Source organism: Thermocoleostomius sinensis A174 (genome assembly GCF_026802175.1).
Classification (GTDB): Bacteria; Cyanobacteriota; Cyanobacteriia; order Elainellales; family Elainellaceae; genus Thermocoleostomius; species Thermocoleostomius sinensis.
Window position 1 is genome coordinate 4,322,092 of record NZ_CP113797.1, and the last position, 57,671, is coordinate 4,379,762.

Consider the following 57,671-nt stretch of genomic DNA (forward strand, 5'->3'; position numbering starts at 1 on the left):
ACCGGCCACGCACCCAAGAAGAAGTGCAAGCTCCGCGAGTTGTTGAAGCTGGCATACTGGAAAATCAGCCGACCAAAGTACCCGTGCGCTGCCACGATGTTGTAGGTCTCTTCTTCCTGCCCAAACTTGTAGCCATAGTTCTGGCTCTCGTTCTCGGTCGTCTCACGCACCAGCGAGGAGGTCACCAACGACCCGTGCATGGCGCTGAACAAGCTGCCGCCGAACACCCCAGCAACCCCCAGCATGTGGAACGGGTGCATCAGAATGTTGTGCTCAGCCTGGAACACGAACATGAAGTTGAACGTGCCGCTGATGCCCAAGGGCATGCCGTCTGAAAATGACCCTTGCCCAATCGGGTAGATCAAGAACACGGCTGTCGCCGCTGCTACTGGAGCCGAGTATGCCACGCAAATCCACGGACGCATGCCCAGGCGGTAGCTCAACTCCCACTCCCGTCCCATGTAGCAGAACACGCCAATCAAGAAGTGGAACACCACCAACTGGTACGGTCCGCCGTTGTAGAGCCACTCGTCGAGAGAGGCTGCTTCCCAGATCGGGTAGAAGTGCAAGCCGATGGCGTTCGATGACGGCACCACTGCACCAGAGATGATGTTGTTGCCGTACATCAACGACCCTGCTACGGGTTCGCGGATGCCGTCGATGTCTACCGGAGGAGCCGCGATGAAGGCGATGATGAAGCAGGTGGTAGCAGCTAGCAGGGTGGGGATCATCAGTACGCCGAACCAGCCTACGTACAGGCGGTTGTCGGTGCTGGTCACCCAGTTGCAGAACCGCTCCCACACACTGGCGCGTTCGCGCGTCTGTAATGCTGTTGTCATGGTTCCTATGAGTGCTTGAATGATGTAAACAGATGAATCAGTGATGTAAATCACTGTAATGATTACAGTAAAGGATTTGTTGCGTTTTGTAAAGCGATCGACACACTATTCTCATCTTTTACAGATTTTCTTAAGATTGATGAACATTCAACCGGGTGGCCACTGTAACTGTCGTCCCCCCAAAAGATGCAAATGTAGGTGATAAACGGTTTGTCCACCATCGGCTCCATTATTAATAACCACTCGATAGCCGCTGGATAGCCCAAGTTGCTCGGCTACTCGCTTTACAGTCAGCAACAAATGCCCCATTAAGGCATGATCCTGAGACTCGACATCTGCTAATTTGGCGATCGGTTGCTTGGGAATAACTAATACATGAACTGGAGCCTGTGGGTTGACATCTTTGAAGGCAAGACAAAGATCATCTTCATAAATGATTTCGGCTGGAATCTCACGTCGGATGATCTTGCCAAAAATTGTGTCTGATGTTTCAGTCATAGAGATTTACAAAATTAAACTTTCAGAACTACAGTTTGCTGCAATTCTATAAGTTGAGTAGGTCAAGTTGGCGTTTCTACCTAGAAATTGTAAGCATTTTTCTACAAGCTAAGATTTTGGCTTTGTAGGAGTGGTGTAGCAGGTGGCAGTCAGCGAAGCCTATTTCAAATTCCGATGAGTGCTTGAAGCTCTCTAAGCTCGTCTATGAGGTTTGGGGAGCTTTTTTGTGAGTGTACGATCGCTAATTCATCACAAGGGCTGGGACTATTTTTTGATGAATAGCCTTGACTGTCAGATCTGTCAAACTAAGACCACTACAGTCAGTAAACTTTTCGGTGTTGCTGAATGAAGACAGGACATAGCCGTACAGCCCCTCGTTTTTCAAAATTTTCTCATTATGATTGTCTTGAGTAACAATCTAAATTCCCGACAAACCGCTTGTGCTCTCACCCTAAATCCCTCCTCAAGTTTGGGAAGAGGAACTTCAAAACCTTTCTCTCCTGCTCTCAACCGTGGCAGAAGGGGAAGGGGAAGGGAGCATGTCAGTTTTTCATGAGCAATTAAGCTTAGTAAGCAGGTAGTGGCGAAGCAACTAGCCCATAATTAGCCCATTTTGAGTAAACCGCCCACGCCGAGTTGAAAGGGATGGTGGGGCAGTTGACGATGCAGTTGGAAGCTGACCCAGGAGTGCAGTATGCGGCAAAGGAGTGCACCAGGTTACTGAAGCAACAAGGGATTGCCATCAGCATGGCAGAACGGGTATGCAGAGTGATTGATGCGGACGATTAAGGAAGGAGTTTGAGACCCAATGGAGAGAACAACCAACAGAAGGGAAAGGGGACAGCAACGAGGTCAATTGATGTATGATTGTGAGAACACATCGTTTTGACTGAAACTGGCTCTTTAGGTATCCAGTTTTTGGGATGCACTACATGCTTTCAGGTGTTCCTCAACTTGGTTGCTCAGCATTTTGCAGACAGTATCTTGATGATCCAACTTGACCAAGCGGGTTGTGACAGGGCAAAGCGGTTGCAGATTCCCTCCAACATCATTTTGATGTTTCAACCGTCTCATTCACCCGAACGAATCCCATTGAGCAATGTTTGGCTGTATCTCAAGCGAGGACTCCGATGGAAGCTGCCTGATACCCTTGATGAGTTGCGCTTGCTGATGCGAGAGCGATTGCAAGAAATGACCCAAGCCGTGATTCGTTCAATCGTCGCTAGAGCCTCTATTCTTGAGGCATTATCTGTAGCCGGTCTTTAAGGAAATATTGAACAAGCTAAAACCAGCTTTCGAGGACTCAGGCTATTAGCAAAAGTGCCTACCAAAGAACACCTTAGCATCAAAGCTGCTTGCAAAAGCTGTGCTGCGTCTTCAGCCTCATGGCTCTCACTCAATCCATATCTGAGAAGCCCAAAAAAGCCCCAAATTTTGCATAGGCTACTCCTTACGAACCACTTTCTGAGATTGATTAAAATCCGGAAAAGCTTTTATTCTTGGGCTATGCGGATGAAAGGACTTGAACCTTCACTCCGTGAGGAACTAGAACCTAAATCTAGCGCGTCTACCAATTCCGCCACATCCGCAGGTGTTGCAGTTAATTATAGTAACAGACAATCGCACGAAATGTCTTGAAATGTCTTTCGGTCTTTGTCCTTTCTTTTGCCATAATCAAATATCCCTTGACTGATCATCCTGACCCATTACACAAGACGAATGGCTAATACTCGTGGCGCGATTGCGGCTGGACACCCCAAAACGGCTGAAGCAGGAGTGGAAATGTTTCGTTTAGGGGGGAATGTCTTTGATGCTGTTGTGGCAGCAGTCCTAGCGTCCTGCGTGACTGAGCCTACCTTAACGTCCCTAGCAGGGGGAGGATTTTTGCTGGCCCACACCCAAGCCGGGCAGGACATTTTGTTCGATTTTTTTAGTCAAACCCCGCGTTGTAAGCCCGATCGTCACGCTATTGATTTTTATCCAGTGGCGGTTAATTTTGGCAGTGTCACTCAAGAGTTTCACATTGGGTTAGGCTCGATCGCCGTGCCGGGTACAATTGGCGGATTGTTTCATGTGCATGACAAACTGGGACGGTTGCCACGGTCGGTGGTGATGGAACCCGCAATCCACTACGCCAAGAACGGAATTGAAGTTAGCCCATTTCAGTCTTACTGCGCGAGTATCCTTGCCCCCATCTTGCTAGCAACCGCCGAATCACGCCAAATGTTTGCCCCCACAGGCAACTTACTGCAAGCGGGCGATCGATTTGCCGTGCCAGCGTTGGCAGAAACATTCATTTACCTAGCCGAAGAGGGAGCCAGAGGATTTTACCAAGGGGACATTGCCCGCCGCTTGGTGAAAGATTGCCAAGATCAGGGCGGCTACTTAACGTTGGCAGATTTAGAACATTATCAAGTGATCGAGCGCCAACCGCTCATCACTAGTTATCGCGGCAATTTTTTTCTAACCAATCCGCCTCCCAGTTCCGGTGGTGCACTGATTGCCTTTGCGCTGGCCCTGCTTGCTCAGGTAGAGGTCGGACAATTTCCGTTTGGCTGCACAAAGCATCTGCAATTGTTGGCGCAAGTCATGAAATTGACCAATGCCGCCAGAGCCGATGGCTATGATGCTCGATTGTATGAACCAGATGTAGCCGATCGCTTCCTAGCCACCCATCACCGCGCTCCCTATGAAACCCAATTGTTGGCAGCGGTGAACAAATGGGGCAGCACTACCCACGTTAGTGCGATTGATGGCGAGGGCAATGCCGCCAGCGTCACAACCTCTAATGGCGAAGGCTCATCTTATGTGATTCCCGGCACAGGCATCATGACCAACAATATGCTAGGCGAAGCCGATTTGCATCCCAGTGGGTTTCACCAATGGCAAGAGAATGTGCGCATTTCTTCAATGATGGCTCCGACGATGATTTTGGATGCCAACCATCAGCCGGAAATTGTCCTGGGATCGGGCGGCTCTAATCGCATTCGGACAGCGATTCTTCAGGTGATCTCAAATTTGATTGATTTCAATCTGTCGGTGGAAGACGCCGTTAACTATCCCAGAGTGCATTGGGAAGCTGATGTGTTTAATGTGGAACCGGGCTTTGAGCGGTTGACGATCGATCGCACTCAGTTTCCGTTTGACCAACAATTAGAACTGTGGCCCCAGCAAAATCTCTTCTTTGGCGGAGTTCATGCCGTCACTCGCAGCACCACAGGAGACCTATCAGGGGCGGGCGATCGGCGGCGTTGTGGAGCGATCGCAGTTTGCTAGAGCAGCCATTCCAGCATCCTATCGTCTCCGTTGCTCAACAAGGCTGGAACCTTTATTTTGGAAGCGCATAAGGCACAATTTAGTCATACGCTTCTATCCCTAGCTGCTAATGTCTGAGCCGTTAATTGAACTGAAGGGGGTTTCTAAATCCTTTGGCCAGAATCCAATTCTCGATCGAGTGGATTTGACGGTTAATCGCGGTGAGGCCATTGCCATCATTGGGCCATCGGGAACAGGAAAATCTACCATTCTCCGCATTATGTGTGGGCTACTGGCTCCCGATGAAGGGGAAATTTACATCCGAGGACAAAAACGGGAACGTCTTCTGGAAGACGCAGAAGATCCGATTGGCATTAGTCTTGTATTTCAGCAAGCTGCCCTCTTTGACTCACTAACGGTTGAAGAAAATGTCGGGTTTGCGCTGTTTCGCCGATCGAAGCTACCGCGTCACGAAATTTGTGAGTTGGTGAATCAAAAGCTTGACATGGTGGGGTTGGCGGGAACGGGTAAGCGCTACCCTGCTGAGCTATCGGGTGGAATGCGCAAACGAGTTAGCTTGGCTCGGGCCATTATCACCGATCCGGATGATCCCAGAGGCTCCCCAGAGGTGCTACTCTACGATGAACCAACCGCAGGGCTTGACCCAATCGCCTCTACCATTACCGAAGACATTATTCGGCAATTGAAAGGACTAAAAGGCGGATGTGGTGCGTATGTCGTCGTGACTCATCAAGACAGTACCATTCGTCGAACTGCCGATCGCGTAATTTTTCTCTATCAAGGAAAAATTCACTGGGATGGTTCTGTCCATGACATTGACACAACAGACAATCCGTGGCTCCGACAATTTTTCAGTGGCAGTGTTGAGGGGCCGATCCATATTGCGGGGTGATGATTGAATCAAGCGGTGCAAGGAGAGGCAATGCAAACGGCAAGGCGGAGCGCAGGACTATCGCGATCGATGCGGCAAAGCGCTGTAGGGTTCCTGTTTTTAGGATCAGTGGCGCTGTTTATTGGGCTGTTGTTGTGGCTGCAAAACCTGAATCCTGCTCGTCGCAGCTATCGAGCCTTTATCGAATTCTCTGATGCAGGTGGGATGACTCCCGGCACAGTGGTGGCCTATCGAGGCGTGAGAGTTGGGCGAGTGGTGAGCATCGAACCTCAGCCTCAAGGGGTGGTGATTGAGGTTGAACTGGCCCGAGCCGATCGCCCAATTCCCAGCAATTCCATCATCGAAGCTAATCAGTCCGGCTTGGTGGGCGAAACTTCAATTAATATCACGCCGCTAGAAGTTTTGCCTTCCGATCGAGAAATTGCAGGGCCGCTAGACCCAGACTGTAATCCCGATCTGATTATCTGCGACGGTTCGCGCTTGCAAGGGGAAGCACAACTGGACGTGAATGAATTGATTCGATCGACCTTGCGCATTGCCAACCTGCTCAGCGATCCGCAATTTACCGCCAACATTAACTCAGTGGCCAGAAACGCCTCCGATGCCCTCGTTGCCATTACTGCCCTCAGCCAAGATGTCTCTGGGTTGACCAATGAAGTCGAACAACTCGTCGAAGGTGGCAGTGTCGAAAACACACTGACTTCCTTGGGAGAGGCGGCCGATGAAGTGCGGTTGCTCGTTGCCACCAATCGCACTGCTCTCTCAGATACGCTAGTGAGTTTTCAGCAATCTAGTGATCAACTGCGCGGTACGCTGAACACCATTTCCCTCACCGTCGATGAAATTTCTCCAGTGGTGAGTGAGGGCAATTTGCAGGAAATTGTTACTAATTTAGAAGTAATGTCTGCCAATGCAGCCGAAGCCGCTGCGAACCTGCGCGACTTCTCGACTGGAATCAACGATCCAGCGAATGCGCTGATACTGCAACAGTTGCTCGATTCGGCTCGATCGGTGTTTCAAAATGTGGAGAAAATTACTGCCGATCTCGATGAGTTAACGGGCGATCCGGCCTTTCGCAACAATCTACGCCAACTGATTGAGTCTCTCAACCGCTTAGTCGATGCCTCCGAACAGCTTGAGCGACAAGCCGAGATCGCCAAAGTGCTGAATTCATTGACCGTAGCCCTTGCTCCGGGAACTCCTGATTCAGCAACCACACCCCTGCCACGATCGCCAGCGCTGAAGTCACCGGAGCTAGCCTTGCCATCTCAACCACTACCAAGGCAGGATAGGCTGCCCCACTCATCTGCTCCTCCGCCTCGATCGACTCCATCCGCTACTTCCCCTCGGTATGGTAGCGATCGGGTTAGTCCAAATGAGCATCAGCAACCAGATGCTGCCGCACCCTCGTCGTTCTCGTTGCCAACCAGCGAAGCGACTGAATCTGTTCCGAACGCAAGACCAAACACCCAGTAGACAAGCTCTTACCTGGATTGGAAATTGACCCAGTGATCCAGGACAACGATTAACGAGGTAAGGGGATGGACAACTTGTACAATCTAATGCGATGCAAGGTAACAAACCGATCGCGGCGCTTAATTGCCTGGATAGTAGCAGGCCTAATGTCGGTGGGGATAATTGGCTGTAGCCATTCGGATTCCGCTTCATCGCGGCCATCTGCTCCTGACTCGTTAACCCTTGGCGCTACTATTACCAATGAACCAACCGCCCGGCTAGAGCGCACCTTCGCGGCATCAAAATCTCCAATTAAAGCCCTTGCCTTCAGCCCGGATGGACAAATGCTCGTCAGTGGTAGCTTGAATGGTGATACGAAGATCTGGAATGCAGACACGGGAGAATTGCTTCGACAGGTTAGCGATCGCCCCTCGATTCAATCGATCGCGGTGAGTGCAGACACGGTGCCCGCCTATCAATCAATCCTGCTGGCCAGCGGCGATGACCAAGGCGGCATTGAACTGCACAATCTCACCACTGGAGAATTACGACAGACGCTGGCGATTCCCGAAACAGTGGTGCAATCGGTGGCGTTTAGTCCCAATGGTCAATGGCTAGCCAGCGGACAGTGGAATGGCACGGTACAGCTTTGGGATATAGAAACTGGAGAACGGCTAAGCACCTTGGCTAACCATGACTATGGTGTAACCGTGGTGATGTTTGCACCTGCCACCAATACGGAATCGCCTCTGCTCATCAGTGCTGACTATGACGGCAATGTTAAATTATGGCGATCGAACAACGGAGAACTGCTTCGTACTTTCAATACGGCTCGCTATCCTGTGCTTGCTCTTGCGATTAGTCCGGACGGCAAAACGCTGGTGACGGGTAATGGAGATGGCACAGTCAAAAGCTGGAAATTACCCAGCGGTCGCTATATTCAAGGATTTCTGGGACATCTAGATGCGGTCACCGCCCTAACCATAAGCCCGGATGGACAAACTTTAGCTAGTAGTAGCCGCGATAAAACCATTAAACTGTGGGATCTCGCAACTGGAACCTTGATACAAACTCTCTCAGACGCACAGATGGACTCAATCATGGCGCTGGCTTTTAGCCCCAATGGAGACAAATTGGTCAGTGGCGATCAAGCGGGAATGATTCAGGTCTGGCACAGAAACTAGGCGCTGGGGTGAGTACGGCAAGGCATCGCAACCCAGGGAAGACAAATTTTGTCGATAACCTTACACTTCTCACTGACCCAGCTTCATACACGACTTTAGCCAGTTCGTTCATCCCTTTACTTAATCTTCATCGTCTCAGATCACAGCCTCTTCGCTTCGCAGTCGGTTAAAACGGAGGAGTTGTGTCGAGGAGCGATCATCATATAGGCAAGAACAAGTTCGTAACTTAGCGGCTACCGTCCTGCGTTAGGGCGTTTCTACGGTGAAGATAAAGTAGTTCCTAATACTGCTTGCATCTACAAATCAGGGAAAGTACTGTCCGTAATGAAAATAAAAAGTTCGTGTGAATTACGGATTGACAAGTACGGATGCTTACCTGCCAAATTCTATATTTGGAACTAGAATGAGCTTAGGCCATATCTGGCGGCAATCGCGAGGATTTCCTTTGCTGCTGGACGTATAGCCGAATACCATCTTGTAAATTCTGACGGCTAATCTCTGTACCTGAATGCAAATTCCCAGGAGTTTCAAAAAAAACTATGCTATCTACGGGCTTCATTGCTAGCATTTGAAATAAGATCTGCACCACGGGGATTGGTAGAGCCATCACCTGTGGATCATTCGGAGCCTGTGGACTGGCTGCTGCATCCTTCAGCGTAGGGAACGCATACACTACGTTTTTAGTCAAGTTTGATTGGGTGCGATGAGTCAGGGTAGTCATTAACCAATTCTGCTCCAGGGTTTGCAGAATAAAGTATTGAGGGTGTTTCAACCGACTGGCGATCGTCAACAGAGCCGGTGCGATCGTTTGAACATCGGTAGGGTTCGCTCCATATTGGGGAGCTTGCTCAATCAACATTTGAATCTGTTGTTCTGGGTTCATATGTATACATCCCGATTGATGAAAGTGCTCAATTTGGGTGCAGAGGTCGTCCGTCTTCCCAGTCTAGATTAGTCCTTTTATGAGGGGTTAGAGATCGGATGGCGTTTGAAATTGATTGTGTTAGCTTGATAGGCGGCAAAATTCCATCAGGGGGACGATACCGAGGCGTGGAGACAATTTTCCAACTGATCTTCAGCGAGTTGAAACAAACAACTCGTGCATCTGAACAAAATTGTCGGGCCGTTGCCACCCGTTTAGCCGGAGAAGTGAACCGCATCTGTTCAGAGAGCAAGCGGATTCAAGCGTCTGGAGAGGTGGAAACGTGGTCTACAACGCTGGCACGTCACCGACTGAAGCAATGCCTCAAGTACTATGAACTGGGGTCTCATCGCGGCCGAGTAGAATTACATAGCACTCTGAGTGCCGTGGTTTATCGATACATTACTCCTCCCCAGGTACAGTCGAGCTACCAAGCCCGTCTGACCCTGATTGAAGATTTTTTGCAAGGATTTTACATCGAATCGCTTAGTGCCTTCCGCCGCGAGAACCAGATGGCAGCAGACTATCGCCCTCGCACACTGTTGGAATTGGCGGAATATATGGCTTTTAGCGAACGCTATGGCAAGCGGCGCATTCCACTGCCGGGTCGTCGCAGCCAGCAATTGATCATTCTGCGGGCGCAAACTTTTTCGCAGCAACAACCCCCCGAAACAATGGTGGACATTGAACAAGCGGCTGAAGGATCAAGCGGAGAAGCCGATGCCCGCAGTACCGTTCCAATGCCACAAGTGCGGGAACAAATGATGGCCATGGAACCAGAGTTGCCCGAAGATGCGCTCCGCCATACGGTGATTGCTGAGTTGATGAGCTACTTGGAAGAACGCCAGCAGCAAGATTGCGCTGACTATTTTGCTTTGCGGCTGCAAGATCTGCCCGCGAATGAAATTGAGGCCATTCTGGGACTAACCGCTAGACAGCGAGACTATTTGCAGCAACGCTTTAAATATCATCTGATTCGATTTTCGCTATCGCACCATTGGGAATTGGTGCATCAGTGGCTAGAGGCCGATCTGGAACGTAATTTTGGGCTAACGCCGCAGCAATGGCAAGTCTTGCAAGATTGCCTCACGCCGCAGCAACAGGAGCTACTGCAACTTAAACAAAAAGGAATGCCGGATGTATCAATCACACAGGCGATCGGGCTGACCCCAACTCAGTTGCAAAAGCAATGGTCAAAATTACTGGAACAAGCTTGGGAAATTCGCAATAATTTTTTTTCCGGGCCCAATCCACAGGTTGATGAATAATTTATAAAGTGTTCATCAAAATTGCTTGAATTCACTTGAAAAATTCGCAACAATTTTATATCCGGATCAGGGGCAGGCATCCATGAATAATGACGCAGAAGCCATCCAACAGTTGTTTGATTGGCTATTGCAAGAACCAAACCCGGCTATTTCAGCGCCATCAGGGAATCGTGCTAGTCGAAAGGCTAGTCCAGATGAGTCCGGGACTTCAAGCTTGCAACCTCCATATTTTGATCCTCTCGATTCTGAAGCAGTAGACTTCATGCCTGCTGAGTTAGACGAATCGAGTCTTTCATCTTTTCAACAACCTTCATCATTAGAATTTGGAGACATACCTGCTGTGCAAGACCGTTTTCAAGCTTTACTAAAGCGTCGACTCCGCGCTGAAATCGAACGCAATCCTCCCCGTTTTCCGTGGGAAACTGGCTCGTTTGATTATGAAGTCGAGTATTCTGACCTGCCAACGCCGGAACAAGTTCCAGCGGGTGTATGGGCGGCACAATTACAAACGTTGAATTTACCCATCCCGATGCCCGATCGCGTGCTTGTGCAATTGTTGGATCACTGCCGGATGGTCGTGCAGTCTTCGTTGCAAGAAGGTGCCAAATTGGTACACATTGTCGAGTCGCTGTTTCCAGGACAGTTTCAGTCTCTTAATCAATTAGCGGGGATGGTGCTGTCTGGGCCGTCCCGCTCTGGGCAAGCGGCGATCGCGCCACCCGCAAACCTGCCTCGTCATTATGATGTAGCAACCCCCATGCAGCAAATGGCCCTGTCGCTGCTGGCGGCTCGCGAAATTCTAGAATCCATGACGCTGAACGTGTCACCCAGTCAGCCCTATGCGCAACAAGTGTGGCAGACAGCCGTGGGCGAAATCAAAGTCGAGGCCGAGTATCAGCCTCAAACGCAGCAAATTTGTATTCAAGGCACGTTGCCGCAGGCAGGCAGCCTGTGCTTCAGAAATGGCCCCGATCAATCAACGGCAGTGTGTTCTGAAGCGGATTGTGTCCGTGTAGCGCTGTCTAACCTGAAGCCAAATCAACCCTATACCTTAGAAGTATTACTGCAAGATAGCGAAGTACCGTTTGTGTTCGCTATTTGCCCCCTGACCTCTGAAGACTAAAACGGTGAGGACATGATTTTGGAGTTCTATTAGCTGTATCTAGTCTGTTTAGGATTATTGGGTATTGTTAGCCATTGAGGAAAGGAGTCATCAATACAGAGGACTCCTTTCCTTTTGTGGGTGCTTCTTATGGCTGTTTTTTTTAAGCTGGCTCCCTTAGTGTTTCGGTTTGGGCGCATGATGCTCATGCCAATGCCGAGCAATATCCACGCGGCGACACAGCCAAACCCGATCGTGCTGTTGCACATAGTCTAGGAAACGCGCCAAGGCAGCCGCCCGTCCCGGACGCCCCACCAAACGGCAGTGTAGCCCCACGCTCATCATTTTTGGAGCCGTTTCACCTTCGGCATAGAGCAAATCAAAGGCATCGCGTAAATAGGCAAAAAACTGATCACCTGAATTAAAGCCCTGACTGGTAGCAAACCGCATGTCGTTGTTGTCGAGCGTGTAGGGAATCACCAAATGGGGTTGGTCATAGTCTTGCACCCAATAGGGCAAGTCGTCGGCATAGCTATCGGAATCATATAGAAACCCACCCTCCTCCACCACCAATTTGCGGGTGTTGGGACTGTTACGCCCTGTATACCACCCCAGGGGACGGCTGCCGGTAACGCGAGTGTGAATCTCGATCGCCATTTGCAAATGTTCGCGTTCAGTTGGTTCAGCGAAATACTTATAATCAATCCAGCGATAGCCATGACTGGCAATTTCCCAGTTACCTTCATTCATAGCGGCCACCGCTTCGGGATTGCGTTCCAGCGCCATCGCCACACCATAAACCGTCACAGGAATGCCACGCTGGGTAAACAGTCGATGTAACCGCCAAAACCCGGCTCGGCTACCGTACTCATAGCAAGATTCAATATTCATGTGCCGCACTCCGGCTAGAGGAACCGCCCCTACTACTTCAGACAGAAACGCCTCGGCCGATTCGTCCCCATGCAGCACGCAGTTTTCGCCGCCTTCTTCGTAGTTAATCACAAACTGTACTGCAACCCGGGCTTGATCTGGCCAGTTGGGGTCAGGAGTATGCTGGCCATACCCCACCATGTCTCTGGGATAGCGATCGACCATAGGTATCTTTGTTCCTGTGTTGTTTAGGCTTCAGTTCTACAGCAATGGGGAGAGGATGCCTGCGGCGGTGCCCCTATAACGGTAAACGAATTAAATTATTTCCTCATGGTAAACTCCCTTCAGAAATATTGTTGTGGTGTATGAGAAGTGATTGACCATGTGTTTATATAAGCAAACTTTAAACAGACTTAAACTAGGGCTGGTATTGGTGATGATCGGTCCATTGACAACAACCGCTGCTTTGGCAAATACAGAGGTAGCACCTTCCATTGAAATTACCCAAACCTCGCCTACTCCCGCACAGCCAACCGCCCCAACGAGTCCAGATGCTGCTGCCGAACGAGTTGTCAACACTGGACTCGTTGAACAAGTGGACTATATCAACGCTTGTCGCCGCACCAATCGATCGGTGGAGGTGTTTGCCGATACGGCCCTGAGTCCAGTCAATCGAGTTGGCTCATTAGCTGCCAATACCTCAGTCTTTTTGACCGGGGTGCTGGCCCCTGGGCGGGCCCAAATTGCCCGGCGCGACTCTCCTACTAGCAGTATTACGGTAGTGGGGTGGGTCAATGCGGCCAACTTAACTACTTGTGATGCTCCTGTGCCCATACGCGCCTGCTATGGCATCAATGTCGATAATTTGTCTGTTCGCAGCGCCCCCAGCAGCACCTCTGCGTTCCGGGGATCGCTCAGGGCAGGATCGATCGTCTATGCCACAGCCAATCCGCCAAGAGAACAAGTATCGCCTAACGCACCGCCTGATTTTGGTCGTATTTGGGTAGAAATTTTGCAAGATGGTCAGCCAGCCTGGATTGCCAGAACTGGACAATCTGGACTAGGCAGCAACGCCACTCGCCTGTCGGATACAGCCTGTAATCCGTAATTCTGATTTCTCTGTTGTTAGATCGGGCCAAGGAGCGATCGACCATGCATTGGAATGTTTGTCTTAGTAGTAAAATTCGTTCTCAAGGCTTGACCATTGGTTTAGCTGCGATTGGGACTATGGTGATCGGGTGGGAGCAACCGGCCGTTGCTAGGGGCGATCAGCACTCACCCACCCATCGCTATGGGGATGAGTACGACTATCACGAGGAGCGCTATGAGGATAGCGAAGAGGTTTATGGCGATCGCACCTGGCAAACGATCACAGGACTGACCCAGCAATCGAATTTAATTGGCGCGTGTCGCTACAGCCTGAATAGTTTAGATGTCTATCGAGATGCCGCCCGCACCCAGCGCATTTTGACGATCGTTCCTGATACTGAACTGCGCTTAACAGGGGTCGTTGGCACGGGCGTCGCCGAAATCTATTCCCCCGCCCTCGGCTGGATCAGCACCGCCACCATTGAAGCGTGTGATGCCATCCCTGCTCCAGAGCCAGCGGCGCAAGCCTGTTACGAAATTTTAACCACGGTAACCGTTCGCAGTGGTCCCGATGGCAGTTATCCAGGAATTGGTCAAATTCGCCGAGGCGGCATTGCCTACGCTACTACCAATCCACCCACTGTTTCAGTCAGCCGCGATCGCCGCCGATGGATTGAAATCTATTTCCCGCGCCAAGGACAGGGCTGGTTTTCACTCACCGGATCAGGGGGAGCCGGGCAAAATGCAGTACGGCTGCCAGATGAGCAGTGTGATTGGGAAGGATGAAGGATGAGGTGCGGCAAGAATTCGATCCACGTCAAGCATCTACACCACTGTTAGACAGACTGAAAACCTGCGCCCAACGATCGTCTGTGGCGTTCCACACACCTGGACACAAGCGGGGACAGGGCATCTCCGCTAACTTGAGAGATTGGCTGGGGCAAGCAGTATTTCAAGCAGATTTGCCAGAATTGCCGGAACTGGACAACTTGTTTGCACCCAAGGGCGTGATTCAGCAAGCGCAAGTGTTAGCCGCCGCCGCCTTTGGGGCAGAGCAGACATGGTTTTTGGCGAATGGGTCTACGTGTGGAATAGAAGCCGCTGTGTTGGCGACCTGTCAGCCAGGAGACAAGATAGTTCTGCCGCGTAATGTGCATCAGTCGGCGATCGCCGCTCTAATTCTCTCAGGAGCCATTCCTATATATGTGCAGCCTGACTATGATGCAGAGTGGGACGTGGCGCATGGGGTTTCACCTACTACAATTAAAACGGCGATCGCGCAACACCCTGATGCCAAAGCGGTGTTGATTGTGTCACCCACCTACTACGGTGTAACCAGCCCAGTGCAGGAAATCGCTGAAATTGTCCATCAGCATGATATTCCTCTGCTAGTAGACGAAGCTCACGGTGCTCATTTCGCCTTTCATCCTGACTTGCCGCCGTCGGCTTTGTCGCAAGGAGCCGATCTAGCGGTGCAGTCAATCCACAAAACCCTGTCAGCCCTAACCCAAGCGGCTATGCTGCATGTGCAAGGCGATCGCATCGATCGCGATCGCCTCACCCGCTGCTTATCTTTGGTGCAGTCCACTAGTCCCAACTATTTGCTGCTAGCTTCATTAGACGCCGCCCGCCAGCAGATGGCCATCCAAGGACAACCCTTGATGGAACAAGCGCTGAGTTTGTCCAACCGCGTCAGACAGGAACTTGAGCAAATTTCGGGGCTACTCGTGTTAGCCGATCGCTCCGATCTGCTTCCTGGCTTCGCCGCTCTGGACTGGACTCGCATCACGATTGATGTCATTAGATTAGGATTAACTGGCTTTGCCGCAGACGAAATATTGCACGAGACCTTTGGTGTCACCGCAGAACTGCCCGGTCTGCGCCATCTCACCTTCATCCTGACGTTTGGTAACACCAACGCAGACATCGATCGATTAGTATCAGCGTTTAGAGTATTATCTACACTCAAACCGCAACCCCAACTAGAATCCCATTGCCTTTCTTCATCATCCTTTCTGCTTCCTCCCTTCTCTCTTCCCCCCCTCACGCCCCGTCAAGCCTTCTTCTCAGCGGCTGTCACCCTGCCGATCGCCCACGCGATTGACCGCATCAGTGCCGAGTTGGTTTGTCCCTATCCGCCTGGAATCCCTGTACTGTTACCCGGCGAAGTAATCACGACCGAGGCGATCGAGTATTTGCAGCAAGTCCTAGCTGCCGGGGGCGTTGTGGCAGGATGCACCGACTCAACCCTGGAAACCCTGAGAATTGTCAACGGTTGAGCAACGGTTGAGCCGCGATCGGAGAATCATACTCCTGATAAAGTGATGAGAGGCACCTATTCTTGCATCCCCTCGTATAACAGTCGGGCAAACAGCCGGGCCCCATCGTCGGTCTTCAGCCGGGCATAGGTGAGTGGCTCTGATACCCCAACCGTTCGTAGATCAGACAGCAGTTCTGGATGAAACTGGCAGGTAAACGATCGTCGGATCTGCTTACTCTCAAAATCCTTATAGATTACGCAGGTTGCCGAACATTCCGTGACAATTTCATCACCAATGGTGGTAGAACACAAAATTTCGATCGCATCTGGCAGTTTCAATAACCATGCCAGCGAACTACCCGCTAAGGTCGATCGATACGGGATGATGGCATCATGCAGCGAACGATAGGCCCAATTGGCAAATAAGATGGCTTCTTCGTTGACCTCATCTGAGTGAAACATGGCAATATTGACTTCTCGCTCATACTTAAGCGTGGTGTCAATCACGCCTTCATATTCGTCAGCGGTAATCTCATGCGCTCTGATTAAGTCCTCCGGAATGCCAAGCGCCTCTCCATCGGGAGATTGGTAATGATGTAACTGCCGATCGCCAACTTCTTTATGTTCGTTTGGCCCAACGGCAAACTCTGGGTGATCCCAACCCTCTGCGATGATATGTCCATTGCGCTTTGTGATCTTGAGAGAAGTGCCCACAGTTTGGATATGTTGGCAAACACGCTTCAGCACTTTTAACGCTTTACCATCCCGATCGCCAGCAAGGGTATCTAAGTCAAGCACTTGCTGAACCGCTCGTTTAATCAAATTAATGTGCCCTTGGGCGGCTAGCTGATGTCCCAAACAAATAAAGAGGGCGACCGCACTAGTGGGCGATCGTGAAATCAAAAGATCTTCAACGATGCAATGGAGATCGTTGAGAGAGCATTGAGCACCATCAAAGGTAGACGCATCCCGTACAGACGGATCACCACCTTCAACCACTACCGCCAACCCCGACGTAATCAACGGCACTAATACCTTCGGATCAAACAATCCAGACGACCACAGTGGAAACAAGATTGAATCACAATCGGCAATTTTTTGAGCAATGTAGGCCACATTGAGAGAGGCTCGGACATTTTCGCCCCGAGGGTTGCACCCAACATGTTCCCATGGCTCAATAATGGCGATGGCATTGCGGAATAGCACCGGATGCCGCATCAGAAATTCTAAGTCAGCTTGAGAGTTAATCACCTTCTCCAGTGGTTTACCACATCCCCACTCAAACTTTGTGTTTTCTGTTAGCAGAAACCGATCTGGTAACGGATCAGGGGAATGGCGATCGGCAAGAAATTGCCCAATCAGCACGTGCACCGATTCAAAATCGGAGTTACCTTCATTCAAGAAGCCCGGTTGCAAACGCCAATTGCTGAAGGCAACAGGTAGATGACTCACTTGGTGATTAATTGCACTCATTCAGTTGCTATCCTTCTTAGCGTATGGATTCAGAGTTATTGTTTTGTATAGTTCCGGGATGATCGAGACCGAACGGTTGATTGTTTCAGCCAAAATAGTAAATCCCGGGTTTACGGTCATATCTTACTATTGTTTTGAGTTTTTGAAGGTTACCTTGTGATTGCTAGCCCAAGTGCGGTTTTTTACTTTATCTGCCGTGATTTCTGTTTAAATCAAGGTAGAAATCAGAGGTTAAGGTAGTAAGAGCCTGAGTGCTATGCATCTGCCTCATTTTTTTACTTCTCGCTTTACACCTTGCTCTCCCATCCCTAACAACGATGTCTTCTCTCTGGCCCTATGTGACGTCTGGTATTCCCGATCACCTATTTGAACGGTTGCCCGGTATTCCGCTCAGCAAACGCGAGGTGAGACTATTAATTGTGTCATTGCTGCGGCTTAAACGCGACTCGGTGCTGTGGGACATTGGGGCAGGAACGGGAACCGTGTCCGTCGAGGCCGGGTTACTCTGTTCCCAGGGGAAAGTGATTGCAGTCGAGCGGGATGAAGACGTAGCGGCCCTCATTCGGCGAAATTGCGATCGATTTGGGGTAACAAACGTAGACGTGATTGAGGGCAGTGCGCCAGACTGTTTGAAGAACTTGACCCATCAACCCGACTGTGTTTGTGTAGAGGGCGGGAGTCCCATTAAAGAGATTTTGAAAACCGTCTGGCAGCATCTACAGCCCCAGGGGCGGATCGTGGCAACCGCCGCGAATTTTGAGAATTTATACGCAATTTCCGAAGGGTTGGCTGAATTACAGGTGCGCAATATTGAAGTGGTTCAATCTACCATTAATCGTTTAGAAACCCGTGGCAATCGACAGGTATTTGCAGCCGTTGACCCAATCTTTGTCTTAAGTGGTGAGAAATTGGACTAGCGTGAGGATGGCATGCGGGTATCCGTCTTCTTCAACTGGCTTGCCCCTCTGTTCTTTGAATCGGTGAGTGTTTTATCCTGAAGAAAGGTGGACTTTAAAATTCATCTTAAATCTATTTCTATTGATTGGTACATCTGGTACATCTGTCGAAGAGACTAAAAAACAGGCTTTATATGTGCACCTGCGGGAGGTCAGTGTGAATCAAAATGATTTTAGAAACCTGCAATTCAACCTATCAGGAATTCGATTTTGGTTGACGCTCCTGCTGGTGATTTGGCTGTTAAGCTCGATCGGCTTAGGATGGCTAGTGAAATTTTCCTTCATCGTGCTTAGCCTGCTATTGATTACTCCCGTCATTGCCTTTATCGGGTTTCGTTGGTGGTTGAAGCGCAACTTGGTGGTCGATCAATGTCCGGTTTGTGGCTTTGAGTCGGCTGGCATCAACGGCACTCAATTACGCTGCCCTAGCTGTAGCGAGCAACTTCGGGTTGAAAACAAAAAGTTTTACCGCCTCACTCCTCCTGGAACTGTGGATGTTGAGGCGATCGATGTGTCGGTAAAGCAAATTGAGGATTAACCTCAAAGAAGGTAGCTCTGCCTTCATGCAGACAATCTACCTCCTTCTTGAACGGTCTCTGCAAATTTAAAACCCAGTTGACCTCATCTTTATCTTTAACCCTAGGCTGCCAGGACCTTTCCCCTTCTTCTAAGCTAATTTTCCTGAGTAATTGACAACGTATAGGGATGACTCTCTTGATTAAGATCGCCCACATACACGGAGTAAGTTCCTTGCTCCCAAACACCTGGTAGTTCGATCGCCCCGTTTGAATAGCCATCTGACATGACGCAGCGATTGACAGGACCGGTGATCCATAGCGTTGGTTGTCCCTGCCCTTCTAGCCTAAACCGTAAAGGCGTGGGTTCGTTCACCACAATCACTTGACTGGGTGCGTTGGCAATAAATCCGCACTGGCTTTGCTGTCCCCCTCCAGAACTACCCGTCACAGTAATGGGGGATGTCAACGGTGTTTGCACTGGATTGCTGTGGGCAACCGTTGCGATCGCCAAGGTGCTGGCAATGGCGGTGGGAACCGCTAACCAATTGAGCCGCCGTTTCATAGTGATCCTCATCCACATTAATGTCGAGAAGCGATTAACGCTGAGAAGGACAAACATGCAAAGATGGGTCGATATCGCAAAATGTCTCAAGATGCCTTTTTAGCGATGTCCTTCATCTGTCCTCCAACTTGATGATTGTCTTCTCAAAAACTTGAGAAATGACTGGAATAGTATTTGGAATGTATTGGGAAGATGACAGAAGCTGACAAGTAGATGGTTAAACTCAATGACCCTTAACGCTTTATCTTTTTGATGCCCTTGATACAATCCTAAGCTGCGAAAACTGGTGCTAACGGTGGCTTGTGCCAGTTCTCCGAGTGCATCAGTGGGATCGATCGGCCTGAGCTAGCAGCTTTTGCCAGGCCAGCTTAGCGGCTCCTACCATACCAGCTTGGTTGCCCAACTCGGCTTTAAGAAGCTGCAAACCAGGACGTGAGCTTGGCAAAACACGGCGCTCGAGTTCGGCTTGCACCGCGGGAAAGAAAAATTCGGCGCTGGCACTGACCCCGCCACCAATGATGATGGCCTCTGGTGTCAACACATATACCAAACTCGCTAACCCAGCCCCCAAGTCTCGACCGTAGCTTTGCCAAAAGGCGATCGCGGCTGCATCTCCAGCCTTGGCCCGTGCCCCTAGTTCCTCTGGTTCTAGTCCAGTGCGGCGTCGAATTGCCCGAATGCAAGTATATTGCTCTAGCGATCCTTGATTGCCGCTGTTGCAGTCGGGACCGTCTGGATTGAGGGTAATTAGCCCCAATTCTCCGGCTGAGCCATCGCGCCCCACAAATAGCTCTCCATTGAGGATCACGGCTCCTCCCACGCCTGTCCCCAACGTCAGTACAATAACATCTCGAAAGGTTCGCCCTGCCCCCAACCAATATTCCCCCAGCCCAGCACAGTTCGCATCGTTAGCAAGAATCGTGGGGCGTCCAGTTTCAGCTTCCAACCAGTCAGCTAAGGGAATATCCTGCCAGCCTTCTAGGTTAATCGCAACCCTGGCAATGCGACCTGCGGCATCAGCGGGCCCTGGCGTCCCGACTCCGATCGCCACACAGGTTCCAGCCTGATCTAGTTGATGAATGGCCTCTACCATGGTGGCTAATACGGCTTCTGGATAGGCAGGTTGGGGAGTAGGAACCGTCAGCGCCTCCAGACAGTGCCCTTTCCAGTCAAACCGTCCGAGCTTAATGGCACTGCCACCTAAGTCAACTCCGATCACCGCTGCGGAGTGCAAGCGATCGATGTCAAGCTTATCAGTGTCAGGCTTATCAGTGTCAGGCATAGTATCTATCCTTGTTTCGTATTTCTTTTCATGATTTCAAGCAATGCAGCGCCATACAAGGGTATCGCGAGATGCGCCAGAATAGATGGGACGAATGGTAAACGAATGAGTTGTGGTATCTAGTTCTTCTAATGTCTCGATCGTGATTCCCACCCTCAACGAGGCGACGTGCATCGATCGCACCTTGCGGCACTTAGCGTGGCTGAATCCACCGGCCAAGGAAATTATTGTGGTAGATGGCGGCAGCCATGACGATACCGTCGCTATTGCTGAAGCTGCTAACGCAACGATCGTTCACTCGGCAGCAGGGCGATCAATTCAAATGAATCAAGGGGCAGCGGCCGCAACCGGAGAAATCCTCTGCTTTCTTCATGCCGATACGCTAATTCCTGATGATGCAATCACAGTGATGGAAACTACCCTGAAGACTCCAACGATCGCCTGTGGTGGCTTTATCTCGTTGATGGCTGGAAGAGACCAAACCCGCTGGGGAATTTCGCTGCACAATTATTTAAAAACCTACTATGCGCCTTTGATATTTCGTCCCCATCTCTTTTTTGGCAAAGGATTGCGGCTCTTGTTTGGCGATCAGGTGATGTTTTGTCGGCGAACAGATTTCTGGAATTGTCAGGGCTTTGATCCAGCCTTACCCATCATGGAAGAAGCGGATCTGTGCTTAAAGTTAACGCGCTATGGTCGCATTTACCTAGTGAACCGAGTGGTGCAATCCTCCGATCGTCGGGTCGCTACGTGGGGAGTGCTGAAAGCCAATGTTGTTTACTTGTTGATTGGGTTTTTGTGGGGAATGGGTGTATCAGCAACGTACCTAAAACGGTTCTATGAAGAGATTCGCTAAGTTAGATCAAGTTTAATAAATTACTTTGAATCGATCGCATTCAAGCTCCAATCATAGGGAAGGTAATGAATGGATGGAGAGGCAGGTAAAGATGTTTGAAGGTACGGTTCAATATAGTTGGAAATTGAGGATGCCGCATTGAAAAAATCAGCTTTGTACCATTTGAAAATTTTGCTGCAATACAGCGTTTCTGTTTGCGGATCGAACATCACTTTATTAGGATTCCTGATGAACCGCTGTGCGTCATCTTCCAGTTGATCAAAAACGATATCAGGAAAATAAGCTTGATTGCGCAACAACGGACATCCCACTGATGCACAAACCAGGGCAAAATGAATACGCGGCTCTTGAAACTGCGATCGCAAGATGCCATGCTCAATACGATTTAAACTATAGCCTTCACCCTGCAAACGATAGACAGGACGCTGAAAAAACAGAAAAAATTGCAGCCAATTGGGAATTCCCAGCACACTAGGAAGAATCGATCGAATTGGGTAGCGTTGTAAAACCTGATGAATCGTGAGGGCATTATATAAATTCAACCACAGCGATAGTTGTTGCTTGGGTGTTAGTGCCGTTAGATTGACAGAACTGAGGTCATCGAGCCATTCCCAAAGATCCCGATACCCAGACGTTTGCCAACGGCGATAGTCCACCCGCCCTTGATCATTCACATACTTTTGTAATAAGCAATTCCACGGTTCAAACATCAGCAAAACTCGCTTGCCACTTCCCTATACCCCTATTAGCCCACCCACTCATCCACCCATTCATGTCTCCGCTAAAACCCCTCGCTTGGGCAATTGTCAAACAACTCATCCGCTGGCGGTTTCCCACGGTTCAGTTCCTATCCACCCAAGAGCTAGCCGCTTGGTTAGAGCAACCCTCTCCGCCGCTGCTGCTGGATGCCCGCACACCAGAAGAATATCACGTTAGCCATCTTGCTCAGGCTCAACTTGTCACCGCCGACTGGCAAACTCATCTAGAAGCCGTCCCACCCAAGCAAACCCCGATCGTCGTTTATTGTTCGGTGGGGTATCGATCGGCACAAGTGACTCAGCAGCTACAGCAACAGGGATATTCACAGGTGTTTAACTTGGAAGGCTCGATTTTTCAATGGGCCAATGAACATCGCCCGCTGTACCAAGCCGATCGACGAGTACAAACCGTTCATCCCTACAACCAGTACTGGCAATGGCTGCTAGACAAACCTTGAAATCAACTGCCTAAAATCTGCCTTGAGTATAGGGCTACAACCGGTCTGCCTAACCTATCCTTCTATCTATGGGAATAAAAGAAAGTGATCAAGATGGGACAAGTTAGTTTAGAGGATATTCTCATCACCGATGAATTGTCCCGTCGCGCTAATTTACAGGTGTCGTCACCCACTGCCAAACTGAAGGCAGAAAATGCAGCGTTGCGCACGCTGGCCCGACAACTGGTGGAACACCCCCAAACGATGCTGAAAACGCTGGTAACGATCGCCAAAGATTTGTGCCAGGCTGGAACGGCTGGAGTTAGTTTGCTAGAGAAAACAACAAGCGGGGAAGAACGCTTTCGATGGGTGGCGTTGGCGGGTGAATTAGAGCACTATGAGCAGGGAACCATCCCCCGTCAATCTAGCCCATGTGGCATTTGTTTAGATCGGCGATCTCCCCAGCTTTACTCCTATCCCGACCGATACTTTACCACTCTCGCTTCCATTGAACCGCCGATCGTTGAAGCCTTAACCATCCCACTGATGGTTGCTAGTCAAGCCTTGGGTGTCATCTGGATCGTTTCGCATGATCCTCAGTGCCAGTTTGATGCCGACGATGCACGGGTCATGAGTAGTCTGGCTGATTTTACAGCGGCAGCCCTGTATAACCATCAAGCTCGTCAAGCGGCTGAGTCTGCCCAAACGCTGTTACATCTGCTGCTAGAACATGTCCCTGAAGGAATTACGGTTGCAGGTGGCCCACCAGATTTTCCGTTGATTGCTAATAGTAAATTGGCCCAAGAATGGCTGGGGCGATCGGAAGACGTGTTGATTGGGATGGCGTCTGGAGAACACGTTGAGGCCTATGGGTTGTTTCTGCCTGATGGCGTTACGCGCCACACGCCGGAACAACTGCCTCTGTATCGAGCTACGCACTATGGGGAAACAATTCGCGATGAAGAATGTATTGTTGAACGCCCGGATGGAACTCGCATTATTGTCAACGCAAACGTGGCACCCGTTCGCAATACACAAGGCGAAATCATTGGGGCAATCAACTGTTGGCGCGACATTACTGAACGGAAACAAATAGAAGCTGAATTGCAACGACGGGAAGCTGAACTGAGTTTAATTACCAATTCTGTTCCAGTGCTGATTGCCTTTGTAGACACAGAGCAACGCTATCGCTTCAATAATCGTGCCTATGAAGAGTGGTTTGGCTGTCCGGCGGCTGAGGTATATGGCAAAACGCTCTGGGAGGTGCTGGGTGAGACGGCCTATCAAACGATTCAGCCCTATGTCGAGCAAGCCTTGTCTGGGCAACAAGTGACGTTTGAAGGAGAGGTGCCCTATCAGCACGCCGGAACGCGCTATGTCAATGGCATGTACATTCCCCGGTTAAATGCGCAGGGAGTTGTAGAAGGCTTTGTGGCATTCGTGAGTGATATCAGCCCCCACCGACAAGCCGAGTTAGCCCTGCGCAACAGTGAACAACGGTTGCGATTTGCTCAACAGGCCGCCAAAGCTGGGGTCTGGGATTGGGATGTTGTGACGAACCAAGTGACTTGGTCACAAGAGTACTATGCGCTTTATGGTCTCAATCCACATACTACTCAGCCTTCCTATGAGAACTGGCTGTCCTCGATCGCTTCATCCGATCGAGATCGGGTCGATCGCATCACTCGTGAGGCGCTGGAACATCAACGCGATCTCAATGTTGAATTTCGGGTTGTGCATCCCATTCATGGCGAACGCTGGCTTACAGCCATTGGGCAAACCTTCTATGATGCTAACCATCGACCAACGCGCATGAGCGGCATTGCCTTAGACATTACCGAGCGCAAACGAGCCGAACTAGAACGCGAACAACTTCTCGCTCGCGAACACCATTATGTCAATCAACTACAGGGATTGACCACAGCCGCGCTAGCAATCAATGCGGCGCTTTCAGTTGAACAGGTGCTACAAGTCATTACGAATCAAGCCGCTGCAATTATTGGTGCGCATCAGTCTGTCACTAGCATCACGGTCGATCAAAACTGGTCCCAGTCGATTTCGTCTATCTATTTGTCAGATAAGTATGCAGCGTGGAGAGAGTATAACGAAAAACCCGACGGTTCAGGGATCTATGCCTGTGTGTGTCACTTGAATCGCCCGATGCGGATGACGCAAGCTGAACTGGAAGCCCATCCCCGCTGGAAAGGCTTTGGTCAAGCGGCAGACAAACATCCCCCTATGCGAGGCTGGCTAGCGGCTCCCCTAGTGGCTCAAGACGGACAGAACATTGGTTTGATTCAACTTTCAGACAAATATGAAGGAGACTTTACCGAGACCGATGAAGCCATTTTGGTGCAGCTAGCGCAGATGGCATCGGGGGTGATTGAAAAGGCACGGTTATATGAAGCCGAACATCAAGCCCGATCGGCCGCAGAAGCCTCTCGCGAAGAAGCCCAAGCCGCTAATCGAATCAAGGATGAATTTTTGGCTGTGTTGTCTCATGAATTGCGCACACCCCTGAATTCGATTCTGGGCTGGTCGAAGCTGTTGCGATCGCGCCAGTATGATGCAGCAACTACAGCACGGGCCCTAGAGACTATTGAGCGCAATGCCAAACTGCAAACCCAGTTAATTGAAGATCTGCTGGATATTTCCCGGATTCTGCGCGGCAAACTGCGCTTGGAAAATCGGCCGGTGGACCTCAGTGTGATCATATCTGCGGCGATCGAGACGGTTTGGTTGGCTGCCAACACAAAGGCCATTCAGATTCACACCCATATCGATGCTATGGCTGGCACGGTGTCTGGTGATCCTGATCGGTTGCAGCAAGTAATCTGGAATTTGCTGTCCAATGCAGTGAAATTCACTCCACCGGGTGGGCGAGTAGAGGTGCGACTCGAGGAAGTTGTTGGCAATCAACGAGAATATACTGCCGCCTCTCCTCACCCCCACTCCCCACTCCCTATTCCCCACTATGCGCAAATTCGCGTCACGGATACTGGACAAGGCATTGATCCTGAATTTTTACCCTACCTGTTCGAGTATTTCCGCCAAGCAGACAGTGCGACAACTCGCAAGTTTGGAGGATTGGGACTGGGCTTGGCGATCGCGCGTCACATCGTCGAACTGCATGGGGGGGTGATTGCCGCTGCTAGTCCTGGAGAAGGACAAGGTGCTACCTTCGTGGTACGGCTACCGCTGTTACTCCATCCCAATCCCCAACCAATCGATGCCACTGGGTTACAAGCATCTTCGTCGGATGCCAACCCAACCAGCACGCCTGAAGTCTCTCAATCTATCCTGCCTCTGCCGTTGAACGGACTAAGCATTTTGATTGTCGATGATGAAACCGATAGTCTTGAGTATCTCCGGTTCGTTTTAGAACAGTTTGGCGCAACGGTTACGGCGGTAGCGTCGGCGTTAGATGCGATGCAATCCTTGACAACACTGAGACCAGATGTGCTGATTAGTGATATTGGTATGCCGGAAGTGGATGGCTACATGCTCATTCGGCAACTGCGCCAACGCGAAGCAAATCAAGGCACAGCTATTCTGGCGATCGCCCTCACGGCTTATGCTGGAGAAATCAACCAACAGAAAGCGCTTGATTCAGGGTTTCAGTGTCACCTCAGCAAACCCGTAGAACCCACCCAGTTAGTTGAAACGATCGTCGCGCTGGTGAGGAGCAAGTAATTGTACAGCTACTCTAGCGCTGCACGAATTTGTTGGTTGGCTGCCGCTTGGGCCCGTTCCATTGCCAGTTGCAGCGGTTGTTCGCCCAGCAACACACTGATGAATTGGTTATTAAAGCTATGCATGACCGGGGTAGGATAGTTGCCAGCTTGCCAAATCGTGGCGTAGTTGGCTCCAGCAATAAATGGCGCTCGTAATGGATCGCGATCGTAAGCAAGCTGTTCCGCCACCGATCGCCGAGTCGGCAAAGCAGCCCCCCCACTCGTCCAGCGCTGCATCCCTGCTTTACCCGTTAAATAGGCAATCAGTTCCCAGGCTTCCGATTTATGCGTTGATTGGCGATTCATCACATACGCCACCGGGTAGGCCATTGTGCCCGGTTGATCGTTAATCTGGGGGACTTCAGCCGTCGCATACTCCAACTCTGGAAACGTATCTGCCAGATAGGGAATAGCCCAGTTCCCTTCGATCACCATTGCCACTTTACCTTGACCAAACATCTCCGTTCCCGAATTGGTTCCCACATCCAGTGGCTGGACAGCGGTGCGATCGTGAAGGTATTGATTCACCAGTAATTCCAATCCTTGGAGACTGCGGTCTGAAGCAAACGTGGCATAGCCATTAGCATCGACAATCTCGCCGCCAAACGCCGTCATCATGTAGACTAATCGTGCTAGGTCGGGCAAAATGCCCAGCCCATACTGTTCTGGACGGCCGTCTTGATTTGTGTCAATTGTTAGTTGCCGAGCATAGTCTACCAGTTCTGCCCATGTCGTCGGCGGAGTCTCTAGCCCAGCCGCTGCTAAAGCCGAACGATTATAGAAAAGGGCAAGCGTTGAAAAATCTTTGGGCAATCCGTAGAGTTGCCCTCGATATTGAAACGGTTCTAGTAAATTGGGTTCAAAGTCGGCCAGGTCAAACTCTGGAGTAATGTAGCGATCGAGTGGCTCTAGCACATGATTTGCCATGAAGAAGGGAGCTTCGAGGGCCTGTAGATAGAATACGTCAGCCGCCGCGTCCCCAATCAAGCGAGTGGTGAGCACATCCATGTACTGATCGGCAATCACCTCAAACCGTACATCAAGCTGGGGATGTGTGTCTCGAAATTCCTGCAAAACCTGCTGCAAAATTTGTTGCTCTGCGGGACTTGCCCCCCAGCCACTAAGCTTAAGGACAACTCGATCGGATTCACCCCGGTTCGGTGAAAAGATTTGACAGCCCACGACGAATAGTGCAGTTAACAAAACTGTGATTGCCAGATAGAACCATTTTCTGTGCGGCCATGCGCCCCAGCATTCAGCCATGTGTCGATTCGATCGTACTAATCAAGCGCCAGGTTAATCGCAGCTTTAACTTCGTCGTTGCAACGTAATTCCCCAGTAAAGATGGGGCTGTTTTTAATAGAATTCTGACTTGCCTATGACATGATGCTTCTAGGAACTACACCTGCGATCGTGGTATCGATGGCAAGCGCATCAATAGCAACATATACTTGCCACCTACTTGCTACCCTGATCTCAGGTGAAGCGCCTAATTTTTACGTTGGTTTTTCCTTATTTGTTCACCGTCGTGTTCACGTGAGTTGTTCAAGCCAGATGACACCTGTAGATTCCTCCGCTCTTCACTGGAAAGCCCTGATTACGGCCATTTTAACGGTGGTTACACTAGTGGCTACAACGACAACAAAAGCGAGCCAAGTCTCCAACTCGCAGACCGATCGCCTAGTCCCTTCCATTCAACTTGAATTGATTCAAGCAGTAGCCCCAATATTTTCACAATGAACTAGCGCGATCTGAACTAACGCGATCTAGAGCCGTACCCCATCGGTTGTCACTCACGCTGCAATTAATTGCGCACCAGCCACTTCTGCCCATTCAGTCGTTGCACAGTGTAAAGCAACAGTAAATCAAGATTCACTTTGCGCTCATCAATCATAAATGATTCGAGGGTGCTCGGTTGTGCGCCGTTGTCGGCATAGCAAAAATATTTGGGACCCTGGATGCTGTCTTTGGCAAAGATAACATGGAATTGGCGCTGTCCATTCTGCCAACGACCAATCACCTGCCAACACTCCGAGTCTCCTAATCCAGCGATCGGCAACTTGGCTTGCTCGAACTTCAAATCGAGGTCATGAATTCCGACCTTGCCCAGCGTTTCGGTGAGTCCGGGCAAATAATGTTGCGTAATAAATTCTTCAAACGGCTTGTCTTCCAAAGCGGGTGGCTTTTCCTTCTTTGCTTTGGCAGCGGGTTTTGCCTCGCCATCCCCACTGGCGGCTTTGGCGGCTTCGGAAGCTTTTGTCTCTGTGTTAGAGGCTTGGTCGGTGCCTTCAGCAGGCTGTCCGTCAGGAGCTTCTGTTTCCGTTTCCGACGATTTGGGATTAGTTTCTTCTGACATGGCTTCCCTCACTTCAACACTCGTTCATCTGCGATCGCAGTAGGCAGTTTATGGTAACAATAGCAGCCCCTCGATTTGGAACGACCCGTTACACCTGCTGCACTGCCGCTATGTCTTATACTAATCGGTCTTCACGCTCTGTAACAGGTTGACAACTGGATTTTTCCCACTCGTCGTCAATATTTTGATCGAAATTTCAAAAGTTCTAGCCTCCACCCTTAATTCCCAACCGCTACTCTACCAATTCCCACCACATGGGCAACTTGCGGCTGAGTTCCTGCACCAATTGATGGGCTTGATAATCATACATCCACAGTTCGATCGTACCGGGTAGCCGGTTCATGAACGCTCTGGCTTCCTCTAGTCCACAGCCGGAAATGCGGGCTAAATCATTGCCGCAGTAATACAAAAAGGTAGGATTTAGAGGTTTCTGGGCATTCAGCCGCCAGCGACGTGGAGGAACCAGTTCTCCATGCTCAATGCGGCGCAACCCGTTGATCGACGAAAGTACCACTAATCGATCGCCCTCGTACAACTGGCGCTCATCAGTTGGCAAAAGACTTTCCATGTGCTCTTCAGTGGCTTGATTTGCCCGTTGGTGAAAAATGGGAATCACACCGTAGCCGTAAGCAATTTGAAACAGCGATTTATGGATCAGGGTATCGCCTTCCGTAATTTGGTATTCCGTCACCAGAATGGTTTGGTCGTTGAGGCGAAACAATCCCAGAATATTTTCACCAAATGCTGCTCCAGCAAAGGCCTCAGCCGCTAGTTCATAAGCAGCCAGGGCTTTGGCGTCGGGTAGAAAAGTATTCAAATTATCTCGAAATCGTTGGTCGTAGGTGCGAATCACCAGATCGATCGATCGATTGAGTTGCTGGGCTGCACTGCGGGCCATTAGCGCCACTTCCAAATTGAGCATCTGATCATCGGTCAGCACAATCACACTTTTGGCGGTGGCTAGATTTACCTTGGGTAGGGCGGTGATTACATCTCCCATGACCACGGGCACTTTAGGCAACAGCGGGGCTGCTTCTGGACGTTCGGTAATCACCACAATCGGCTGTTTCAATTCGCGCAACAGAGCCGCCACTCGCTGCCCAATGCGACCAAACCCGACCACGACAATATGATTTTGCTTGGGAATGGTGGGGCGACGTTTGAAAAACTCAAAGCGTGAACTGAGCAAATTATCAGTAATTAAGCCCAACACCCCTAACACTGACGCAATGCTAGCTAGGGAAATTAATCCGCACAAAAACTGTACCCAGCCCGGCACATCAATCGGGTCGAGTCCGCCAAACACATCGCCATAGCCTCCCAACAGCAAAATAAACGCCGTTGACAGGGCCAGTTGCCAAGACAAATCCAGCGTGGATTTTAGCAACAAGGTTCCTCCTGCCCACAGCAACAGGGCCACTCCCAAGCCGATCGCTATCACTTGACGAATGCGTTGAGCTTGTAGCCATTGCCCAAACTGTCGCCAGTTGTGTTGCCAACCGCGTCCGACTGTGCTTTTCACCCCTTGCCACAACTGCTGCCAACGCGGTACATCCTCCGGCTGTGCTTCGTCTGTGCTGCGTCCGACCATTTCAACATAGGCAATGCGATCGCCCACTTGCAGTTTCGTATCCGTTTTCCATTGGTAAAAGGCCCGCTTCAGATGTTCGGTTGAATGGGCAGGGGCATAGCTGAGCAGGCGATAGGTGCGCTTATGCAGAGAAACGGCCGAAAATCCATCGAATCGATCTCTCGGCAGTACCGTATGTTCAACCACCTGAAAACGATAATCGCCCACATTGAACACCCCCAACATGCCTTCTTGCAAACCTGCCAATGCAAACGCTGGGGCTGGAAGTTCCGTTGGCTCGAAGGCGACAAAATCGCCCAATTGTTGCTTTAGTAGTTGATTTAAGTTGTGCCGAGACGATCGCATGATAATCCGAACTGTCGGATTGAGACGGCGGGCGGCGATCGCCGTTTCGACATTGACGCTTTCGTTACTAGTTACAATCAACACAGTGCGACACTGCTGAATATTGCCCCGCAGCAATACGGCATCATCGCGGCAATCGCCAATAATCGGCGCGGCTGCCAGCAAATTGGGCAAATCTTGCACTTCCCATTCATCTGGCTCTACCCGATCGATCGCCGTAACATGAATTTCTGCTTTGCCCATGGCAAACCGCTTCAAATTCAGCACACAATACTGCCCCAGGCTACCCAATCCGCAAACCAAAAACCGATCGACTGTATTGGCCGACAGCAGCAGCGTATCCATCTGATCGGGGGTGCGGGCAAAGGCTGAATACCCCGCTGTTAAATCGATCACATCACCCCACACAGGGGCTGGCTGCTGGGGACGGTAGGCATACAGCTTGATCAGGCTCACCGAGTTTACGTCAAGCCACCGCATCTGTTGCTGTACCGTTGCCATCCATTGAGATTTGTCTGAATCGTCGGCAAACTGCTCGCTGATCAACCGAATGTTGAGATGTCCGCCATGCCAATCTACCTTGACCGCTTGAGCCGGAAAACCAAGCGCCGCACTGAGCACCGTGGCGATCGCCGTTGCATCTCCGGTTCTGGCTAGTTCGATCACGTTAGGTTGAGACTCAGATTGAGACATTGTGACTGAGACAGGGTGGCTGCATTCAGAGATACCCAAGATTTACTCTACAGGAATTCCCTACTTCACCAATCGATCGACATTCTCCTGAAAAACGTCCAGTTCTTCAGTTAATGATCGCAACTCCAAGACTTGTGATTCTGCCGATCCTGTAGATACTTTGTTCGATCGCAGCTTGGTTTGGGTCTCTTGTAGTACCCCCAAAAACTCTAGAATCAAAGCAGACAGGCTCGCCACTTGCACATGTCGAGCATCTTGTCCTTCTTGAGTCAATTGCAGAGCGCGCTGAAGATTCTCGGCAATTTTTCCCAACCGAGCGGCTTCCCCATCGCTACCTGTTTGTTGGTTTGTCTCTAATTCGGCTAGCTGCGCTTGAATCTCAGCAATCGACAGTGGCACGCTGTTACCTTGCATTCGCTGTGCCAACTGATCTATTTTGGCAGGCAGTTCCATCGCGCGATCGCAGACGCGCTGAATGGTAACTAGTACATCCGCCACTGCCGATTCGGTTAAAACGTGATGCGCTTCTTTGCGTAAATGACTGGCGCCGTCTGCCAGCACTTGCGCTTGCCGATGCACCATCAACAGTTCAGCTTCCAAGGCTGGATCGTTCAAATTGAGGCTTTTGGGTTCTTGCGATCGGCGCAGGGTTGCCCCAGCCGTGGCCATAGCGGCTGAAACGGGTATCATCACGGCGATCGGAATTCTAGCCAATCGCACTCCGGCAATTAGTGCCACTCCAGCAACAACAATTGATAAGGGAGAACGGAGAGGATTTGCAAGTTTCATGGAAATTAACAGAAACGGAAGGCAGCAATGAGAATAGAGAGAGGTAGAAAACTAGCTCCCTCCTAAAATTCCGTTAGAAACCATCCATAACCGGAGAAACTGAAGGCTAATCCTCAAATCGGCTCTTGGGCAAATGTATGTGAATTGCCATGACTGTTGTGGGCCCACGGCAGGCTTGTGGTGGTCAAAGATCATTAATCTGATTCAACTGAGTGGGTTTAGAGCGATAATCAAAGGCATATTCCCTCTGCATTACTCAAGAGAAACTGCATTGTATGAATAGGTTTCAGGAAGCGATGGTTATTCCTGATACTGCTGTCACACCCGGCCCCGACCTATTGCCCTGGGATGTCAAACCAGCAGTGCTAGAACTCCAAGAATTGCTTGTGGCGCATGGGTTCAAGGTTCCACTCAACAGCGACTTTGATTGGAAAACTGAAGCGGCTGTCAAAAGTTATCAACGTCAACATGGGCTACGAGTAGATGGGGTAGTTGGGCAAGAAACTTGGACAGCGTTGAAACGGACGGTGAAACCAGGGACACGCATTCTTCGCCAAGGCTTGTCGGGTGCAGATGTTTATGAATTGCAAGGATTGTTGCAAGTTCAAGGTTACGGCATTAAACGCGATGGAGTGTTTGCTGCCGAAACCAATAGTGCGGTGATGTCGTTTCAATCCCAGCATCATCTCCTCCCCGACGGCATTGTACGTCCGGTAATGTGGGCACTGTTAGCTGGGAAAAACGATCTTCTACGCAAGCGTAAACGATAATGGTGTTCCAAGTTCCTTCCAGCCTGCTCCCTCATGATGCCCTCTCATGCTGACTATCTACAGCCCCGATCATCGTCACCAAGACGCCCACGTAGAATTAACAGACGGTCAGTTGGTGGCTCCTTATGAAAATCCCAAGCGAGCCGATCGCATTCTGTCCCAGATCCAACAGGCTGATCTGGGGATGGTGCTGCCCCCCAAGGATTTTGGTCTAGCCCCCATTTTGCGAGTTCACGATCGCGGCTTTGTCTCGTTTTTGCAGTCAGCTTGGTCAGAATGGTTGGCGGCTCATGGCGAGTTTGATGCTCTGCCGCTGAACTGGGCCACACGTACGATGCGGCACGATCGCATTCCCGAAACTATTGAAGGCAAGCTCAGTTATTACTCGTTTGATGCCGGCACACCTATCATTGCCGGCACGTGGCAAGCAGCTATGGCCTCAGCACAAGTTGCACTCACCGGGCAAGACTGGTTGGTGCAGGGTGAGCGATCGGTGTTTAGCTTATGTCGGCCGCCAGGGCATCATGCCGCCCGTGATCTCTATGGGGGCTACTGCTTTCTCAACAATGCTGCAATTGCCGCCCAAGCGTTGCTGGATGCTGGAGCCGAACGAGTAGCGATATTCGACGTGGATTATCATCACGGTAATGGCACGCAAGCGATTTTCTACGATCGATCAGATGTGCTATTTGTTTCCATTCACGCCCACCCCAGCCACTCTTACCCATACTTCTTGGGTTTTGAGGATGAAACTGGCGCTGGTGTTGGGGAGGGCTTCACCCGCAACTATCCCTTGCCCTTGGGAACCGACTGGAAAGCTTATGCCGAACCCCTAGAACAAGCGCTGAACACAATTCGCCACTATGCCCCCGATGCAGTAGTTGTGTCACTGGGAGTAGATACCTACGAAGCCGATCCAATCTCCAGTTTTCGTCTGCAAAGTCATGATTTTCACGCAATGGGACAGGCGATCGCCCGGTTGAACAAACCCACATTAATTGTGATGGAAGGTGGCTATGCGTTGGAAGCGATCGGAGTAAATGTAGGGAACTTTTTGCAAGGAGTAGAGGAAGGATGAAGGAGAATCGAGCATAGGTTCGGGAACCCGTACTCTGAAGCAGGGGGGCGATCGCTTGCAGTTCTAGTCATCGTTCGCTAAATTAGCACTCAGAAGCGGAGAGTGCTAACATTAGTCTCTAGCTTAAAGCGTTTGAATAAGTCGCAGCTTATATACCAGTTCCTTGATGGGGCTGGCATTGTGCTGGTGAACTAACCCGATTTATTCTCGATCGTTCTGGAGTAATAGTTCTGGAGAGTTGAATTATGGCAGCAGTATCTCTGAGCGTGTCCACCGTTAAGCCGTTAGGTGAGCGTGTATTTGTTAAGGTGAGCGCTTCTGAGGAAAAAACCGCTGGTGGTATTTTCCTACCCGACACAGCCAAGGAGAAGCCTCAAGTGGGTGAAGTGGTGCAAGTAGGTCCTGGTAAGCGCAACGATGACGGGTCTCGTCAGGAACTCGAAGTCAAAGTTGGAGACAAAGTGCTGTACTCCAAGTATGCCGGAACTGATATCAAACTTGGTTCGGAAGAGTATGTTTTGTTGTCTGAGAAAGACATTTTGGCGATCGTTTCCTAGTCGCTTGATTTGGTAATCGGTAAACGGTAATTGGTAATCGCGATATTTCTTTATCTCTGCTTTATCTCTTCACCTATTACCTATTACCCATTTCCTATTCTGTACTCCTTGTTGTTTCTACTACTCACTGCAAATTGAACCACTATGGCAAAGCGCATTATTTACAACGAAAACGCTCGTCGTGCTCTGGAAAAAGGAATCGACATTCTGGCTGAAGCGGTTGCGGTCACACTCGGTCCGAAAGGTCGCAATGTGGTACTAGAGAAAAAGTTTGGTGCACCGCAGATCGTGAATGATGGTGTCACCATTGCTAAAGAGATTGAGCTAGAAGATCACATCGAGAACACTGGCGTCTCGTTGATTCGTCAAGCTGCTTCGAAAACCAATGATGCGGCTGGTGATGGTACCACGACTGCCACCGTTCTGGCTCACGCCATGGTGAAGGAAGGGCTGCGCAATGTGGCGGCCGGCGCTAACGCGATTTCTCTGAAGCGCGGCATTGATAAGGCAACAGGCTTCCTAGTGGACAAGATTGCGGAGCATGCTCGTCCGGTGGAAGACTCTAAGGCGATCGCGCAAGTGGGTTCTATTTCGGCGGGTAATGATGACGAAGTTGGTGCGATGATTGCTGAAGCGATGGAGAAGGTAGGTCGCGAAGGCGTCATCTCTCTGGAAGAAGGCAAATCCATGACGACGGAACTGGAAGTCACCGAAGGGATGCGCTTCGACAAAGGCTACATTTCTCCTTACTTTGCCACCGACACCGAGCGCATGGAAGCCGTCTTGGATGAGCCTTTCCTGCTGCTGACCGACAAGAAAATCACGTTGGTGCAAGACTTGGTGCCCGTTCTGGAGCAAGTGGCCCGCTCTGGTCGCCCGCTGCTCATTATTGCGGAAGATATCGAGAAAGAAGCGTTGGCAACCTTGGTGGTCAATCGCTTGCGGGGTGTGCTGAACGTAGCGGCTGTGAAGGCTCCTGGCTTTGGCGATCGTCGTAAGGCCATGCTGGAAGACATTGCCGTACTCACGGGCGGTCAGGTGATCACCGAAGACGCAGGTCTAAAGCTGGACAACGTTAAGCTCGATATGTTAGGCAAGGCACGTCGTGTCACTATCACTAAAGACAACACCACGATCGTGGCGGAAGGCAATGAAGTCGCGGTGAAGGCTCGTTGCGAGCAGATTCGTCGTCAAATGGACGAAACCGATTCTTCCTATGACAAAGAAAAACTGCAAGAGCGCTTGGCGAAGCTCTCTGGTGGTGTCGCGGTGGTGAAAGTAGGTGCGGCAACTGAAACTGAAATGAAGGATCGCAAGTTACGCTTAGAAGATGCCATCAACGCGACCAAAGCGGCTGTTGAAGAAGGCATTGTTCCCGGTGGTGGTACGACCTTGGCTCATTTGTCTCCTAGCTTGGAAGAGTGGGCAAAGAGTCATCTCTCTGGCGAAGAGTTGATTGGTGCTACGATCGTGGCTCGGGCATTGACGGCTCCGCTGAAGCGCATTGCTGAGAATGCGGGTCAAAATGGTGCGGTAATCGCTGAGCGCGTGAAAGAGAAAGAGTTCAATGTGGGCTACAACGCCGCTACCGATGAGTTCGTAGACATGTTCCAAGCGGGTATTGTTGACCCTGCGAAAGTAACCCGTTCGGCGCTGCAAAACGCGGCTTCGATCGCGGGCATGGTACTAACCACCGAGTGCATCGTTGTGGATAAGCCGGAACCGAAGGATACGGCGGCGGCGGGTGCAGGCGCTGGCATGGGCGGCGACTTTGACTACTAAGCTGGGAACTGGGGGTTAGGGATTTTACCTGCCTCCGTTCTTAGTAACCTCAACAGGAGACGATCGTTCAGTTTGGGCGATCGTCCCTTTTATTTATTACTGAGGCTAGCTGTGAGGGTGACAAGGGAGCTACAACATAGAACGGATAAGAGACATAGCGCAATACTTCCAGCACCACTTTTGCCTTGAATTGGGCGGTGTATTTATGCTGTTTGGCTGCCATAGTTTTGCTCCCTCATTTGGACTCAAGTTTACTCTCTCCTCTCTGTCCAGTTCTAGGGATGCATTACATTGTATGACTCTAGAGGGATGTACCTTAGTTGAAAATTTGAAACATTAATAAGCAATTAGACCTGTTATTGTCAGAGAACAATATGTTTTTACAACATAAGCAAACTGGTGTCTTAGTAGAAGTTCTAGAGGTAAAAGAGTTAATTGATCCGTTTACAGATGCAATTCAAGGACGGATTCAAGATGGGGAAGAAGAACAAGATCCAGAGAAATTTGCTAAATCGGATCTAGTCTTTCCATCTGGAGAAGATTTGCCTCGTTGCTGGTTAGATGCTGACTATCGCACCAAGGATTGATAAGCAGTTTCCTCTAAGTGTCTACTTCCAACAGTCCTGACTCCACCTACTGTACCTATGCCCTATTCCCATCTCAGCGCTTTGGTAATTTCACTTGCCAACTGTAATGGCCGGTATGGCTTAGCAAAGACCGCAGCCACGTCTAAATCATGAAAATTGTGCTCAGACGATTGAACTTTGGCTGTCACCAAGATTACGGGAATCGATTGTGTTGTGGAGTCAGCTTTCAGATTTTGCAGTGTGGTGCGGCCATCCATGTTCGGCATCATCATGTCTAGCAGAATTGCATCTGGTTGTTGTTCGGCAGCAATCGTCAGCGCTGCTTGTCCACAGTCAGCTAGTAAGATTGTCCAATCAGTTTGCATTTGCAGTGCCAGTTGAGCGATTGACCGGGCATCGTCTTCATCATCGACAATCAAAATACATTTATTTGTGCGATTATTTATGGGATCGTCACCTGTGCGAATCTCACTCATACCGTTTCCCTAGCTCGTTCACCGTTAAGTAGGCAGAGAAGACTGTAGCGGCAGACTAACATAAAACGTGCTACCTTGCCCTAACGTGCTTTCTACCCAAATTTGTCCGCCATGTTGCTCTATAATGTTGCGACAGATGGCTAATCCTAACCCCGTGCCGCCTTTTTTACGCGAGTCCGATGCATCGACTTGTTGAAACCGTTCAAAAATGCTTTGCAGTTTATCTGCCGGAATACCACGTCCACGATCGGTTACTTCGATCAACAGACAGTCAGGTTGTTCAACAGAAGATAAATTTTCCGATGAATTCAGCAGTAGCATCGTTCGTTTGGCTGTCATCCAAACGGTTTGACCGGGTTCGGAAAATTTAATAGCATTACTCAGTAAATTTGTTAGAGTTTGCAAAATGCGATCGGGATCGGCCCAAACGTCGGTTGAGTAAGGTTGCACATCCAGTTGAATCTTGGCACTCTCTGCCATTGACTGCATGACTTCGGTCGCTTGAATCATGAGTTGACCAATATTGCAATTGGTCTTTCGCATGGTAATTTTACCGGATTTCATGCGTTCTAAATCTAGAATATCATTAACAAGTCGAATCAGTCGCTCTGTGTTAGTGGTTGCAATCTCAAGGATTTGTTTGCCTTTATCAGTTAAGCTTCCCAATTGACCGGTGCTGAGTAGATCGAGTGCTCCAATTAACGAGTTCATGGGGGTGCGTAATTCATGGCTAACTAAGGAAATAAATTCATTTTCCAAACGCTTACGTTCTGTGATGTCATTGATGATATTTAGGGCACAGGGTACATCGCCAAAATCAATTAATTCGATCGATAAAAGTACAGTTTTACAATCGCCCGTTTTCGTGCGAAATTCAAATTCTTGGTTATGAACCAAGCTAACGTTTTGTAGTTGTTGAATTGCTTTATCATAAACATCTTGGGCAATTCCTAACTCTAGCTCATTCGGGGTGCGACCAATTATGTCTGCTCTTGTGTAGCCACTCATTTGCAAAAAACCTGGATTCACTTCCACAAAGCGATTCTCCGACAAGGTGGTAATGGTAATTGGATTAGGGCTAGCTAAGAATATTTTTTTGAACTTTTCTTCTGCTTGTTGACGTTCTCGAATCTCTTGCTGAAGCTGTTCATTTTGCGTTTGTAATTGTTTTTGCAATCGTCGCAAGGTTAAGTGCGTTTCAATTCGCGCAAATACTTCTTCGACTTGAAATGGCTTAGTGATATAATCTACTCCACCCACCTGAAAGGCTTTCACTTTGTCCAATACATCGCCAAGGGCACTGATAAAAATCACTGGAATTTCACAGGTGCGATCGTCTGCCTTCAAGTGTTGACACACTTCATAGCCATTCATCTGCGGCATGTTGACGTCCAGCAAAATCAGATCGGGGGGGGCTGCCTGCGCACCTCGTAATCCGGTCATGCCTTTGGTTACACTGCGCACTTTATAGCTACGCTCGGTTAGCATGTTGGCTAACAGGTGGAGATTTTCAGGTGTATCGTCAATAACTAAAATATCAGCTTTGTGAGAATTGATTGAGGAATATAATATGGCATCAGAATATGAATTAGTCACAGTGATCTCCTTGCGTTAGCTCAATAATTTCATCAAATGCAAAATTTTGGGTCAGTTCTAGTAATTGATTAGCAAGGACGACTTGTGAGGGTGGAACTTGGTGCAGCAGGTGTTGGATCAGGTCTGCATCGACTTGAATGGCAGCTTGACGCAGTTGCTCAATCCATTCAGACGGCATCACGGTCAAGTCTTGCGGCATTAAGAGTGCTCGATGGCTCGATGGCGCAGCAAGCGTTCCAGCATCATAGATATATTCCACGCCCAGATACTCTGCCAGTTTGTCAAAAATCTGATGTTCTTGAAACGGTTTGCGAACAAAATCATCACAGCCCGATGCTAATACCACGGCTCGTTCCTCCTCAAAAGCGCTGGCCGTCAGCGCAATCACGATCGCCTCTTGACCCTCTGGATGAGCTTTAATCTGTCGAGTGGCTTCGTAGCCATCCATCACAGGCATTCGCATATCCATCCAAATCAAATGAGGTTGCCAGGTTTCCCAGCATTCGATTGCCTCTTTCCCATTTTCCACCGCTTGTACTTCAAACCCCATCGGAGCTAGCAAATTTACCAACAGTTGACGATTGGTATAGTGATCTTCTACCACCAGAATTCGATAGGTTGGTTGATTGGGTTGCAACGCGATGACACGCCGCTTGGAAACTGGAGTATCAACTTCTGATTCATTGGCAGCTTGGGCTGTAATAGTAAATCGGAAAATGGCTCCTCGACGAGGGGCATTCATAGCTACAATATCGCCGCCCATCAACCGAACAAACGCACGACTAATCGACAATCCCAGCCCTGTTCCTTCCTGTGATTTTCGCCCGGTTTCGGCTTGGCCAAACGCCACGAATAACTGCTGTACTTCCTCGGCTTGAATGCCAGGGCCCGTATCTTCTACTTCAAACAGCAAGCGGTAAGACTCTGCACTAGTGGATCTTTGCAACCGATCGTTGATTGATGAATTTCTCTGATAATTCCCTTGAGTATTCTGCTGTTTATTCTCCTGATTGCTCTCAGTATGTGTCCCAATGAACATATCCTCTTGGTGCGATCGCAGTGTTACTCTACCAGATGCTGTAAATTTAATAGCATTGCTCAACAAGTTAATGAACACTTGACGCAACTTACCCTCATCAGTTTTGATGTATTGAGGGACATAGATCGATCGTTCAAAGCACAATTGTAACCCTTTCGAGTCAGCCTTCAAGCGAAACATTTCTTCCAGATCATTCAGTAATCGGTACAAATCGAAGGCACTTTCCGATAGAGTAATACGTCCTGCTTCAATTTTGGAAAATTCCAATACATCATTAATTAAATTCAGCAAATGTGTGCCGCTGCGGTTAATGATTTGTAAATTCTCACGCTGTTGTTGATTCAATGAATCATCTCGTGTCATTAGCTGTGTAAATCCCAAGATTGCATTCAATGGCGTTCGCAATTCATGGCTCATGTTGGCCAAAAATTCACTCTTGGCCCGGTTGGCTACTTCTGCCGATCGTTTCGCTGTTTCCAATTCTTGACGCTGTAACTTTTCTTGCTCTAGCAGTTTGGCCTGTGCCAAAGCAATTCCCACTTGTGCCGCCACAGCTTCTAGCAGTTCCACCTCATCCTCTGTCCAGTGACGGAACAGTGATGCATAGCTTTCTGGATGACAAAGATACTCCTGCCGCGACATGGAACAATCACAGTGATGCAGCACGATCGCCCCATTTGGTTCACCTTGATACGAGGTGCGAATCGCCAGCATTGATTTGAGATGAATTGGATAGGAGGCAGGAATCACCGCACTCAACAGTGCATCGGTATAGACATTGGTCCAGGACAATGCTCGATCGTGCAGCAGAATAGCTTTAGTAGGAGGGCTATTGAGGGCCGGAATTTCAATTCCCAGCATCGAGTCTAGCCCTGATACCACATATTCAGCTACCACATACAGGTGTGGCTCTGGCTCTGCAATGTAATTGTGAATGTGACATCGGCTAGCGTGAAAAGTCTGCCCGATTTGAGTAGCCGCCGTTTGAAAAATTTTTTGCGTATCGAGGCTTTGACGAATCTCTTGCGTAATTTGATCTAAAAGTAAAACTCGCTGAATCTGCCGTTCCAGCGCTGCCTCAGTTCTTCGTCGTTCCAGTTCGGCTCCAGCCCGAGCCGCAAAAATCTTGAAGATTAGTTCTTGATCTTCCACGTTGATGTCCAATGCTTGCGAATCAAGGGCGGCGAGTTGTCCTAAAACCCGACCGTGGGGATCGATGATGGGCATTCCAATATACACTTCCCCGCCAATCTCGCTCAGATGCGGATCAAGTGAAAATCGATCGCGAACTGACTCAAACATAACTAGCCCACTGGATGCTAAAACTTCGGCACAGGGAGTGTTGTCAGTGCTGTATTCAATATTGTCGAGAAAGGTTTCACCATTCCAAAAGGCCAATGTTCGGACTCGCTCTTTGCTATCGTCCACAAATTCAGAGATGAATGTATAGCGAAAGCCCAATAGCTCAGCGAGATACCGCACACAGGAACGGAAAAACTCATCACCGATTTTGGTGGCAGTTCCTTCAACAATTAGCCGCAAAAACTCCTCTCGCCGCTTGAGTTTGGTAATATCGCGAAAATACCAGATGCGTCCGTAATACTTGCCCTCGGCAGATGTAACGGGGCTGGAGTAGCGATCGAACACGCGCCCGTCTTTGAAGTAAATTTCTTCGTGGCTGGTTGCTTCTGGATGCTCGTACAGGTATTGCACCCGATCGAAGAATACCTGCGGTTCTTGCAGTTGCGCCAGAGCAGATTCTATTGACTGTTGATTATCGGTGAGCGTCTCTTTAGAAATCTGCCATAGTTGGCAAAATCGATCGTTGTAGGAGACGATGTTTTGATGCTCATCTACAATTAAAATACCGTCAATTGCGGTATCTTGCTGAGCTTGCAATATGGCATTCCGGCGGCTAAGTACCGTTTGGGCGCGCTGCAATTCTTGCAGGGCCCGTTCCCGTTCCCGGACTTCTTGATGAAGTTCTTGAGTGCGTTCTTCAATTCGTGCTTCTAAAGTATGCGAATAACTCCGCAGTTGTTCATAAAGGCGTGCATTTTCCAAAGAAATGGCGGCTTGCGTCATCAATAATTCCAATACTTCTAGGCGATCGCGAGTAAAGGCATCGGTTGTTAAATTATTTTCTAAATAGAGAATGCCCACCAGTGCCCCAAGCCGCAAAATCGGAAAACATAGAACTGATTTTGGTTGATGCTGACGAATATAGGGATCTGCCACAAACATGGCTTCGTGGGACGCGTCACCGAGGGCAATCGCTTGTTGGGTACGGCCAACATAATTAATCAACGTGGCTGGAACATCAGAATTGTTCTCTACCAGAATGGATTGTAGCAGTGAGTCAACTTGCAGCGCTTCTGGGTTGCTTTTATCTTTGGTCACTTTTGCTTGGACCAACCACTGATCGCCCTCCGGCAAAATCAATACACCTGTTTCGGCCCCAGCATTTTCGATCGCCATTTGCATCAGCGTAGACAGCAACCGCTCAATCTGAATTTCACCCGACAGTACTTGCGAGGCTTTGAGGACAGTGGTCAAATCGAGAGCCTCAGCAATATTGATGCTAGAGGCGGTGAGGGTAGAGGTTGTACCCAATTCGTCAGTTTCCTGCCCCTGTGTACTGAGGCGAGCCACAAGACCCGAACTTTTTCCGGATACTAATGTAGCCAGTTGAGGATATTGTTTTTCTAACGCCTTGACTTTGGCCTTTGCGCCCCAGCGCACATAGCTGTAATAGGCATCGGTGAGATACAGTTGAGCTAATTTCGATCGCGATTGTTCCAGATAAAACCGAGCCGCCAATTCGTTCGCCAACGCGGTTTCATTGATATATTCATGTTCCTCTGCCAGACTAATGGCGCGATCGTATGCGTCGCACGCTTGCGACCACTGCTGCAAAACCCGATACCGCTCTGCTTCTACTAAATAAAATTTATGTAAATGATTCATCGGGGCATGATGTGCCCACCGCTTCAACTTTCTTTGGTTAACAGTAACCTGCCGTAAGATTTGCTTTTGCCTGACATTAGAAACCGACGAAAACATTGAAAGCTGAATCAGCGACTCATAAAAATGAAATAGCGGAACTAACAACAATCCTGTTGTATTCGCTAAATAATTCTTAGCATTAACAATATTTGTGAGTGCCTCTGAGTACTCCTGAAATAAATAACAAAGAATTGCTTTATGAAAATAGACGTTAAAAATTGCATTGCGATCGTTCGACTGAAAATGCAGCGGCAGTAACTCATCTTCGTTATAGGCTTCACCTACTAATCGACAAGGATTATCTGATTGACCAATTAAATTTAATACAACTTGACGATAGCGTTCATTCATATAAATGAATTTTGTTTGTTTCAAATTACGAATCGCGATGGAATAATTAGCGATTTCTTGGGATAAGGCTGTGAGGTCTTGTCCCATGAAATATGAATGATAGGCGTACACCATTGCTGAACGGGCAGAAAATTCTAGATCGCCTGTTTCTAGACCGCTTTGGTAGGCTTCAATGAACGGTGCCAGGGTTTCTTTGACATGGGCCCGCCAGTGCACCACAAAGTCATTCACCACCATCAACACTTTGGCTTTCAGGTGCTTTGCATTTAATTTTGTTAATAGCCTGACCGCCAGTTGACCAAATTGGTAACCCTGATTCACATCACCCACAATGCCACAGAGAATTTGTCCATATGTGCCATAGGCATAAGCAGACAAATCTAGATTGCCGTACTGCAACGACAGATTGAGGATTTTTAACGCAATCAAGATAAATAAATTGGGTAATGAAAACGAAGCCGCCGACATGACACTAGCCAAAATGCGCGTTGCAGCTAGCTTTGTGGGATCGGTCATGAGGGGTAACTGCACCAGTTGATCAATGCGTTTGCTCAGTAAGGCCAACCGCGTTTGCCACAGAGCCAGCAAGACATGATAGTGCTTAGGGTTGGGTGGTAAATGCACTCCCAATGATTTCAAGACTGCCAGCGCTACATTTACGGCTTCGATTGGCTGGTCTTGAGCAATATAAGCTTGAATTTGAATCTCATAGGCTTTCATCTGATCGAGCAGCGTTGTCGCCTGTTGCCACACGATCGCCAGCCATTGCCCCATTTGATCAAACTGTCCGTTGAGATAGGCAGCTTCAGCGGCTTCTTCATACAATGCCAGCATCAGGTCATACTGCTGTTGCCAACCATCAGGCTCTAGTAGATGCAATCCGGTAGAGAGGTAGCTAACCGCCGCTGCATAGGCTGTGGCAGACTTAGCTTTGCGTCCGGCTGTTAAATTCAGCTTGGCTAGTTCCACTTGCTCTACCCGATCGTCAATCAAATCGGCTCCAACATTGAGTTGATTGACAATTTCAAACAGACGGTCGTCTAAATTGCTGCTTTGGCAAGCACTTTGCAACAGCAGACGACCGATGCTGAGATGTGTCAACTGTTTATCGAGAGAAGGAATGAGGGAATAGGCAGATTGCTGCACCCGATCGTGCAAAAAGCGATAGGTTGGCGCCTGTTTGATGAGTCTTTGCAGTGACGGGTCAAACTGATCATCAGATTGATCCAGACTGGAATTACTATTCAACGCTTGGGTTTGATAAAACTTATAGACCTCGCTAATGGGTAACACCAATCCCTCTTGCAGCGCCGGCCACAGTTCGATCGCCGTTTGCGATGGCGACTGCTCATACACGACTGCCAACGTCGCTAAATCAAATTCATTGCCAATGCAAGCCGCCAATCTCAACACATTCTGCGTGGACAACGGTAGTCGTTGTAGTTGCAAGGTCATGAACTCCACTACGTCTTGACTAGCCGCCAGCGTTCGCACTTGTGCCAGATCGCATTGCCAGCCATAATTCTCAAAATCAAAATAAATCAAGCCGCTTTGATGCAGCGATTTGAGAAACTGGGTAGTAAAAAAGGGATTGCCATTCGTTTTTTGAAAAATTAATTGGCTTAGCGGAACCGCTTGCTCGGCTGAACAACTCAGCGTATCTGCCACTAAGCAGTTAAGCGATCGAACATCCAGCGGCGCTAATGTTATTTGATTCACTGCTGCATTTGCTTTGCGAATCTCCTCTATGGTCAACATTAGCGGATGGGCCGGATTCACTTCATTATCTCGATAAGCTCCAATCAGCAGTAAATAGGGCGTGTCTGTGTCTGCAATCAGCAGACGAATTAGATGGAGCGATGCCGAGTCGGCCCACTGTAGATCATCTAGAAAGAAAACCAATGGATGCGCGGATGTGGTGAAAACTTGAATAAATTTTTGCACCAACAAATTGAAGCGGTTCTGCGCCGCCATACCAGACAGATTGGGGGGAGCAGGTTGTGCACCAATCACCCATTCCAGTTCAGGAATGACCTCAATCAATATCTGCCCATTATTGCCGACCGCCGCCAGAATCTTTGCTTGCCATTCCCGAATCCGATCACGAGATTCGGTGAGCAATTGCCGCATTAAGTCACGCAGCGCTTGCACAAACGCCGAAAAGGGAATATTGCGCTGAAATTGGTCAAATTTGCCTTTGATAAAATAGCCGCGTTGTCGCACGATCGGCTTGTGTACTTCATTAACCACGGCTGTCTTGCCCACACCCGAATAGCCCGCCACCAGCATCAATTCAGAGTGATGAGACTTCGTGGATTGATCCGTTCCAGAAACTCGATCGAATGCTGCCAACAGCGTTGCCACTTCCTGTTCCCGACCGTAAAGCGTTTCAGGAATAGTGAAGCGATCGCAAATGTCTCGAGTTGCCAGCGGAAAATTGGAAACCCCCCCCTGCTGTTGCCATTCCTGCTGACATCGCTCTAAATCTTGACGTAGTCCAAATGCAGTCTGATAGCGATCCTCGGCTGTTTTTGCCATTAATTTAAGAATAATTTGATTCACCGTTTCGGGAATCAGAGAATTCAAGACAATCGGCGCGATCGGCTGTTGAGCAATGTGGCTATGCACTAACTCCATGGGATCGGTTGATTGGAAAGGTAACTGTCCCGTCAGCAACTCGTAGAACGTAATGCCCAGTGCATAAAAATCGGCGCGATAGTCAACTCCACGGTTCATTCGTCCCGTCTGCTCTGGAGCCATGTAAGCCAGGGTTCCTTCCAAGACATTCGGGCTGTGTAAAACCGGATTCTCTCGCGGCAAACGGGATGATAAGCTAAAGTCAGTCAGCTTAATTTGCTTACTTTGAGGATGAAACAAAATATTTTGTGGTTTGATATCTTTGTGAATAATGTGATGTTGATACAAACCTTCTAAAACACTGGCTAGTTGAATGGCGATCGAAAAAAAATCATCCAGACTTAACCGTGCAGGTGCATCTGCGTGGGGATCAGACCTTTCGGCATGATTAGACAACCGCTGGCTTGTTAAGTACTCTCGTAGCGAAATAAAACCTTCATCTTCCATGACAAGCGCGTAGCCATTGCCACAGGGTTCCAGCGCTAGTGGCTGAATTACACCGGGGATGTTTAAATAACGGGCAATTGTCAATTGATTGCGAAAATGAATCAATTCAGACACGCTGGGATATTCGGTATTTATAACTTTAATCATTACAGGACGTTGATCGACCGATCGCCATCCCCGATAGATCAAGGTTTTGGAACTGCTATAAATCAATTCCGCAATGTCGTAACCCGGCAACGTGATCATTGGTTGTTCCATGAGTCGGAATGATTGCTGTTAGTAAATCACGGTTTTCTAAATATTGGGTCAATTCACCTAAAAGATTTCCAAAACAGCGCGATCGGGGTATGCCAATTTTCAACGATTAATACTAATTCTTTAAACTTGGATTACCTACCATCGCATCTGTAAGGGCGTTTCGCGAAATAGCCCCTACGGAATCTGTAAGGCTAATTCTAGGAATTGGTATAAGTAATGGACTGTAGGAGCAATCGGGTTGATGAAAATCGGTAGGGTATAGAATCAGTCACTTCATACAGATCTCTCTGTCAAATCAAGAATTTCGTCAAAGCAAAACCGTTGCGTTAAGGTTGTTAACCGCTCGGCCACTGATGAATGTGAGGACGGAATTTGCTCAATCAGTTGAAAAATCAACTCGGCATCTACTTGAATTGCAGCCTGTCGTAAGGCCGCTACCCATTCCCACGACATCACGGTTAGATCAGCCGGAACCAATGCCATCGGTAGGGCTGTACCAAGCTCAGCGATCGGTTCATAGACATATTGCACCCCCAAATATTCAGACATCTTTTCAAAAATGACTGGCTCGTAGAATGGCTTACGCACAAAATCATCGCAGCCTGCCTCCAATACACTGGTTCGATCTTCTTCAAAAGCACTGGCTGTAAGGGCAATAATGACTGTTGATTGCCCCGTCACCTGCGATCGAATCTGCCGTGTGGCCGTATAGCCGTCCATCACTGGCATTCGCATATCCATCCAAATTAAATGGGGATGCCAGCTTTGCCATAGGGCGATCGCATCTTGTCCATTATTCGTGATGCGGGTTTCAAAGCCAACGGAACTCAACAGTTGCATCAACAAATTGCGATTTTCAGCATGATCGTCAGCTACTAAAATGCGATAGGTTGGCTGATTGGCCGCTAACCGCAGCACCCGACGACTGGATTGGGTGGTTTCGACCGTCAGCGGATTCGCCGCCGCAACGGGAATCTCGAACCCAAACGTTGATCCCTGTCCTACAGTGCTGGTGAAATGCAAATCGCCGCCCATCAATTGCACAAACTGACGGCTAATGGCCAGCCCCAGCCCAGTTCCGCCCACATGCGCCCCGCTCAAGGTTTGTACAAACGGTTGAAACAGCCGCGCCTGTTCTGCGGGAGCAATGCCAGTTCCGGTGTCTTCGATTTCAAAATGTAACCAGAGCGAGGAGGCAAGCGGATTTACTAAGTCAGGATTCTGCTCTGCCCTGTAACCTGTAGGGTCTACAGCCACATCGATCGCCGGATCGATCGCTTCTGTCCATACCCGCAATGTTACGTTGCCTGTGTTCGTAAACTTCATGGCATTACCCAATAGGTTAATGATCACCTGCCGCAGTTTGCCCTCATCGCCAACAATGCACGACGGGACATCAGGAGCAATCTCGAATTGCAGCCGCAGTTGTTTCGTTTCGGCCCGCATTTGAAACATTTCCCGCAGCGTTTGCAGCAGATGACGCAGATTAAAGGGCTTGGGGTTTAAGACAATCCGTCCAGCTTCAATCTTCGACATTTCCAGTACGTCGTTGATCAAATTAAGCAAATGTGCCCCACTGCGGTTGATGGTGGCTAATGACTCGCGCTGTTGGGCGGAGAGGCTAGCATCCCGTTCCATCAGTTGTGCAAAGCCCAAGATGGCATTCAACGGCGTTCGTAGCTCGTGGCTCATGTTGGCTAAAAAGGTGCTTTTGGCTCGGTTGGCGGCTTCGGCTTGTTCCTTGGCCAGTTGCAGCACTGCTTCCGATTGCTTGCGCTCTAATTCGGCACTGGCACGGGCGGCAAAGATGCGCAAAATCATCTCACGTCCGGCGTCTGGTGCCATCGGTTCCACGTCCATCACTACCAGATGCCCTAAAACGGTTCCGGCTGAATTCACCAAGGGCACACCAAAAAAGCTTTCCGCTTGGAACCCAACCAAGCTATGGCAATGGGGAAACAGCGCGCGAATGTTGCGGGGATAGAAACACATCTCTCCAAAGCTAACAGACTCGCAGGGTGTGCCTTCAATCGCGTATTCCATGTTTTCGGCAATGCCATCTCCTGCCCACACAGCCAGAGTGCGAATCATGGTTTTTGCTTCGTCGGCGAAGGTAGTAATCAAGGCATAGCGCACCCGCAACACTTCGGCCAGATAGCGAACGCAGGTGCGGAAAAATTCATCGCCAATTTTTGACGCTGTTCCTTCGACAATTAAGCGCAGTGCTTCTTCTTGGTGTTTGCGATCGCTGATATCTTCACCAATACACAACAGGTAGGTGGGATCGCCCTGTGAATCAAACAACGGCACTTTAAAACCACGCACAAAAATAGTGTCTTGGGTGTGCGGATCGAAAACTTCATCATAAGTGGCTAAGGGCGAGCGCTGCGTCACTACGGCCAAGTCTTGGGCCCGATAGCGATCGGCTAGGTCGGCGGCAAGCAGTTCATGATCGTTGTATCCAATCGCCCGATCGCTAGAAAATCCGACAATGCGTTCGCTGCTTTTGTTGACTTGCACATAGCGAAAGTCATTACGAATATCCTTGGTGAATAGCGCCAGCGGAATGTTCTCCACGATGCTGTTCAACAATTGCTGCGATTGCCGCAGTTCTTCTTCGAGGTGTTTGCGCACGCTGATATCCGTCAGCACAAACTCCAGACAGTTTTCTGTTGCGTTCAACCGCAGCGACAATAGCCCCCACAGCCGGGTGCCATCCCGACGTTTTAGTCGCAGTTCATAATCTTGGTGGCTTCCCCCTGCCCGATCGAGTTCAGACAGCGATCGGGCCCGGTCTTCCGGGTTGACATAAAGCGACGGTGTATACACCTTGCCGATTAAATCGTCGGCTGAATCGAATCCTAAAATTTCAGCTAGCCGTTGATTGGCCTCCAGAATCAGTCCGTCTTCGATGCGGCTGCGACCAATGCCTACTTGGGAGTTCTGGAAAATGCTGCGAAATTTGCGCTCACTTTCCTGCACGGCCCGTTCTGCCGATCGACGTTCTAACTCGGCTCCAGCGCGGGCCGCAAAAATTCTAAGGATCATTTCTCGTCCCGGATCGGGCTGCATCGGCTTCGTGTCCATTACCACCAGATGCCCCACCATCTCCCCATCTGCATCGGTCAGTGGAATGCCCAAATAGCTTTCGGTATTGCGTTTCAACAAGCCCATTGAGCGAGGAAACCAATCCTGCACCCGATCGGGGTAAAAGCACATCTGATCACGACACGCATTCTGGCAAGGTGTACCGATCACGCTATATTCTTTGGTTGGATTGACTGTAATATCTCCATGATCGGCAAGCACTCGGACTCGCGTTTTAGCCACATCGCAAAATTCTAGCAGCAGCGCATAGGGAACATGCAGTGCCTCTGCTAGATAATGCACACAGGTTTGAAAAAATTCTTCGCCAGTTTTTGAGGCAGTTCCTTCCACAATTAACCGCAAGGCCGCCTCTTGCCGTTTGCGATCGGTAATGCGTACCCCCACGCCTAGAACGCTGTAGGCGTCATATCCAGGAATTTTGATGCGCCGCTTTTGCCATTGCATCCACTCATCGCGATCGGGCACAGTTGACACCCGTTCTTCGGCAATAAACATCTCTTCTCCGGTTTCAATAATGCGGCGATTTTCCCGAACAAATTGCTCAGCGATTGCGGGATTGGGATGCAGATCCACATCGCGTTGCCCCACCAACGTCTCTGGCGTGGTGTTGTAGAAAGCGGCCGAAGCCTGATTTGCCAGGAGATAGCGACCGTCCCAATCTTTGACAAAAATGATATTGGGAACCGTATCAATCACCGTTCGTAGCATTTGCTGTTGCTGCTTCAAATGTTCTTCGGCTTGCTGTCGCTCGGCTTCGACTTGTTTTTGTTGACTGATATCTCGAACAATACAAATTAGCCCGCCCCCCTCCAGTGCTGTCAAAGAAACGGCTTGATTGAACAAACTACCGTCGCGCTTGCGGCCGATCGCCTCTCCCTGCCAATAGCCCTGTTGCGAAAAGGCTGGAATGACCTCGTGTTCAAACCGGTCTATCTCGGCAGCCTCGTATAAAATCTGCCAAGTTTGTCCCACCAATGATTCGGGACGATCGTAACCAAACAGCTTGGCGTGGGCCTCGTTGAGATAGATATATCGTTGCTGGCGATCGAGAATGGCGATGCCTTCGGTAGCGGCTTGAAATGCCAATGCTAACTGATTCAAATGCTGCTGTTGCCGATAACAGGCAGTAATATCGCGAAACCGCCAAACGCAAACAACCTCCTCGTTAAGGCACTGCGGCTGACTGTACCACTCAATCATGCGCCCATCCTGTAAGGCCAGTTGATGGCTGCCTGCCGCTGGCTGTTGCAAAATTTCCAGCATTCGGGCTTGAAACGCCGCTGGGTCTTGCACGGGTGCGGCTAACGCTAGATTGCGATCAACTGGACTCACCGCTGGCTCTAACAAAGACTCGGGAATTTGCCACAGTTGAATAAAGGACTGGTTGTAAACCAACACTCTACCCTGCAATGTGACTACAAGAATGCCGTCAGCCATTGCCTCCAACGCCGCTTGCAATACAGCGTGACGTTCGCGTTCTGCTTGTAACTGCCCTTGCAGTTGAGTGGTGAGTTCGTACCAATCAGAACCCATGCAGCATTCCTTTGAATCTTTAGTCACGATATACCTTAGCTGTTAAGGCTATCTTAGAAAAGGGAAGATCTCGAGAAGATATAGGCGATCGAACACCGCAGAAGAGATCGATATGATCAGAAACCTAGCACTGTGGCTACTTTGGGTTGGCTTTGTGGTGTATGCCTTTGCCTTTGCACCCCCCACTCAACCAGACACCTTCACGTTGATTAAGGATTTAGCGACTGCAAACTGGGACGGTATTAATCCCTTGGTAATTGCTTTGTTCAACATTATGGGGGTATGGCCGCTGATCTACAGTTGCTTTTTGTACAGCGATGGCAGAATGCAGAAAATTCCGGCGTGGCCGTTCGGGGTGGCGTCGTTTGGCGTCGGAGCGTTTGCATTGCTGCCGTATTTGGCGCTGCGCAACCCTGCCCCCACGTTTGCTGGCGAAAAAACGGGTTGGCTGAACCTGTGGGAGTCTCGCTGGCTGGCGATCGGGCTAGCAATTGGCGCTGTTGGGCTGTTGAGCTATGGATTCAGCCAAGGCAACTGGAGTGATTTTATAGCGCAGTGGAAAACCGATCGCTTCATTCACGTCATGAGTCTAGATTTTTGTTTGCTATGCCTGCTGCCGCCCACGTTGCTAGGAGATGACATGGCACGACGGGGTGTGCAAGACTCCCGCATTTTTTGGGCAGCGGCCCTGATTCCCCTCATTGGGCCATTGGGGTATTTGCTGTGGCGACCGCCGTTAAAGCAGTAGGGCATTAATAACAATAGTCAACAATAGTCCGGACACTTTTATGCCAAACCACCCTCATCCCCCAACCCCTTCTCCCCAAAAGGGCGAAGGAAAGCCCGATTGAAGTCCCTCTCCCATGGTGAGAGCAGGATTGAGGTAAGGGTCGAAATTTGTGGCATGGCAAGGGTGTTCAGCATTTCCACAAAAACGGGCAAAGGATTGCAATAACATTCTTTATGTTTTCTTTTGATACTTCCCCACCAACTCTGCATCCGCCAACACATGTCCCTGCATAGCTTCGACTACGTCGGCTTCACTGGCTCCCGGTGGCAAATCCAGGACAGTATCGATCGCATATAGCTTGAAGACATAGCGATGGGTTCCTCTGGGAGGACAAGGGCCGCCATAGCCGTAGCGATCGAAGCCATTTCTACCCTGTACCCCTCCCGTCAATAGAATTGGATCAGGCGGAATGGCTTCTGGTAATTCGCGAGTCTCTGCTGGAAGATCGTAGAGCAGCCAATGAATAAAGGTTCCACCGGGTGCATCTGGATCATCAACAATCAAAACAAACCGCTGAGTTCCGCCAGGTGGTTCATTCCAACGCAAAGCCGGAGAGACATTTTCGCCATTGCAGGTGTATTTGCTAGGAATAGCTCCCTCTGGGCTGAAGGCACTGCTTTCCAGCATCATGGTTTTTGAGATCGATCGATTGGTAGATGACGATCGATGTGGAGTACAGCCGATCAACCAACTGCCACCCACAATCGCCACTAGTTGCCAACAAACCCGTCGCCGCCTGACTCGAGCAGTCACCATTTGCATTCCTCAGTCGTTCTGTTAATCGCCTCAGTCCTCCTCGATCCTATGGTGCTTCAGTAAACGCTTGACAACAAGGCAGCAGCGGATGGTTTATCACCTCTGCCAGATGAGCCGATTGCAGCAGGCTTCGCCAATCAGTCACGAGCGCGGTGTTGGTTGGCTCAGACAGGCGCAATTCGGCTAAGGTCGTTAGGGCATCGAGCCAAATTCCTTGAGCGGCATACAAGGCCGATTGATCACGATGGGAAGACTGAGCCAATTGAGCTTTTAGAGTAGGCGACAGATCAACCCGCTGAATTTCACCCCAAACATCTACCGTAGCTCCGGTTTCACAGATCAATTGAAAAATCCAGCGATAGGGCTTTTCAGGTTCCAGAGGAGAGACCGTATTTGGCAGCGTTACCTTAACAATGCCTGCTGTGTCTGTGCCATGCAGCAAAGACGTGTAGACATAACTCCCGTCTGCATCCAGCAGCCAAAACTCAGCGGGACGATCGCTTGTCAGCGCCGTTGGTACATAAAACCAAAAGGTGGGATGGCTGGCAGTTGTCAACGTGATTGGAGTAGCGACCGTTGCCATGGTCTCGCGATCGTCGGCTGCATTGGGAACCAACGCCATCAGCGGCTGTTCAGCCATTGAACAATTCCCTCGACTAGCTCCCCCCCGCGATCGACCTCTAGTAGGAGCCGCTTGGGCAGTAGGTGGAATAAAGCGAATGGGATCGCGAATAGACGCTTGAACCAAATTAAACTCAGCACTGACCCTATCAGCCACAGGACTAACTAGTTGATTACCAAGAAACCTAGACTCCGCTGGTTGAATGGCAAGCCATCCACTAGATGAAAACAACAGCAGCAATAGGGTTGAAGCGGTAGATTGAATCAAAAAATTGTAGCGTTTCATAACAAAGCAAAATTTTCTAAACAAGTTTTCAACGGTTAATAATCATCCATTACCCATTACCCATTACCCATTACTCCAGAAACCGATTTGACAGCTTTGACACCCGCTAGGACGATTGCTTGGACGATCGCCGCCCCACTCGACGATATCCCCTTGTAACCAAACCGGATACTGCGATCGCCATCACAGTTGGAACGAGGGGAATCCAGCCACCGATGACCATCATGACCCAACATAGTCCAATCAGCAGACCGCTAGCGAGGAGCAGGGACAGACCCAGACGAACCAGCCGTTGAATCAGCCAGCCGCAACCACTGCCCACAATCGCCCAGAGGGTAATCCAAATGCCCTCGACGAGATTAGACCAACTCCACAGCAGCGATCGGTTGTCTAGAGCAGCACTCAGCAATTGACTGACCATATGAGCTTGCACCACCACTCCCGGCATTTGTTGATCGATCGGCGTTTGCCAAACATCGCCAGCACTTTTAGCCGTGACTCCAATGAATACAATTCGATTTCTAACAATTTCTGGATTTACCTGCCCAGATATCACATCCGTTAGGGAAACTTGGCTAGCGGGTCGTGTATTCATGCGGTAGTTCAGCAAAATTTGCTGCCCTTGGGTGTCGGCTTGCCAGTAGCCGCCGCTAAAGGGTTGTAACAGCGGCAGAGTCAAGTTCGCGATTTGCCAGGACGGTGCCGATCGATCGACCACCAGTCCTTGAGCTTGCAGATAGCGCGTTGCCAGTTGCACGCTAAAGGCATGGGGCGAGGTACAGGGAATACCGGGATCGATTAGCTCGGGCGTCATGGTTAGCAAGTGTCGTCGCAGTCGATCGTCCTCATCCACCACAAAATCACTGAACCCTACTCGATCGAGCGGGATGTCAGGCGGCGGTGCAATACTGTCATCTCCCAAAAATCGGGCTTTGCAAACCGCTACAAGGTTAGAGTTTTGCTGAAATTGCCTGGTCAGACTGGCTTGATCGGTCGCGATCGGAAAGTCACGATACAAATCTAGGCCAATCAAACGCGGTCGATAGGTCTCTAGCTGTTGCAGCAGTTGATTGAGCACGCGATCGGATAGGGAAATCCAACCGAATTCTGGATGAGCTTCGCCATAGGTTTGACGTTCAGCTTCATCAATGGTGACAATCAAAAGCCGATCGTCTAGCGGCTCAGGGGGACGCATCCGCAGGGTTTGATCATAGGCGGCTAGCTCCCATGCTTGCAACGCTCCAGTCGATCGCACTCCCACAATACTCAAACCGATCAATAATCCCAGTCCGATCGCTTGCCACCAGCCGACGCGAGATCGCCCCGTTGCAAGAGGTTTCGCCTGGCTCAAGCTCTCTGCTGCTTCGGCAATAGTAGTTATTTGCCCCTTCAAGCCCTGCCAGGTTGCGGGCGACTCTGTCGGATTTTGGCAAATCACCGGGAGCCATGTTGCACAGGGAAATTGATGCTCTAATCCCTGGAGTTGTTCTCTGGCTTCGCGCACGGATCGATACAGCGTTTGACCGTGAGCGAAGGTGGTGATAAACGCTTTGAGAAAGGTCTGGGCTACGCGATCGGGAATAGGTTCGCGCATAACGATCATCTGCGGGATGTGTAGCTCGGCTAGATTGTGCGCTAATCCCAATCCATCACAGGAGTTGAAAATGGCCAGAGATAATCCTCGATCGACGGCGTTTCTGAGGGCGTATTTGAGTTGAGCAATTGTCAGAGAATCAGTTTGGTTAATCTTAATCGCACCACTGGAATTATTGGCTTCACTCGTGCTGTGTCCGGCGAAAAACAAAATATCCCAACTCTGTTGCCAAAGGTGATCATTGAGGGTTTGCCGCGACGGTTCCACCAAAAACCGCACGTCAGCCTCAGGCAGTTGTTCTAAAAAGCGGCGATCGGCTTGAACATCAATTCCTTGGCTATTTCCTAAAATCGCCAAGATTTGAATGCGCGGTTTTGTCGCAATCGGGCGATTGGTTCGGTCATAGCTGGGAGCACTTAACGCCAGTTCAGCATGTTTGTATCGTTCTAGCACGTCCCACACCTGCCAGGGCAATCGCTGCATCACCGGATGATCGGATTGCAAAATTACCCGAATGTTGTCCTGTACTGACAATTGCTCTAACCATTTTTCGCGGATGGGTCGAAAGGATTCTGATCGTAGCCACTCATTGAGACGATCGCTGAGTTCTTGGGCAGCACATTCACAATCATGAGTGATTGAAACGTTGGTGACTTGTACCTTGGGAGCGTGCAAGCGCGATTGAATGCCTAAATGGCGATAGCGGGATTGCCAGCGTTGATGACTCTGTAATAAGCCAGGACTGGGTGGTAGTTTGCCGATGACTTCAGCCGTCAAACGGTAGACAAGCTGTCCAGCTTGATCTGCTTGCTCTTCACCAATTTGCAGCGTCACGGAAAAGCCTTGCTCAAAACTGCCTTCGCTAATTTTTAGAAAAACAAGCTTACTCACGGTTGCTCATCAACTCATGAAATTGCAATGAACTGTAAAATACATTTCGGCTACGCTCAACGCTCAATTTGGGGAATAGGGCTAAGCCAAGTCGAAACCTACGTCTAAATCACAAACTGCTCGATGATGCGATCGGTTCCTACCTGAACTTGAATGCTGAAAGCTTCGCCCGTGCTACCACTCAATTCCAACTGAATATAATTGTCAATCTCTCTAGACTGAGCATTTAAAAAGACAGTATCTGTTTCATCTAGAACAATTAGCTGCACATTGGCGGGAAGATAGATTGCGTCGGTGGGGTGAAGCTGAATACAAATATGAACAGACTCATCAGTGGTCGGCGTCAGTTCTACAATCAAGATTAACGATCGGATGCTAGGTTGAATCCCAACGTTAATATGCTTGGCTCGTCGAATCGAGGCACTTGTTTCAAGACGATTGCCTGGGTCCCCCCGAAATCCATAGGCGAGTGAAACATTAGGAGGCAACAGCGCCTCAACGGTCTGCCAGCCTGCATCCATTAGGTTCTGAAACCACAAGCTTAGATGGGTGACAGCCGTGGGTTGGGTATCTGTCGGTGGCACAGCAACGACTGAATGCAGCAGCCGATCGAGATGATCGAGAACTGCTTCAGGAGGTTGTAAGTCTCGAATGGGCAGTTCTTCAGCCGCGACGGTTTCCTTAAATCCTAATAGAATAGCCTGGCGATCGGTTTCGTTGATCTGCACCACAACATAACCGATGCGATCGTGCCATACTTCGGGTGGAATTGCGCAAATCGGGGGCGACCCATCTACCCATGGGCGGCACTCTAAGCGTCCCGCACCTACGATTTCTAAATCAGCAGTATTAGCCGCAAGCTGCATCACCGGGTTCCAACTATCACTGGCACTCAACTGGGTGGCAATGCCCATCAATTGCAAATAGTCATTGATCACCCAAACTGCTAACGTATTGAGACGGACTTGCTCAGCTTTGGCAACAGTGGGCTGTTGGCGGGCAAAGTGATCGGCTATGTGGAAAGCTGCCTGCGGAATTGGTAAAGGTAGAGCCGTTGATTCAAATGCGTCAGAGATATAAGTCATGATTATTTGCCTCCTTCATAGATATCCCTGCGATTCACCAAATTTACGCAAGCGCGGTAAACATTGTCGCTGATAAAAGCTGCTGAGGGTGGAAACTGAAAGCCCCAGTTCCGCTGCTAGATCTTTCCAACTCGTTTCAGGAGGTAGTCGTCGCAAAATGAGTAACTGACAAGTGACAAGGTCATGCCCAGCAATGTGAACTTGGCGCAATTCTCCTGTAAAATCGGCTTCTGCCCACGCTCTCACATCTTCCAAAATCGGGGGAGCGGCTGGTTCCGCTGCCAAATTTTCAAGGGGGTCTATTTGGTCAACGTCACCCGATCGCGACAGTCGTGGTTGCACAGATGCCCTAGTAGTCTGTTGCTTTTGGGAATCAATAAAAAAATCTTGTAATCGTCGCTTTAAGTAGAAATTGAGC

The 57,671-nt window shown here is 49.6% G+C and carries 43 protein-coding genes and 1 tRNA gene (2 of these 44 only partly in view); 22 read left to right on the forward strand and 22 right to left on the reverse strand.

Annotated features, from left to right (window positions below; translation table 11 throughout):
• Positions 1–839, reverse strand: the 5' portion of a protein-coding gene (gene psbA / locus OXH18_RS18685; protein WP_268608835.1) for a photosystem II q(b) protein. It extends 244 nt beyond the left edge of the window; the window shows 839 of its 1,083 coding nt (coding positions 1–839); its start codon is at positions 837–839; its stop codon lies beyond the left edge, outside the window.
• A 147-nt stretch (positions 840–986) separates the two neighbouring features.
• Positions 987–1,337, reverse strand: coding sequence for a histidine triad nucleotide-binding protein (locus OXH18_RS18690; RefSeq protein WP_268608837.1), 351 nt, complete (start codon positions 1,335–1,337; stop codon positions 987–989).
• 645 nt (positions 1,338–1,982) lie between these two features.
• On the opposite strand from OXH18_RS18690, the gene OXH18_RS18695 reads away from it, so the two are divergent.
• Together OXH18_RS18695 and OXH18_RS18700 are read left to right on the forward strand one after the other, a co-directional pair.
• Complete coding sequence (locus tag OXH18_RS18695; RefSeq protein WP_268608839.1) at positions 1,983–2,126, forward strand: hypothetical protein; 144 nt, start codon at positions 1,983–1,985, stop codon at positions 2,124–2,126.
• 96 nt (positions 2,127–2,222) lie between these two features.
• Positions 2,223–2,603, forward strand: a complete 381-nt coding sequence (locus OXH18_RS18700) for a hypothetical protein (RefSeq protein WP_268608840.1) — start codon at positions 2,223–2,225, stop codon at positions 2,601–2,603.
• Between the two features lie 241 nt (positions 2,604–2,844).
• On the opposite strand, the gene OXH18_RS18705 is transcribed toward OXH18_RS18700, so the two are convergent.
• Positions 2,845–2,926, reverse strand: a tRNA-Leu gene (locus OXH18_RS18705).
• Positions 2,927–3,056: 130 nt separating this feature from the next.
• Here OXH18_RS18705 and ggt point away from each other — a divergent pair.
• The 4 genes from ggt (at position 3,057) to OXH18_RS18725 (ending at position 8,144) form a co-directional block, all read left to right on the forward strand.
• A complete protein-coding gene (gene ggt, locus OXH18_RS18710) occupies positions 3,057–4,613 on the forward strand; it encodes a gamma-glutamyltransferase (protein ID WP_268608842.1) in 1,557 nt (518 codons plus the stop codon).
• A 109-nt stretch (positions 4,614–4,722) separates the two neighbouring features.
• Positions 4,723–5,505 carry an ABC transporter ATP-binding protein gene (locus OXH18_RS18715; protein WP_268608844.1) on the forward strand — a complete coding sequence of 261 codons (783 nt, stop codon included), beginning with the start codon at positions 4,723–4,725 and terminating at the stop codon, positions 5,503–5,505.
• A 30-nt stretch (positions 5,506–5,535) separates the two neighbouring features.
• Entirely contained in the window at positions 5,536–6,981 is a 1,446-nt protein-coding gene (locus OXH18_RS18720; RefSeq protein WP_268608846.1) for an MlaD family protein, read from the forward strand.
• A gap of 65 nt (positions 6,982–7,046) precedes the next feature.
• The gene (locus OXH18_RS18725; protein ID WP_268608848.1) at positions 7,047–8,144 is read left to right on the forward strand and encodes a WD40 repeat domain-containing protein; all 1,098 of its coding nucleotides are present in this window, start codon (positions 7,047–7,049) and stop codon (positions 8,142–8,144) included.
• 409 nt (positions 8,145–8,553) lie between these two features.
• Here OXH18_RS18725 and OXH18_RS18730 read toward each other — a convergent pair whose 3' ends face one another.
• A complete protein-coding gene (locus tag OXH18_RS18730) occupies positions 8,554–9,027 on the reverse strand; it encodes a hypothetical protein (RefSeq protein WP_268608850.1) in 474 nt (157 codons plus the stop codon).
• Positions 9,028–9,194: 167 nt separating this feature from the next.
• On the opposite strand from OXH18_RS18730, the gene hetZ reads away from it, so the two are divergent.
• Both hetZ and OXH18_RS18740 read left to right on the forward strand, forming a co-directional pair.
• Positions 9,195–10,334 (forward strand): heterocyst differentiation protein HetZ, encoded by a 1,140-nt coding sequence (gene hetZ / locus OXH18_RS18735; RefSeq protein WP_268613213.1) that lies wholly within the window; start codon positions 9,195–9,197, stop codon positions 10,332–10,334.
• Between the two features lie 82 nt (positions 10,335–10,416).
• A complete protein-coding gene (locus OXH18_RS18740) occupies positions 10,417–11,457 on the forward strand; it encodes a hypothetical protein (RefSeq protein ID WP_268608852.1) in 1,041 nt (346 codons plus the stop codon).
• Positions 11,458–11,613: 156 nt separating this feature from the next.
• Here OXH18_RS18740 and puuE read toward each other — a convergent pair whose 3' ends face one another.
• Positions 11,614–12,531, reverse strand: coding sequence for an allantoinase PuuE (gene puuE, locus OXH18_RS18745; RefSeq protein ID WP_268608854.1), 918 nt, complete (start codon positions 12,529–12,531; stop codon positions 11,614–11,616).
• A 211-nt stretch (positions 12,532–12,742) separates the two neighbouring features.
• Here puuE and OXH18_RS18750 point away from each other — a divergent pair, with 211 nt between their 5' ends.
• The 3 genes from OXH18_RS18750 to OXH18_RS18760 are packed head-to-tail and all read left to right on the forward strand — an operon-like array spanning position 12,743 to position 15,674.
• A complete protein-coding gene (locus OXH18_RS18750; RefSeq protein WP_268608856.1) occupies positions 12,743–13,414 on the forward strand; it encodes a hypothetical protein in 672 nt (223 codons plus the stop codon).
• A 44-nt stretch (positions 13,415–13,458) separates the two neighbouring features.
• Positions 13,459–14,181, forward strand: coding sequence for a hypothetical protein (locus OXH18_RS18755; protein WP_268608858.1), 723 nt, complete (start codon positions 13,459–13,461; stop codon positions 14,179–14,181).
• The gene (locus OXH18_RS18760; RefSeq protein WP_268613214.1) at positions 14,178–15,674 is read left to right on the forward strand and encodes an aminotransferase class I/II-fold pyridoxal phosphate-dependent enzyme; all 1,497 of its coding nucleotides are present in this window, start codon (positions 14,178–14,180) and stop codon (positions 15,672–15,674) included. Before OXH18_RS18755 ends, OXH18_RS18760 begins: the two co-directional genes overlap by 4 nt.
• 56 nt (positions 15,675–15,730) lie before the next feature.
• Here the strand turns inward: OXH18_RS18760 and OXH18_RS18765 are convergent, their stop codons facing one another.
• The gene (locus OXH18_RS18765) at positions 15,731–17,128 is read right to left on the reverse strand and encodes a hypothetical protein (protein WP_268608860.1); all 1,398 of its coding nucleotides are present in this window, start codon (positions 17,126–17,128) and stop codon (positions 15,731–15,733) included.
• 317 nt (positions 17,129–17,445) lie between these two features.
• Between OXH18_RS18765 and cbiT the strand changes: the two genes are divergently transcribed.
• Complete coding sequence (gene cbiT, locus OXH18_RS18770) at positions 17,446–18,045, forward strand: precorrin-6Y C5,15-methyltransferase subunit CbiT (protein ID WP_268608862.1); 600 nt, start codon at positions 17,446–17,448, stop codon at positions 18,043–18,045.
• A gap of 196 nt (positions 18,046–18,241) precedes the next feature.
• Positions 18,242–18,622: a hypothetical protein gene (locus OXH18_RS18775; RefSeq protein WP_268608863.1), complete on the forward strand. Its 381-nt coding sequence runs from the start codon at positions 18,242–18,244 to the stop codon at positions 18,620–18,622.
• Positions 18,623–18,756: 134 nt separating this feature from the next.
• Here OXH18_RS18775 and OXH18_RS18780 read toward each other — a convergent pair whose 3' ends face one another.
• Both OXH18_RS18780 and OXH18_RS18785 read right to left on the reverse strand, forming a co-directional pair.
• Complete coding sequence (locus OXH18_RS18780; protein ID WP_268608865.1) at positions 18,757–19,164, reverse strand: hypothetical protein; 408 nt, start codon at positions 19,162–19,164, stop codon at positions 18,757–18,759.
• A 322-nt stretch (positions 19,165–19,486) separates the two neighbouring features.
• Complete coding sequence (locus tag OXH18_RS18785; protein WP_268608868.1) at positions 19,487–20,446, reverse strand: ROK family protein; 960 nt, start codon at positions 20,444–20,446, stop codon at positions 19,487–19,489.
• 112 nt (positions 20,447–20,558) lie between these two features.
• Between OXH18_RS18785 and OXH18_RS18790 the strand changes: the two genes are divergently transcribed.
• The gene (locus OXH18_RS18790; protein WP_268608870.1) at positions 20,559–21,302 is read left to right on the forward strand and encodes a TIGR04283 family arsenosugar biosynthesis glycosyltransferase; all 744 of its coding nucleotides are present in this window, start codon (positions 20,559–20,561) and stop codon (positions 21,300–21,302) included.
• 20 nt (positions 21,303–21,322) lie between these two features.
• Here OXH18_RS18790 and OXH18_RS18795 read toward each other — a convergent pair whose 3' ends face one another.
• The gene (locus OXH18_RS18795; RefSeq protein ID WP_268608872.1) at positions 21,323–22,012 is read right to left on the reverse strand and encodes a DUF547 domain-containing protein; all 690 of its coding nucleotides are present in this window, start codon (positions 22,010–22,012) and stop codon (positions 21,323–21,325) included.
• A gap of 62 nt (positions 22,013–22,074) precedes the next feature.
• Between OXH18_RS18795 and OXH18_RS18800 the strand changes: the two genes are divergently transcribed.
• Positions 22,075–22,518, forward strand: a complete 444-nt coding sequence (locus tag OXH18_RS18800; RefSeq protein WP_268608874.1) for a rhodanese-like domain-containing protein — start codon at positions 22,075–22,077, stop codon at positions 22,516–22,518.
• A gap of 93 nt (positions 22,519–22,611) precedes the next feature.
• Positions 22,612–26,190, forward strand: coding sequence for a PAS domain S-box protein (locus OXH18_RS18805; RefSeq protein ID WP_268608876.1), 3,579 nt, complete (start codon positions 22,612–22,614; stop codon positions 26,188–26,190).
• 8 nt (positions 26,191–26,198) lie between these two features.
• Here OXH18_RS18805 and OXH18_RS18810 read toward each other — a convergent pair whose 3' ends face one another.
• The 4 genes from OXH18_RS18810 to OXH18_RS18825 form a co-directional block, all read right to left on the reverse strand.
• Complete coding sequence (locus OXH18_RS18810; RefSeq protein ID WP_268608878.1) at positions 26,199–27,494, reverse strand: ABC transporter substrate-binding protein; 1,296 nt, start codon at positions 27,492–27,494, stop codon at positions 26,199–26,201.
• Between the two features lie 541 nt (positions 27,495–28,035).
• Positions 28,036–28,587: a DUF2996 domain-containing protein gene (locus OXH18_RS18815; protein ID WP_315874605.1), complete on the reverse strand. Its 552-nt coding sequence runs from the start codon at positions 28,585–28,587 to the stop codon at positions 28,036–28,038.
• A 232-nt stretch (positions 28,588–28,819) separates the two neighbouring features.
• Complete coding sequence (locus OXH18_RS18820) at positions 28,820–31,216, reverse strand: potassium channel family protein (protein WP_268608880.1); 2,397 nt, start codon at positions 31,214–31,216, stop codon at positions 28,820–28,822.
• Between the two features lie 60 nt (positions 31,217–31,276).
• A complete protein-coding gene (locus OXH18_RS18825) occupies positions 31,277–32,005 on the reverse strand; it encodes a hypothetical protein (protein WP_268608882.1) in 729 nt (242 codons plus the stop codon).
• 275 nt (positions 32,006–32,280) lie between these two features.
• On the opposite strand from OXH18_RS18825, the gene OXH18_RS18830 reads away from it, so the two are divergent.
• The 5 genes from OXH18_RS18830 to OXH18_RS18850 all read left to right on the forward strand — a co-directional run bounded on the left by OXH18_RS18830 (position 32,281) and on the right by OXH18_RS18850 (position 36,779).
• On the forward strand, positions 32,281–32,775 hold the full coding sequence (locus OXH18_RS18830) for a peptidoglycan-binding domain-containing protein (RefSeq protein ID WP_268608884.1): 495 nt from the start codon (positions 32,281–32,283) through the stop codon (positions 32,773–32,775).
• A gap of 46 nt (positions 32,776–32,821) precedes the next feature.
• Positions 32,822–33,853 (forward strand): histone deacetylase family protein, encoded by a 1,032-nt coding sequence (locus OXH18_RS18835; RefSeq protein ID WP_268608886.1) that lies wholly within the window; start codon positions 32,822–32,824, stop codon positions 33,851–33,853.
• Between the two features lie 245 nt (positions 33,854–34,098).
• Positions 34,099–34,410: a co-chaperone GroES gene (gene groES / locus OXH18_RS18840; RefSeq protein WP_268608888.1), complete on the forward strand. Its 312-nt coding sequence runs from the start codon at positions 34,099–34,101 to the stop codon at positions 34,408–34,410.
• Positions 34,411–34,554: 144 nt separating this feature from the next.
• The gene (gene groL / locus OXH18_RS18845; RefSeq protein WP_268608890.1) at positions 34,555–36,192 is read left to right on the forward strand and encodes a chaperonin GroEL; all 1,638 of its coding nucleotides are present in this window, start codon (positions 34,555–34,557) and stop codon (positions 36,190–36,192) included.
• A 374-nt stretch (positions 36,193–36,566) separates the two neighbouring features.
• A complete protein-coding gene (locus OXH18_RS18850) occupies positions 36,567–36,779 on the forward strand; it encodes an acetyltransferase (protein WP_268608895.1) in 213 nt (70 codons plus the stop codon).
• Positions 36,780–36,841: 62 nt separating this feature from the next.
• Here OXH18_RS18850 and OXH18_RS18855 read toward each other — a convergent pair whose 3' ends face one another.
• The 4 genes from OXH18_RS18855 to OXH18_RS18870 form a co-directional block, all read right to left on the reverse strand.
• Complete coding sequence (locus OXH18_RS18855; protein ID WP_268608897.1) at positions 36,842–37,255, reverse strand: response regulator; 414 nt, start codon at positions 37,253–37,255, stop codon at positions 36,842–36,844.
• 24 nt (positions 37,256–37,279) lie between these two features.
• Positions 37,280–38,851, reverse strand: a complete 1,572-nt coding sequence (locus OXH18_RS18860) for a hybrid sensor histidine kinase/response regulator (protein WP_268608899.1) — start codon at positions 38,849–38,851, stop codon at positions 37,280–37,282.
• Positions 38,844–46,589 (reverse strand): AAA family ATPase, encoded by a 7,746-nt coding sequence (locus OXH18_RS18865; protein ID WP_268608901.1) that lies wholly within the window; start codon positions 46,587–46,589, stop codon positions 38,844–38,846. The genes OXH18_RS18860 and OXH18_RS18865 overlap by 8 nt, the downstream gene beginning before the upstream one ends.
• A 273-nt stretch (positions 46,590–46,862) precedes the next feature.
• Positions 46,863–51,230 carry a PAS domain-containing hybrid sensor histidine kinase/response regulator gene (locus OXH18_RS18870; protein WP_268608903.1) on the reverse strand — a complete coding sequence of 1,456 codons (4,368 nt, stop codon included), beginning with the start codon at positions 51,228–51,230 and terminating at the stop codon, positions 46,863–46,865.
• 112 nt (positions 51,231–51,342) lie between these two features.
• On the opposite strand from OXH18_RS18870, the gene OXH18_RS18875 reads away from it, so the two are divergent.
• Positions 51,343–51,978: a DUF2834 domain-containing protein gene (locus tag OXH18_RS18875; protein ID WP_268608905.1), complete on the forward strand. Its 636-nt coding sequence runs from the start codon at positions 51,343–51,345 to the stop codon at positions 51,976–51,978.
• Between the two features lie 213 nt (positions 51,979–52,191).
• On the opposite strand, the gene OXH18_RS18880 is transcribed toward OXH18_RS18875, so the two are convergent.
• The 5 genes from OXH18_RS18880 to OXH18_RS18900 form a co-directional block, all read right to left on the reverse strand.
• Positions 52,192–52,776, reverse strand: coding sequence for a YbhB/YbcL family Raf kinase inhibitor-like protein (locus OXH18_RS18880; RefSeq protein ID WP_268608907.1), 585 nt, complete (start codon positions 52,774–52,776; stop codon positions 52,192–52,194).
• Between the two features lie 46 nt (positions 52,777–52,822).
• Positions 52,823–53,683: a DUF928 domain-containing protein gene (locus OXH18_RS18885; protein ID WP_268608909.1), complete on the reverse strand. Its 861-nt coding sequence runs from the start codon at positions 53,681–53,683 to the stop codon at positions 52,823–52,825.
• A 106-nt stretch (positions 53,684–53,789) separates the two neighbouring features.
• Positions 53,790–56,168 carry a CHASE2 domain-containing protein gene (locus tag OXH18_RS18890; RefSeq protein WP_268608910.1) on the reverse strand — a complete coding sequence of 793 codons (2,379 nt, stop codon included), beginning with the start codon at positions 56,166–56,168 and terminating at the stop codon, positions 53,790–53,792.
• A 104-nt stretch (positions 56,169–56,272) separates the two neighbouring features.
• Complete coding sequence (locus OXH18_RS18895; protein WP_268608912.1) at positions 56,273–57,253, reverse strand: DUF1822 family protein; 981 nt, start codon at positions 57,251–57,253, stop codon at positions 56,273–56,275.
• Positions 57,254–57,268: 15 nt separating this feature from the next.
• Positions 57,269–57,671 carry the 3' portion of a sigma-70 family RNA polymerase sigma factor gene (locus OXH18_RS18900; protein ID WP_268608914.1) on the reverse strand. 245 nt of this gene lie beyond the right edge of the window, so 403 of the gene's 648 nt are visible here — the last part of the coding sequence; its start codon lies off the right edge, out of view — the gene reads right to left on this strand; the stop codon is at positions 57,269–57,271.

Excerpts from the sequence above, each read along its gene's own strand:
- puuE (WP_268608854.1), bottom strand. The coding sequence starts at position 12,531 with ATGGTCGATCGCTATCCCAGAGACATGGTGGGGTATGGCCAGCATACT.
- OXH18_RS18755 (WP_268608858.1), top strand. The coding sequence starts at position 13,459 with ATGCATTGGAATGTTTGTCTTAGTAGTAAAATTCGTTCTCAAGGCTTG.
- OXH18_RS18800 (WP_268608874.1), top strand. The coding sequence starts at position 22,075 with ATGTCTCCGCTAAAACCCCTCGCTTGGGCAATTGTCAAACAACTCATC.
- OXH18_RS18795 (WP_268608872.1), bottom strand. The coding sequence starts at position 22,012 with ATGTTTGAACCGTGGAATTGCTTATTACAAAAGTATGTGAATGATCAA.
- OXH18_RS18805 (WP_268608876.1), top strand. The coding sequence starts at position 22,612 with ATGGGACAAGTTAGTTTAGAGGATATTCTCATCACCGATGAATTGTCC.
- OXH18_RS18720 (WP_268608846.1), top strand. The coding sequence starts at position 5,536 with ATGCAAACGGCAAGGCGGAGCGCAGGACTATCGCGATCGATGCGGCAA.
- OXH18_RS18715 (WP_268608844.1), top strand. The coding sequence starts at position 4,723 with ATGTCTGAGCCGTTAATTGAACTGAAGGGGGTTTCTAAATCCTTTGGC.
- OXH18_RS18690 (WP_268608837.1), bottom strand. The coding sequence starts at position 1,337 with ATGACTGAAACATCAGACACAATTTTTGGCAAGATCATCCGACGTGAG.
- OXH18_RS18825 (WP_268608882.1), bottom strand. The coding sequence starts at position 32,005 with ATGAAACTTGCAAATCCTCTCCGTTCTCCCTTATCAATTGTTGTTGCT.
- OXH18_RS18725 (WP_268608848.1), top strand. The coding sequence starts at position 7,047 with ATGGACAACTTGTACAATCTAATGCGATGCAAGGTAACAAACCGATCG.
- OXH18_RS18785 (WP_268608868.1), bottom strand. The coding sequence starts at position 20,446 with ATGCCTGACACTGATAAGCCTGACACTGATAAGCTTGACATCGATCGC.
- OXH18_RS18760 (WP_268613214.1), top strand. The coding sequence starts at position 14,178 with ATGAAGGATGAGGTGCGGCAAGAATTCGATCCACGTCAAGCATCTACA.
- cbiT (WP_268608862.1), top strand. The coding sequence starts at position 17,446 with ATGTCTTCTCTCTGGCCCTATGTGACGTCTGGTATTCCCGATCACCTA.
- OXH18_RS18880 (WP_268608907.1), bottom strand. The coding sequence starts at position 52,776 with ATGGTGACTGCTCGAGTCAGGCGGCGACGGGTTTGTTGGCAACTAGTG.
- groES (WP_268608888.1), top strand. The coding sequence starts at position 34,099 with ATGGCAGCAGTATCTCTGAGCGTGTCCACCGTTAAGCCGTTAGGTGAG.
- OXH18_RS18820 (WP_268608880.1), bottom strand. The coding sequence starts at position 31,216 with ATGTCTCAATCTGAGTCTCAACCTAACGTGATCGAACTAGCCAGAACC.
- OXH18_RS18850 (WP_268608895.1), top strand. The coding sequence starts at position 36,567 with ATGTTTTTACAACATAAGCAAACTGGTGTCTTAGTAGAAGTTCTAGAG.
- OXH18_RS18885 (WP_268608909.1), bottom strand. The coding sequence starts at position 53,683 with ATGAAACGCTACAATTTTTTGATTCAATCTACCGCTTCAACCCTATTG.
- OXH18_RS18855 (WP_268608897.1), bottom strand. The coding sequence starts at position 37,255 with ATGAGTGAGATTCGCACAGGTGACGATCCCATAAATAATCGCACAAAT.
- OXH18_RS18895 (WP_268608912.1), bottom strand. The coding sequence starts at position 57,253 with ATGACTTATATCTCTGACGCATTTGAATCAACGGCTCTACCTTTACCA.
- OXH18_RS18865 (WP_268608901.1), bottom strand. The coding sequence starts at position 46,589 with ATGGAACAACCAATGATCACGTTGCCGGGTTACGACATTGCGGAATTG.
- OXH18_RS18750 (WP_268608856.1), top strand. The coding sequence starts at position 12,743 with ATGATCGGTCCATTGACAACAACCGCTGCTTTGGCAAATACAGAGGTA.
- OXH18_RS18780 (WP_268608865.1), bottom strand. The coding sequence starts at position 19,164 with ATGAAACGGCGGCTCAATTGGTTAGCGGTTCCCACCGCCATTGCCAGC.
- OXH18_RS18835 (WP_268608886.1), top strand. The coding sequence starts at position 32,822 with ATGCTGACTATCTACAGCCCCGATCATCGTCACCAAGACGCCCACGTA.
- OXH18_RS18695 (WP_268608839.1), top strand. The coding sequence starts at position 1,983 with ATGGTGGGGCAGTTGACGATGCAGTTGGAAGCTGACCCAGGAGTGCAG.
- OXH18_RS18765 (WP_268608860.1), bottom strand. The coding sequence starts at position 17,128 with ATGAGTGCAATTAATCACCAAGTGAGTCATCTACCTGTTGCCTTCAGC.
- OXH18_RS18810 (WP_268608878.1), bottom strand. The coding sequence starts at position 27,494 with ATGGCTGAATGCTGGGGCGCATGGCCGCACAGAAAATGGTTCTATCTG.
- OXH18_RS18830 (WP_268608884.1), top strand. The coding sequence starts at position 32,281 with ATGAATAGGTTTCAGGAAGCGATGGTTATTCCTGATACTGCTGTCACA.
- OXH18_RS18875 (WP_268608905.1), top strand. The coding sequence starts at position 51,343 with ATGATCAGAAACCTAGCACTGTGGCTACTTTGGGTTGGCTTTGTGGTG.
- OXH18_RS18740 (WP_268608852.1), top strand. The coding sequence starts at position 10,417 with ATGAATAATGACGCAGAAGCCATCCAACAGTTGTTTGATTGGCTATTG.
- ggt (WP_268608842.1), top strand. The coding sequence starts at position 3,057 with ATGGCTAATACTCGTGGCGCGATTGCGGCTGGACACCCCAAAACGGCT.
- OXH18_RS18815 (WP_315874605.1), bottom strand. The coding sequence starts at position 28,587 with ATGTCAGAAGAAACTAATCCCAAATCGTCGGAAACGGAAACAGAAGCT.
- OXH18_RS18730 (WP_268608850.1), bottom strand. The coding sequence starts at position 9,027 with ATGAACCCAGAACAACAGATTCAAATGTTGATTGAGCAAGCTCCCCAA.
- groL (WP_268608890.1), top strand. The coding sequence starts at position 34,555 with ATGGCAAAGCGCATTATTTACAACGAAAACGCTCGTCGTGCTCTGGAA.
- OXH18_RS18870 (WP_268608903.1), bottom strand. The coding sequence starts at position 51,230 with ATGGGTTCTGATTGGTACGAACTCACCACTCAACTGCAAGGGCAGTTA.